The following is a 57,671-nucleotide window of genomic DNA, read 5'->3' on the forward strand; positions in this document are numbered from 1 at the left end:
GCGAGCCAGCCCGACGCCACGCCCAGCGTCGTCAGGGTCGCCAGCTCATGGAACCACTGGGGCAGCTCGAGCACGGCCCCACCTTAGCGCTGCGCAGCGGCCTCGTCCACGCGCCACCACCACCACGCAAGCAACCCCGCAGCGAGCGCCGCGGTCCCACCCAACCCCAGCACGATCCACCACAGCCCATCGGCCTCGGTCGCCGCGCTCAGCCGCCACGCGCCAAACCACAGCGCGTCGAACTGCGCCGAGGTCCACGCCGCGCGCGTCTGTCCGTCTCGCCAGAACGCCAGCGCGGGCTGTTGCTGGCGCCAGAACGCGATCACGGGGGTGGCCTCGAGCCGCCAGTCGGCGATCCACATGTAGCGGTCGCGGCCATACTCGTGGTTGAGCTGCCAGAACACCGAGAACACCGAGTGACTGGCCAGCCAAGCTTGCAAGGGCACGCTGGTTCCCAGCAGGGCCGCCGCCGCCGCGCGCTTGGGCCGGGTGTGCTCTTGCCAGCGCTCGAGCCAGCCCGCGAGCGGGACCAGCAAGAACGGGACGCACGGCAGCAAGTAGCGCGGCCCGATCGCCCAGCCGCCGTGCCAGTCGCTGCGACACGCGACGAACACCAGCCGCGTGAGCACCAAGGCGAGCACGAAGTAGGCCACGACCGCGTCGCGTCGGCGCATCGCCGGCCACGCCAGCGCGGCCAGGATCAGCGGCGGCGAGTACCAAAACAGGCTGCGGCCGGGGGCGATCAACATCGTGAGCAGGCCCCGGAATGGCCACACCCAATGACCGTAATGATCGAAGCGGCCGGTCTCGAAGGGCGAGCCAAACCGCCACCACTGGGTTGCGCCGAGCAGGACCACGCCGACCGTGCCCAGTCCCAGCGCGATCGCCCAGGTCCGCCAGCTCGCGCGCACGAGGCTGCGAACCTTGGCGGGTCCCAGGGCGTAGCCAAGCAGGCACGGGATCGCCAAGCAGTTGAGCACGTGCACGTGGACGCTGAGCCCCGCCACGCTCGCGGCGATCCACAGCTGCGAGCGCGCGCCCGAGCGATGGAACCGGCTGATCCCAAGCGCGGCACCAAGCAACATCACGGCGCTGAGCGGCTCACTGAGCAGGGTCCCCGCGTAGGGCCACGCCGTGGTCCCAAGCGCGTAGATCAAGGCCGTCAGCAGCGAGGTTTTCGCCCCGTGGCCAAGCGACTGCAGCCACAGCCCAAGCAAGATCGCGGCGAGCGGGGTGACGAAGCAATTGGTCAGGCTCACGACCGCGCGCAGCCAGTCGGCCTCGTGGCCGCGCTTGTGAAAGGTGTAGAGGTCCGAGCGCTGGGCGTACCGCCACAGCTTGGGGATGTCGTCGAGCGTGGCTCGGGCGAGCGCGTAGAGTGGCGCCGCGACGAGCGAGGTCCCGTGGCCAAAGAATCCGTAGCGCTGGCCATCGCGCCCGCTGCCCCAGCCGAAGGTCCCGTTGGGCCGGTCCGCCCGCTCCCCGCTGCGCTTGGGGATCCCCGGGATCGTCAGATCGTGATCCTCGACCAGACTCTGGGTCGTCTGGAACACGATCTCGTCGTCGGGATAGGTGATCCGGCCCGGCGCCGTGCACATGAACAGACAGCTGCACAGCAGCAACAACGCCACCCACGCGCGCGCGGGTGAGACGTTGTCAGCGCGGGCGAAGCTCTTCGCCCGCTCGCGGACGGCGTTCGTGGACGGGTTCACTGTGGGCGGCCAAGGCTGGTGTCTGCTCGGGCGAGACGCCTCGCCCGCTTGCGGACAGCATTCGTAGACTGGTTCACGGTGGCTGTCAGCTCAGGGCGCTGCAGTGAAAACGGGCGCGAACGATCACGTTCGCGCCCGGACTCTGTGGGGTCTGCGCTCAGCCGGAGGTGCCGCCGCCGCCGTCCATGTCGACGATGCAGGCCGAGGCGTCATACGTGCAGGTGATCATGTCGCAGCCCAAGGTGCCGCCGGAGTAGCCCAGGTCGACACAAGAGAAGCCGCCAAGGTTGCCGCCGTCGCACTGCTCGCCATCGTCGATCAGCCCGTTGCCGCACACCGCATTGCCGGTATCGCCATCACCATCGCCGGAGGTGGTTGGGTCCGCGTCGCCGTCACCCGTGCCGGAGTCGCCATCGCCATCGCCGTCACCGCTGCTGGGGAGATCCTGCGGGGTGCCATCGGTGGCGTTGTTGGAGTCCGCAGACTCGCTGCCGCTGTCAGTCTCCGCGTCGCCAGCCGTCTGCGTGGTGAAACCCGCCGACATGAACGCATTGGGACCCTCCGCCTCGGGGGCGCACGCGAGACCAAGGATCAAACAAGGAGTAAGGGCGATAGCAAACCGGCGCATCACGCCTGAAGCTTCGCGCTTGTCCAGGATTGCGTCAAGGAAAAAGTCCGAACGCGTGCACGCCAGACCAGCGTATTTGATCGAGATCGACGTTCCACGCGGAACGACGTTGCTCGTAGGTGACTTGGAGGCTGCGGGTTTTGACCGGCTCCATTGCCGGATGAATTCACAGCCAATGGCCCGAACCCGCGACATTCGAGGTTGTTCGGGCAGGTCGTGCTACACGCGGACTGTGCTGAGGCGTGCGCATCTGCTGTGGTTCGCGGGTCTGGGGGTCTCACTATTAATACAGGCATGTGGGTCCGCACAGCCACCGGTGGCGCCCGTCGTGAGTCAGCGATCCTCCCCTGCGCCTTCGCTCAGCAGCGACGACGAGGCGCTGCTCGCCAGCTTGCTCGCCGAGGACCCCAGCGACTTTCACGTTGAACGGGCCCGGATCTGGCGAATGGGGCCCGCACGCTGGGCCGTGGGCGGGTTCGAGCTCCCGCACCATCCACCGGGCGATCCGCGCGGAGTCACGTCGGCCCAGCCGCTCGAGGCGGTGATCGTCGATCCCGCAGGGCCGCGCGTGCTGCTGCCGCTCGAGGATCTGGCGGCTCGAGCGTCGCCCTCCGCGGTGGCCTCGGCTTGGTCGGCGCTGCGGCTGATCGCGGTGCTCTCGCCTGGGGATCTCGTCGCGGGTCTAAAGCGAGAGCTGCGGCCAACGCCGTGGCTGACCGTCTCGGCCGGCGTCGGCCTGAGTCCGATCTCCAGCGAAGATGATCATTTACGCGCGCGCTGGGCTGACCCGGCTTGCGGGTTCAGCCTCGAGCTCGCCCTCGACACCCAGGATTTTGGACCGCTCTACGAGCCCGGACCCGCCGGGCCGCCAAGCGACGCGCCCGAGCCCGCCGGCACCGTTGGCCACCGCCTCGCGCCCGGGACCGAGGTGTTCGTGGCGGCTGACGCCCGTGAGCCGATCCTGCATCTGGATCCAGCGACCCCCGGGCAGACCGAGCACATGAGCGCAGGCCAGCGCGTGATCCTCGAGGGCGCGCCAAGCCGAGGTCGCCAGGCGATCAGCTTGCGCTGCCGCGGGGTCCAGGTTCGCGGGTTTGTCTCGACCAAGGCGATCATCGAGACCACCACGCGCTACGCCGTGGTCGCGGACACGCCGCCGCCGAGCTCGAGCTGCGCCGGGTTCGAAGCCGAGTCGATCGCCGTGCCCCGAGCGACGCCCCTCTACGAACCAACCGGAACCGCCGACGCGGTGTTGGTTGGCGTCGTGGCGAACGACGTCGAGCTGCTCGCGCGCCCCGGCACCGATGGTTGGTGGGCCGGGTGCGTGGGCAGCCCGTGGGGCGACCTCTTGTTTCAGTTCCGGCTGCGGTAGGCGCCGATGTGCCGATCCAAGAAGTGCTTCCACATGTTGGTCGAGTGCTCGATCGGTGAGATCTGAAAATTGTCTTCGGCGGTGCGGATTTGCAGCTTGTTGCCGACCTGCAGCAGCACCGCGCGGACATGCTCGAACGAGATCTCGATCGACTCGTCGCGGCTGTGATCCGTGAACCGGACGCGGTCTCGAAACACCTCGACGCGCCCGAGCCCGAGCGCCTCGGGCTCGACCTGGCCATAGTGGATCTGATGCAGCTCGGCCTCGCACTCAATCGCGACGCCGTCGGCCGCGTAGCGGTTGTTGTCCAACACTGGCAGCTCGCCGAAGTGCTCGAGGACCCGCTGATAGGCCTCGTCAATGTGCATGTCGAGAGCCGGCCCGCCCTCGCCGCGCAGCCAACAGGCCAGATCCACCCGCCAGCGGGCGTTGCAGCCATTGCAGCTCACGCTGTCGTCGTCGTTGGGGACCAGCTCCAGGCTGCTGCGGCCAAAGCACTGGGGGCACGCCCACATGAATTCGGGCAGGCCATACGCCAGGCGTGAGCCGAACGAGCGCGGTGGGATCTGGACTTGGTAGGGATCCACGCTGACGTACTTCGCGACATCTTCGGTGATCTGCTCGGCCGAGACCTCGTCGCCGTAGTGCTTCAGCGCGACGTGTTCGATCACCAGCGGGATCGACCGCGGGTACTTGGCCCAGCGTGGCCACTGCATGTGCCCGGTCGAGACCCGCACGAACCCAACCGGCACGCCCAGGCGCTTGGCCATGCGACCGATCCCCGGCTTGATCGGGTTGGTCCGGCCGGTCCAGGTTCGGTCGCCCTCGGGGAACACCAAGACCGCGTCGCCCCTGCGGATCCGCCGTTCGACCTCGATCAGCGCGGCCGGATCCTTCATGCCCTTCTTGAACGGGATCATGCTGAAGTAAGGCATCATCCAGCCAAAGTAGGGCACCCGCAGCAGCTGATCCGTGCCCAGAATGTGGGTCTGCCGCAGGTTCGAGAACGGGACCATCATCACGTCCCACGGACACGGGTGGTTGCTGACCATCAGCATCGGGCCGCGGCGCGGGAATTTGACGTGGCGAACGATCTTCAGGCGCACGCCGGGGGCGACCGTGCCCACGGCGATGGTCCAGAGCATCTTCCAGACACCCCAGCGGATGACGTCGTCGCGGGTTCGGGACGGAGCGGCGTTGGACATCGCGGCCGGCAGTGTACGGCAGTCTGGCGTCACCCTGTAGGCGGAAAGCTCACCAAACCCAGGCCCACGCCGGTCATGTCCGAGTAGGTGTAGGGCTCGTTCAACCCAGTCGCCGTCAGCAAGGTTTGATACGTGTCTGGGTCGACCTTGAACGCGGTGCTCGTGCCCTGATCCACGACCCAGATCTTGCCTTCAATGTCGATGCTGATCCCAACCGGCATCGCCGCGCCGGCCAGCGGCACCGCGGGGTGCGCGACGGTCTTGCTGAGCGTGTCGATCTCGACCAGCAGCGAGCTCCCGTTGTTGGCGACCCAGCCGCGCCCTTCCGTGTCGATCATCATCCCGCGAAAGCTGGCACCGGGGACGTCGATGAAGTCCCACTGCGCCGTGCTTGGGTCGAAGTGGTAGACGGTGCGGGCCCCGGCGATCCATGGGTGGCCGTCGGCGTCGAGCGCCATCCCGTAGGTCCACTGCTCGCCGTTTGGCGGCGCTGGGATCTCGTGGACGTCCATGGTCAGGTCGCCGCCGTCGATCCGCACCAGCGGACCAACCTTCCAACCAACCACCCAAAAGTCGCCGGCTTTGTTGGTTGCGCCGCCGTAGGGTCCCCACTGGTCGCCGGGCCACGCCACGCTGACCTCGTCGAGCAGCTCGCCGGTCTCACCGTTCAGCCGGCGGAAGGTCCCGTTGTCGACGTCGCGCCAGCCAACCCACACACGCGGCTTCGTGCAGTCGTCGGGGCCAACGCCCTCCCACGCGACCGGTCGCGGGCCGTACTGGTTGTTGGTCGTGCCGCCGCTTGGCAGCGGCACATGCCACAGCACGCACTCGTCCTCGCCCCACTTGCGCACGTCGCTTGGGCCGTGCGAGGTGTCGATCTTGCCGTCGGTGTCGAGGTCGACGCAGCGGTCCTCGGTGGCGGCGATCTTGGCGATGCCGCCCGCGCGGTCGACCACGACCGCGTCGCCTAGCAGGTTGACGGAGGTTCGTGAAGGATCCGCGGCGCCGGGACCCGCGAGGTAGCGCGCCTCTTCGATCCCGGTCTCGGTGTTGATCTTGGAGACCGTGCCCTCTGGCGAGTTGGAGATCCAAATGTGGCGAAGTGAGTCCTCGTCCAGACTGTTGCCCGATCCGTCGGCGCAGCCGCCGGCCAGCGCGTCGATCTGCTCGAGGTCGAGCCGGATCGAGCCGTCGTCGGAGGTCTCCAAGATCCCGATGAAGGTGCTGATCCCGGAGCCCACGCCGTCGTCGGTGCGGGTCACGCCTGTGGCAGTCTGACTGCACGCGACGCCACCTAGCGCGATCATGATGGTGGCGAGTGCGGGTACACTACGGACATCCATCTATCGAGCATTGGAGCCGAATGTGCTCACGTCCAGCGCATAGATTTGCCTGCGCGTTTTGCTTTTGTCGTTTAGCGCAGATGGCGAGACATCGCGCGTGCGATCGGGACGCTCACGCTGAATTCGCTGCGCTGTTCGAACAGCTTGGCGAGGCGCTCGAGCCGACGCTCGAGCGGCGTCTTCAGCTCGCGTTGCTTGGCGACGAGCGCAGGATCCAGCCCGTCGGCGTCTGGATCGGCGAGATCGATCGCGTGCAATTCGAGATGCAAATGGCGGACTTGCGCCGCCTCTTTGCGCAGCAACGCGACCTGCGGCCGCGTCATCATGGGCGCCGTGTCACCCAGCAAGAAGGTGCCGATCAGCGGCACCCGCAGCGCGCGGCTGACCGAGATTGGGACCTCCCACAGGCCATGCTCGGGCAGATAGTGCACGGTCGTTGGGCCCATGAAGCTGCGCGCGCCGTCGACCTGCGAGGCCGAGCGGCGGCCAAACAGGCGGCGCAGCCCCAGCACGCCGAGCTTGCCCATGTAGTAGGTGGGTGAGGGCAGCAGCGAGCTGTCGTAGGCGTAGCCGAGCGCGCTGGCCTGCATCAACATGTTGCGATCGTGGGTGTAGCCCGGCGCGCGAAAGCCCTTGGGCGTGGCGCCGAGCTTTCGCAGCAGCGTGTCGCAGCGGCGCAGATCCGCCGCGATGTCGGCGGCCGGCCAACGATGCAGATCGTAGGCATGTGAGAACGAGTGATTGGCGAGCTCGTGGCCTTCATCGATCGCACGCACGAGCGCCGCCGCTCCGCGCCCGCCGGCCGCGAGGTCGCGCTCGAGGTCACGGCCGATCACGAAGATCGTCGCGCGCACATCGAGCTGCTTGAACACGTCCAAGAAGCGCGGCAACCACCGCTCCAGCGCGAGCGCTGCGGTGTCCGCCGACGGCTCGGCGAGCCCGTGGATTGCGTGGTAACAGGCGAGATCGTCGAGATCCAAGCTGACTATTGTCGACACGTGGAAGCAGCCTATCAGCTCCGCTTGCGGCGGGGGTCGAGGCCGAGATCCGCGAGATCTTTGCCGAGGTGAATCGAGACCATCAGCCGGCCTAGGTTGCCGAGCACCCGCGGTACCCGACGTGCCAGGTTGATCGAGGGGGCGCGCTTTTCTTCGATCTCGACCGGGATCTCGAGCACCCGCACGCCCTCGCGCTCGGCGCGGATCACCAGCTCCGAGGCGAACACGTCGTAGTCGACGATGCAGCGGGCCGCGATCGGGGCGACCGCGGACCGACGCATGGCCTTGAGCCCGTGGGTGTCGGTGCCAGAGAAGCCCAGGCTGACGCGCAGCAGCCCGTTGTAGATCTTGGTCGCGGTCCGGCGGGCGAGCGGGCGCTTGTCGTGGGCGCCGGTCATCGCCTTGCTGCCGATCACCAGGTCCGCCTGGTCAGCGCGCAGCAGCCCGAGCGCGCGCAGGTGGAAGTCCACGTCGCACAGATCGATCTCTTCGCAGATCACGAACTTGCCGCGCGCGCGAAAGATCGCCTCGCGCAGGGCTCCGCCGTAGTTGGGCTCGGGGTACGAGAACCACCGCAGCCGGGCCGGGTAGCGCGCGGCGAGCTGCTCGGCGATCGACACGGTCGCGTCGGAGCTGCCGTTCTCTGCCAGCACGACCTCGAACTCCAGGCCGGCGGCCTCGAGCTCGGCGAACAGCTGGGTGACGCTGGCCTCGAGGATCGACTCCTCGTTGTAGATCGGGATCACGACGCTGAGCTCGGGTCCGGCTCGATCTTTGGCGCCGTCTTGGGCCGCGTCTTGGCTTGGATCTGTCATGTGCGTGTGCCTTCGCGGCGGGCGACCGCTTCTGTGGCCGCGGCCGCGCCCGTGTGGCCGTTGGCCCACTGCGCGGCGGCGAGGCCCGAGAGCATGCTGTCTTCCATGGAGTTGTAGATCCACGCGCCGTAGCGCCCACACGAGCGAACGCCCACGCGCTCGAGCCAGGCGCTGATGGTCTGGGTCGCGGGGCCGTGATCCTCGTCGAACACCACGTAGGCGTACTCGACGTCGCGGGTCCGCGCGAAGCGGATGTCTTCGACGCTGGCGAGCGCCCCGATCTCGACCAGCTGCTGGGCGATCTGGGCCATGTTGGGCGCGCGCTCGCGGTCGCTCAGCTCGACGTAGAGCGACGCGGCGTCGGGCGGTGCCATGCTCGCAACCGCGTTGGAGTAGGCGCCGACGCGAAAGAAGTCGAAGCGCAGCTCGGGGACATAGACCCAGTGCCAATCCGCCGGGATCGGGCGCGTGGTCGCGACGTCGAGGTAGCGCCAACGGACCCAGCGCAGCGCGGCCGCGGCCTCGCGGACCTCGGGCGGGGCTTCGGGGATCCGGGCGATCAGCTCGGGCAGCGGGATGCTGGAGATCAGCGCTTGGTAGTCGATCCAGTCGGGCGCGCTCGACAGCTTGACCCGGCGCGTGCTCGGCTCGATCTCTTCGACCGTGGTGTGGGTCCGCAGCTGACCTTCGCCGGCGCGCTCGCGGGCCTCGATGCGCCCGCGCAGGGCCTGCGGCAGCGCGTCGATCCCCCCCGCGCGCGGGTACATGAAGTTGACGTTGTAGCCGAGCCCGGTCTGGGCCAGCCCGATCGCGCCCCCGATGATCTGCGCTGCGTTGGGCTCGGGCACGAACCGGCGGACCCACTCGGGCGCGAGCCGATCCGGGTGCATGCCCCACAGCTTGGTGTTGTAGGGGACGAAGAAGTGGCGGGCGATCCCGCGGCCGAACTTGGCGATCGCGTAGGCCTCGAAGCTGCGGGGATCGGTCGCCCAGTCCTCGCCGCGCGCGGCGGCTTCACGGGCCTCGACCAGGGCGACCAGGCACTCTTGCACGACGTCGAGCGGGAGCCCGTGCAAATTGGCCTGAAACGGATACTCGAGCTCGGCGCCGTGCGAGTGGATCTTGGTCTTGCGCTCGACAGAGACCCACGCTGACGCCTGCCCCGGTTGGCTGGGGAACAGCTCGGCGAGCAGCGCCTTGCTGCGATCGTCGCGGAGGTGCAGCCAGTGTCCGGTGACGTCGAAGGTGTGGCCCTGCTCGCGATGGCTGCGGGCGTGACCGCCGACTTGGCCGTGCTGCTCGACCAGCAAGAACGGGGCCGCGCGGAGGTGGTAGGCCGCGCACAGACCCGTCAGCCCGGCACCCAAGATCACCACGGGGGCGGCGTTCGGCTCCGAGCGGGCGGCCGAGCTGATGGAATTGCTTCGGTTGGAGCCGGCAAAAAAGTTGCCCGTCGGGGACACGTCCGGCGGTTGTAGCAGCAAAGCCGGCGGTGTGCCGAAGTGGCCGCAGCGTGGCTGAGTTGGGCGCCATGGGGCTTTTTGAGATCTTGGGTGGCCCCGGTCTCGACCGCGATAGCTGCCGTCGCTGGTGGCCGCGTCGACGCTGGACAGCCGGATCCGTGGCCTGCACACTCGGCGCATGGAGCTCCACAGCCTCGGCGGCTATCGCTTGCTCGAGCCCGTCCCCACGCTGAGCTCGACCACCCGCTGCTTTCTGGCGTGCCTCGACAGCGCCCCCGAAGGCTCGCCGCCGACCGCCCTGGCCAAGGTCCTGATGCCCGGCGAGGGCGAGGTGTACTCGGTGCTCAAGGCGCAATTTGCCCACGAGGCCAACCTGTTGCGCAGCTTCAGCCACCCGGGGATCCCCAGCCTTCGAGCCGCCGGGACCCGGACTGGCGTCGACTTCTTCGTGATGGACTACATCGCGGGGGTCGATCTGGGCGTGCTGCTTGGCCACGAGAGCGGCGAGCCGCGACCGCTGAGCAAGGAGCTCGCGGTGTACATCCTGGGCCAGCTCGCCGATGCGCTGCGCTACGTCCACACCTTCGAGGTCTCGACCGAGCCCGAGGCGGACGGCGAGGCGGATGGCGAGGCAACTGGCGAGGCCAAGCCCACGTCGGCGAGCGACGACGACGACGACGACGATGACGGCGATGACGGCGGCGGCGACGGCTTCGAGGACCTCGACGTCCTGCACCGTGATCTGTGCCCCGCCAACGTCTACCTCTCGCTCGACGGCGACGTGATCCTGGGTGACTTTGGCTCGGCGACCAGCAAGTGGTTGGCGCCCGAGTTCACCTCTGCCGACGCCGGGCACGTGGCCTACAAGGCGCCCGAGCGGGTGACCGGCAGCGGCAAGGCCACCGTCAAGAGCGACCTGTTCTCGCTTGGGGTGATCCTGTGGGAGATCCTTCGGGGCGAGCGCTGCTTCACCGCCGGCAACGAGCTCGAGACCATGGACGAGATCGTCCGCTTCGACATCTCGCACTCGAGCCGCCGGGTCTCGGGCCTGTCGTCCAAGCTGTCCGAGGTGCTGCGGCGGAACTTGGATCGGGATCCCGAGCGCCGGTATCCGCATGCGTACAAAGTGCTGCAGCGGCTGAGCCAGTCGCCCGAGGCCGGCGCCGCCGAGAAGTCGCGGCAGGAGCTCTCGCGGATGGTCGCCGAAGCGATGGCGGCCCGGGTGCCGTCGAAGCCTCGGTAGATCGGGTGTAGACTGCGCGTCGTGGTCGCGTCACACACGCCCGAGCAGGCGATCTGGGAGAAGCTGTACGAGCGCTTCGATCCCGAGCAGCCGGCGTTCAAGCCGGGCTGGCGAGTCGAGCGCAAGTACAGCCCGGCGCGGGACATTGCCAGCGAGCTCGCGCGCCCGATGGGGGGCCACAAGCGCTTCATGCTGCTTGGCGGGATCGGCAGCGGCAAATCGACGGAGCTGCTGGGGGTGGCGGAGACTCGCAGCGCCGATGGACCGGTGATCTTCGTTGACCTGGTGGGCCACTTTGAAAACACGGTTGGCGACGCGACCGCGCTGCAGCGTGTTCAGCCTTGGGAGGTGCTCTTGCTCGTGGGGCTCGCGGTGGTCCACGCGGGCACGGCTCGGTTTGGCCAAATGTGGCCCAAGGAGCTGCTCCGGCGCTTCGACGAGGTCGGCCGCGAGTTCACCGACGACGACAACGATCAGCCCAGCTTCGACGCGGCCAAGCTGGCATCTACCGTGGCCGTACTCGCGGGTGGTGCCGTTGGGACCCTCGTTGGTGGCCCGGTCGGCGCGGGCGTCGGCGCGGGCTTGGTCGCGGCCGGGACCGCCGGTGCTGGGGTCCAATGGCGCTTCAAGCTTGGCATCCCGGGTCGGCGCGCACGCAGCGATCAGGACGCTCGGGTGCAGCGCCTGCTCGATGTCGTCAATAAATTGCTAGGCGAGCTGCAGGCCCACGGCAGCAAGCTCGCCGTGTTTGTGGACGGCCTCGATCGCATCGCCGATCGTGATCGCATCCGCGCGCTGTTCGTCGAATCGGCGCTGCTCGGCAGCCTCGAGTGCGACGTCGTCCTGACCGGGCCGATCGCGCTGCACTGGGGCTCACTGCGCAAGCACGTCCGCAAGTTCACGACCAAGATCCTCACCAACGCGCCAGTCGTGCGCCGTGACGATCCTTGGAGCTGGGAGCCAGGCGGCCCAGGGGTCACGCTGTGCGTCGAGGTCTATCGGCGCCGCACGGCCGACCTGCCGAGCGAGCTGATCCCGGTGCCCCTCCTGCACAAGCTCGCGTACTACTCCGGCGGCCGCCTCCGCGAGTTCGTCCGGCTGGTGCGCGAGCTGTCTGGGCCCGCTTGGGATCGCAGCCTGACCCAGGCCGACGAGCAGGTGGTCAATCACGCGATCGATCGCATGCGCGAGGAGACGGAGGCCGGGCTGACCAAGGCCCACCTGAACGTCCTGCGCGAGCTGCTCCGCGACCCCAGCGAGCTGCCCAACCACGACCTCGTCGAGGAGATGCTCGATGTGTGTCTGATCCTCCCGTACCCGAACGAGAGCGAATGGTATCTCCCTCACCCACTGCTGCTCAAAGCCAAGCTGCCGAAGCCTGGCTGACCGAGCTGCGTCGCTGGCTGCACCTCGGGCGCGCGGGGGTGATCATCTTGGTCCGCGACGCACAGCGAGCGCGGCTGCGCGAGCTCGCGATGCTGCTCGACGAGCTCGAGCCGGGGTTCGTGTTCACCGATGACCCGACGCTGATGCTGGATCAGGCGCCCGGCAGCCTCGTGTTGTTCGTGATGCGGCGCGAGCACCTCGACTCCCTCAACCTCAACCGGCCGGTGTTCGCTCAGCGATCTTTGCGGGTGGTGTTGTGGGCGGAGGGCGAGCTGGCGAACCAGTTCAAGTTTCACGCGCCGGACCTGCACGACTGGGCTTCCCACTTCGTGCGCTGTCCAGAGGGGGTGCCGGAGTTCGCGGTGCGTGGGCTCGAGCAAGGGTTGCGGTGGTGGCCAGGGGTCGCGTGGACGGGGGCGGGGTTGGCGTTGGCGTTGAAGTTGACGCCGAGCGCGGGGGCGTGGCTGGAGCTGGATCCAACCCAGGACTACTCGAGCTTGGTCGAGGCGCTGCAGGCTGAGCCTCGGCGTGGCGTGATCTGGCGAGGGGTCGCGACGGCGACCTCGCTGTGGCGGTTGCGGTGGGCGATCGCGGAGGCGCGGCATACCGGGAAGCACGTGTTGGACAACCCGCGGATCGGCGCGCCAGGTTGGTTTCCGGTCTGCTCGGATCAACTCGAACTCGACGAAGCGGCTGCGCTGGCTGGGGGCCTGTGGGACGCGGCGCTGGCCGAGTTCGAGCCCGGCGCGTTCGCACGGGTCGAGTCGGACCCAGAGACGATCGAGCGGGTGGGGCTGCTGCGAGGGACCGGGCCCGAGCTGCGGACACTGCATGACGCGACGGTGGTCGACGCATGGCGACGCGACCTGGTGCGACGCATGCGGAATGATCCCGATCCGGCTGAGCGGCCTTGGTCTCGGCACGAGCAGGCGATCTTTGCGGCGCTCGAGCGCACGCGCAAATCCTGGGCTCAGCGGGGCCGCGCCGCATGGGCGGGCTTCGAGTGCGAGCACTGGCTGCGGATCGGCGCCGACGCCGATCAGAAAGCGGCGCTGCTCGAGTGGGCGTCGACGATGGGTCAACATGACATCGTCGAGCGCTGGAAGGCCCGATGGGACGTCGACTTCGAGCGGCGCCCTCAAATCCGGGCGAAGATCGAGTGGGGCGAGAACTCGGACGCAACTCCTACACTCCTGCGTGGTCCAATCGATGCGCCCACGATCGACAAAGGCGTCCACGCGTTGTTCGTGGTTGGGACCAACAGTGGTTGGGAGGTCCCCATGGCCCGCCGCTTCGTGGCGGTGCAGGTGGTCGTCATGGGCGACCACGCGTCGCCCGGCTTGCGCGAGCTCATGGACCAGGTGATGCGCTCGGCGGCCGACCAGCTGGGCATCCATGATCCTCAGTTCCTCGTCATCGCGCGGCTCCTCGGTCTTGGCGCGGGCGCGTACGTGACCCCCAGCCTCGCGCTCAGCTACCTCGACGACCCTGCCCGCCTCGCGATGGGCGGACGCTATCCGTTGCTCGCAGGCGCGGACCTCGAGGTGTCGATCGTGCTGACCATGCTTGGCCGCTTCGAGGGCGCGCTCGAGATGTTCGACCGCGCGCGCGCAACTGAATTCGGGGATCCCGACCTCGAAGCCTTCGAGCGCTTCCACCAGCTCACCCGCGCCGCGCTCGGCGGGGCGTCGCTGGGTGAAGACGCCGACTGGCGGCCCGGCTCGAAGGAGGGGTTGGTCGACGCGATCGATCGCGTCGGTCGTCGCCTGCTCCGTTCACGCCTCATGCAGCTCGGCAACCTCATCGAGGATGCGGACTGACCCACACGCTGGACAGCCATCGACCGACTCCCCTAGAGTCGAGTCATGAACCGCGCGTACGTCGTCATCCCGCTCACGATCCTCGCGCTCGCCGGCTGCCCTAGTGGCGAAGGGGTCGAGGGCGCCACGACCTTCCAGGTGCCCACCACCCAAGAAGGCGACGGCGACGGGGACAACGAGACGGGAACGACCGGCGATGGCGACGGCGACGGCGAAGGCGACTGCGGCAACAGCATCGTCGAGGCTGGCGAGGAGTGTGATCTTGGCGACGGCAATTCCGAGTCGGCCAACTGCACCCCAGAGTGCAAGATCGCCGCCTGCGGTGACGGCTACCTCTACACCGGCTTCGAGGAGTGCGACGACGGCAACACCGACAACACCGACGCCTGCGTCGCCGGGTGCGTCCCGGCCAGCTGCGGCGACGGCTTCGTGCACGAGTCGGTCGAGATCTGCGACGACGCCAACGACGACAACACGGACGACTGCAACGACGAGTGCCTGCTGACCAGCTGCGGCGACGGGGTGATCCAGGCCGGCGAGCAGTGCGACGACGCCAACGACGACGACACCGACGACTGCCCCGGCACCTGCCAGCTGGCCTATTGCGGCGACGGCTTCATCCAGGACCTGGTCGAGCAGTGCGATGACGGCAACCAGCTCGACAACGACGGCTGCGTTGGGATCTGCACCGAGGCGGTGTGCGGCGATGGGTTCATCTGGGAGGGCGTCGAGGAGTGCGACGACTCCAACGAGATCGACGGCGACGCCTGCACGGCTGCCTGCACCCAGGCCTTCTGTGGCGACGGCGTGCACTGGCAGGGCATGGAGGAGTGCGACGACGCCAACATGGTCGACGACGACGGCTGCGCGAACGACTGCACCCTCGACGTCCAATACACCTGCAACACCCTGCTGATCTCGGCGCCCAACACCCCCGACGGGATGTACCTGCTCGACCCCGACGGCCCCGGCGGCGAGGAGCCGTTCTTGACCTTCTGCGACATGACCACCGACGGCGGCGGTTGGACGCTGATGCTCAATCGCGTGGTCGACTCCGACAACACCGGGCAGCCCGATCTCGACGCGACGCTCGGCAACCCCGACGCCGCGCGGGCGACCAACTGGCAGTTCAACATTGATCTGTTCTGGGCCGACGCCACCGACTTCGTGTTCGCCGACAAGGAGAACGCCGACTGCCAGGACTGCAACATCGGCGACTACGACGCGGCGATCCGCGTGCCCAAGCCGGCGGGCGACGCCTGGTCGCGCTCGTGCAACGCCGTCTCCGACATGGTCAACGTGACCAAGCTCGTCGGTCCGTCTCCAGGCGACGGCGTCGCGTTCCAGTGCGCAGACTCGCTGGGTTGGGGCACCTGCGCGGGCAACGTGTGCCACTACGGAACCCACACCAACAACACCTCGAGCAACGGCTCGTGGTCGCAAAACGGCGGCAACGAGATGCACTTTCCTGCGACCTACTCGAGCTACGCCAGCTACGGCAACGTCGACGCCCCGCCAAGCGCGTGGTGTCGCTCGTGCGGCGGCGGGCAGGCGGCTACCGTGAATTCCTCGGTGACCTGCTGCAACACCAGCCAGTTCAACGCCCGCTCGCGCTGGACTATCTGGGTTCGGTAGTCCGGTCTACAGCAGCTCGAGCCGCTTGGCGCGAGCCAGGATCTCGCCGGCCGCCCCGTTGATCGTGGCGAACAACGCCGCGCGCATCCACATGCCGTTGCGAACCTGGCGCCAGACCACGAAGCCCGGGTGTTGCTCCCACTCGGTCGGCAGCTCGTTGATGCGCGGGAGCGGATGCATGATCACGCAGTCTTCGCGCACCAGCAGCCGAAATTCGGAGCGCAGCACGTACGCGTCGTCGGCCCCGAGCTCGCTCTTGTTGGCGTGCTGCTTGGGCTGCCCCGCCTGACCGCCGGCGTCCCACTCTTTTTGCAGGCGGGTCATGTAGATCGCGTCGATGTCGCGACCGCGCTCGCGCAGCCACGGCTCGAGCTCCTCGTGGACCTCAACGGTGATCTCGTGGCGGCGCAGGTAATCGGTCAGCTCGTCGCCGGGCGCGAAGTCGCCGGGCGAGACGAAGTGGATCGCGGCCGGATTGAATTTGGTCAGCACCAGCGCCAACGAGCGTGCGGCGCGGTTGCGGGCGATGTCGCCGACGATCGCAATGTGCTTGCCGTCGACGCCGCCGCGCTCGTAGAAGCTGTAGTTGAGCGTGTACAGATCCAGCAGCGCCTGGGTCACGTGCTGCGACTTGCCGCTGCCTGCCGAGATCACCGGGACCGGGCGGTTGGAGTTGAACAGGGCCCACGCGGCCTGGGTCGCAAACTCGTCGTCGGGGTGGCGGACCACGATCGCGTCGAAGAAGCTCGACAGCGTGCGCACGCTGTCGGCGATCGACTCGCCCTTGGCGAACGACGAGGTCTGAATGTCCGAGACCAAGGTGCTGGTCGCGCCCAGCTTGTCGGCGCCCGCGATGAACGACTGCGCGGTGCGGGTGCTTGGTTGCGCGAACAAATTCATGACCCGCTGGCCACGCAAGATCCCGAGCAGGAACTCGCGGCCGTCGCGGTGCCGATCGAGCCGACGGATCGCCGTTGCCGTGTCGCACATGGCCTCGAGCTCTTCGCGGCTGAACTGTTGGCTGAGCAGCACGAAGAAGGGGCGGCCGTCTTTGAACAGCAGCGCGCGCCTTCGCGCTCCGTCTTGGATTGCAGATCGGAATTCCTCGTAGCTGATCGACATGGCTCGCCTTTCGCCCAACCGCTTGGCGGGCGGACTGTAGGGCATTTTCGACCGCTGTGATCGCGTCGGAGATCGCGCGATGCACCCAGGCGCACGTGCGTTTGCGTGACGCTTGCGAGCGGCGATACGCAGCTCGGGCAGCGCGTGGAAACGGTCGCCAAGGCGAAGCCGTCCGCGAATGTGTCCGCGAGCGGGCGAGAGGCCCTCAGCCCTGGTCGGCGCCCCTGACACTGGTCTAGACTCGCGGGGTGGAATCGCAACCTGGCGCGAGAGGCGGAACTCCTGGACGAAGCCCCGTTCAGGTTGCTCGGCGGGGGGCCGATCTGCTGGTGGTCGGGGACGACGAGATCTGTGCCGAGGTCGCCGGGTTGTTGGCGGCGCTGCGTCCACCCGTTCAGGTTCACGTCGCCGCCCGCGCCGAGACTCTCGAGCAGCTGACGGCGGAGCTGGCGAACACCACCGAGAACCCGGTCGCGATCCTGGTAGCGATCGACCAGCTCGATACGACCAACCTCGCGTGGATGCGGCGAATCGTCGCGAACACCAAGCTCCCAATGTTGGTAGTCGTGCCCGCTCACTCGGCGCAGCGCTCGGCGCTGCGAGAGAGCGCACGTGAAGTTGGTGCGCTCGATTGCCTGTTGCGCAGCGAGTTGTCGAGCCCGCTGCTCGAAGCCGCGTTGACCCACGCGCGCGATCACAACCTCCAGAACGGGCGCTACACCGAGCTACGCGAGCGCTTCTCGCTGGCGATCCGCGGCTCGCGTGACGGCATGTGGGAGTGGGATCTCCTGCGTGGGCGCGTCTACTACTCGCACCGCTGGCGCGAGCTGTTGGGCCTGCGCAACACGGACCTGCCCCCAACCCTCGAGGCTTGGCTGTCTCGCGTACACCCGCAGGACGTCGAGCGACTGCGCGCCGATCTCGAAGCGAACGTGAGCGGGGAGTCGCTGATCCACGAGAACGAGCATCGGGTCCGCGACGGCGCCAACGAGTGGCGCTGGGTGATGTCGCGCGCGGTCGTGCACCGCAACGCCGAGGGTCGCGCCCGGCGGATGGCCGGGTCGATGACCGACGTCTCGGCCTATCGTCAGCGCGAACGGGCGATCCGCGAGCGCAGCCGCAAAGACACGGTGACCAAGCTGCCGGATCGCCGCGTGTTCCTCGAGCGCGGGGCTCGGGCGGTCGAGCTCAGCCGCGCCCACGACGACTACATGTTCGTGGTCTTGATGGTCGCCGTGGATCGCATCACGCAGATCCGCGACAGCTACGGGATCGAGGCCGCCGACCAGGTCGTGGCGGTCATGGCCCAACGCCTGTACGGCTGCCTGCGCCCAGAGGATCACTTGTTTCGGTACTCGACCAGCAAGTTTGCGATCCTGATCGAAGACGTTGAAGACCCGGGGTTTGGCACCTCGTTGGCCAACCGGATCCACGACGTCGTGGGCGAGCCGTTCGAGGTCGACGGCGCGGTCAACTTCACGACGGTCAGCATTGGCATGACCTCGAGCGCGCACGGCTACAAGCGCGTCGAGGACGTGGTCACCGACGTCAGCGCCGCGACCGACTCGGCCCGCGACCACGGCAAGGGCCGCCACGAGATCTACGACACCAGCATGCGCATCGAGTCGCGCACCTTGTTGGCGCTCGAGATGGCCATGCGTCGGGCCCTCGATGCCGACCAGTTTCAGCTTCACTATCAGCCGCTCGTGCGCATGGTCGCCGCGGATCAACAGAGCGAGCTGCTCGGGTTCGAGGCGTTGCTGCGCTGGGAGCACCCCGAGCGTGGCCGGATCTCGCCCGTCGACTTCATCCCGATCGCCGAGGACACCGGGCTGATCATCCCGCTGGGTCGCTGGGTCATGCGTGAGGCGATCCGTGCGCTGCAGAGCTGGCGCGCTGAATTTGGGCTGCTCGATCTGTGCGTGAGCGTCAACCTCTCGGCCAAGCAGATCGGCGACCCGCTGCTGCTCGAGACCATTGACGCGGCGCTGGCCGAGACCGGGTTGCCAGCCAGGTGCCTCAAGCTCGAGCTGACCGAGTCGGTGATGATGGACGGCGCCGACAAGGTCGCTGCGTTGCTGCAGGATATTCGCTCGCGCGGGGTCCAGCTGTGGATCGACGACTTTGGCACGGGCTACTCCTCGCTTGGGTACCTGCACCGGTTCCCGGTTGACGGGCTCAAGATCGATCGCTCGTTCGTCAGTGAGCTCGACGGCACACCGGCGTCCACCACGTTGGTTCGCACGATCCTCAACCTCGCATCAAACCTGGGGCTCGACGTGATCGCCGAAGGCATCGAGACCGACGTCCAGGCCGCGCAGCTGTTGGCGCTGGAGTGTCAGCATTGCCAGGGCTGGCTGTTTGGCAAGCCGATGGCGCCCGAGGGGGTTCGCGCCCTGTTGGCGGGACCATGAGCGGCGTGGCCACGCTCGACTAGTCGCCGTCGCCGTCGCCGTCCCCATCGCCGTCGCCGTCGCCATCGCCGTCCCCATCGCCGTCGCCGTCGCCATCGCCGTCGCCATCACCGTCGCCGTCGCCATCGCCGTCGCCGTCGCCGTCGCCGTCGCCGTCGCCATCGCCGTCGCCGTCCCCATCACCATCGCCGTCCCCATCCCCATCGCCGTCGCCGTCGCCGTCGCCGTCGCCGTCGCCGTCGCCATCCCCATCGCCGTCGCCGTCGCCGTCGCCGTCGCCGGTCTCTTCGGTCCACGGCGCTTCGCACAGCCCATCGACGCTGCACGAGAGGCCCTCGCAGCACGACGCGTCGTCAATGCAAAACAGCTGGAGATCCAGCTCGGTCACGCACGCGTCCACGCAAACGGCTGGGCCGCGGGGCGGCGATCCGTCCCATGCGGCGACGCAGAACGAGGCTTCGCAGTCTTCGCTGCTCTCGCACGCGTCGGCGTCGCCAAAGCCGTTGTCTGTCTGATCCGTCCCAGACTCGGTTGGCGACCCGTCGCTGGTCGCGGTGGACTCGTCTTGCGCGCTGCTGTCACCGCACGCGCCAAGCACCAAGCACGCGACCAAGCAGCCCGCTGCCCACGGTGAACCAGTCCCCGAAGGCGCCCGCAACCGGGCGAGAAGCCCTCGCCCGAGCTGAAAGCAGCCGCGCACGCTCATGGTGTTCGCGTTCACGGTTCTTTCACGCAGCGGATCCGAAACGGCTTGCGGTCGCGTGGGATCGTGGTCGCGGGCGCGCCCTGGGGATCTTCCGGGTCGACGATCCACGCCTGGCCCATGTCGTCTTCGTAGGGGGTGCGGGTCCAGTGGTAGCCAGCCGTGGCCTCGAGCCCCTCGACGCCCTTGAAGCGGAGCACCTCGTCCTTGCCGGGGAGCCGCCAGTTGACGTGGCCGCCCAGCTGCAGCTCCCGACAGTGGGCGTCGCCGGCGGGCTGCATGAGCTCGGGGCAGGGGTGGGGCTCGGCGCAGGTCTGCACGTACAGCCACGGATCCCGCAGCGTGATCGTGCCTTCGGGGGCTGCCGGAGGCTCGGCCGTTGGCGTGGCGAAGTTTGCTTCTTTGTCGTCCGCGCCGGGATCCGCGTCGGGATCTGGCTTCGCGTCCGATTTTTGATCGGGCGCGGCCTGTGGGTCCTTGGCCGCTTGCTTGTCGCACCCGGGCACGAAGGCGAGCGACATGACGGACACGCTGAACACCCTGACGAGCAGTGGACGCATCGCCTGGAGCGTATCAGCCGACGCGGTAGTTGTGGGCCAGGCGAATGTATTTCCCGGCGAGCTTGCGGTGGAACTCTTCATCGGCGGCTGTGAGCGTCTTGACCACCCGCCCGGGCACGCCCAGGACCAGGCTGCGCGGGGGAATTGTCGTTCCGGGTGTCACCAAGGCGCCCGAGCCGATGATGCTGCCCTCGCCGACCTCCACGTTGTCGAGGATCGTTGCTTGGATCCCGATCAAGCAGCCGCCGCGGATCAAGCAGCCGTGCAGGACCGCCCGGTGACCCACGACGACCTCTTCGCCGATGATCGTGGGGTCGAGATCGCCAAGATGTATGATCGCCCCATCCTGAATGTTGGAGCGCTCGTGTACCTCGATCCGGCTGAGGTCCCCGCGCAGGACGCAGCCGTACCAGATGCTGACGTCGTCGTAGAGCCGTACATCGCCCACGATCGCAGCCCCGGACGCCACGTGTACGAACGCGCCGACGCTGGGGATCTGATCGAGGTAGCGCTCGAAGATCGCCCCGGGGAAGCGCTCTCGCAGCTCGTCTAGCTCGTCCTCGAGGGCGTTCGCGTTCGCTGGTGGACCCGCGACGAGTGGCACCGAGTCGACGATCGTCCGGGAGGCCATCCGCGAGAGCATACCTGGCCGCGTGGCGATTGGCTCGATCTCCCGCTGGGGCCACGCCAAGCGGTGCGAACAAGCAAGCGTCGCACTTGCCAGCCGACCACCGCTTCGCGTAGAAGAATCGCGTGGCTGTGACGAAACGACCGGAAGAGGGCTCCGCAACGCACAGGTCCAAGCAGGCCCCGCCGAAAGCCAAGCGCCAGGTCGCTCCCTCTTCGGCGAAGCAGGCCACCGTGCCAGGCACGACGAAGAAAAAGAGCGCGAAGAAGGCCGCCGCGAAGCCAGGCACGACGAAGAAAAAGAGCGCGAAGAAGGCCGCCGCGCCGGGCACCTCGAAGAAGAAGAGCGCGAAGAAGGCCGCCTTGCCAGGCACGACGAAGAAGAAGAGCGCGAAGAAGGCCGCCGCGCAGCCACGCAGCTCGAAGAAGGCCGGCAAAAAAGCCGGCAAAAAGCGGGCGGTCGCGCAGCCACGCACATCGAAGAAGGGGGGCGTCTCGCAGAAGCCGGCGCCGCCGAGCAGCGCTGGTTCGGAGCTGGCCGTTGACGTTGCTGGCGTGCCGGAGAGCTCCGCGCAGGAGGTCACCGAGTTGGTCGCGTCGCCAGCGGAGGGAGAAGTCGACGCGCAGGTGGGGGCGCCGGAGCCCGCGCCGGAGCTCGAGCCGGCTTCGAAGCAGGCGACGTCGAAGAAGGCCGCCGCGAAGAAGGCGACGTCGAAGAAGGCCGCCGCGAAGAAGGCGACGTCGAAGAAGGCGACGTCGAAGAAGGCGACGTCGAAGAAGGCCGCCGCGAAGAAAGCGACGTCGAAGAAGGCTGCCGCGAAGAAGGCGACGACTGCGAAGAAGGGTGCCGCGAAGAAGACGACGACTGCGAAGAAGACGACGACTGCGAAGAAGACGACGACTGCGAAGAAGGCTGCCGCGAAGAAGGCGACGTCGAAGAAGACGACTGCGAAGAAGACGACGACTGCGAAGAAGACGACGTCGAAGAAGGCCGCCGCGAAGAAGGCGACGTCGAAGAAGGCCGCCGCGAAGAAGGCGACGACTGCGAAGAAGGCCGCCGCGAAGAAGACGACGACTGCGAAGAAGGCGGCCGCGAAGAAGGCGACGACTGCGAAGAAGCCTGCCGCGAAAGAACCGACGTCGAAGAAGGCGGCCGCAAAAAAGGCCACGTCGAGCAAAGACAGCGGCGGGGCGAAGCGGAAGGCCGCGCGAGAGCGAGACCAGGCGCGTGCAGCCAAGGCAAAGGACCGGGCGCGGGCGGCCAAGGCCAAAGAAAAGGCGCGAGTCGCCGCGGCCAAAGAGAAGATCCGCGCCGCCAAGCAGCGAGCGCAAGAGAAGGCGCGCAAGGCCAAGGAGGCCGCGGCCGCCAAGGTCAGCAAGGCCAAGGAGATCGAGCGCGAGAAGGGCCGAAAGCTGCGCGAGCAGGCCAAGTCGGCCGCAGCTCGGCAGCGCGCCCGTGCACAGGCCAAGAAGAAGGCCGCGCGCGCCCGCAAGCAAGAGCGAGAGCAGCAAAAGCGCGAGCGGGCGGTGGCCAAGCTCAAGGCGGCGCGCGAGCGCGAGAAGCAGCGCGAGCAAGACAAGAAGGAGCGCGAGCTCGAGCGCAAGAAGAAGGAGCGCGAGCGCGCTGACGAGCGCAAGGCCGAGCGCGACCGCCTCGCCGAGGAGAAGCGGCTCGAGCGAGCCCGGATCCAGGCCGAGCGCCTCGCCGAGCGCCAAAAGAAGGTCGCCGCCCGCATTCAGGAGCGCAAGAACAAGGCGGCCGAGCGCGCAGCCAAGCGCGCGGCCAAGAAAGCCAAGGCAGAGTCGGCCGAGCCCGAGCCCGAGCTCGAGACTGAGGTCGAGGCTGAGGTCGAGGCTGAGCTCGAGGTCGAGACTGAACCCGCACCCGAGGCCGAGGTCGAGGTCGAGACCCAGTCCGAGCAGGGCGAGGCCGACGAAGAGCTCGAGGCCGAGGACATCGAAGTCTCGAGCGAGGCCGATTCCGCCGACGTCACCCTCGACGGCGCCAACGGAGAGCTGCTCGCCGAGATCGGCGACAAGCTCGACAACTACGAGGCCGATCGCCTCCGCGCCAAGCAACTGCGTCGGGCCTTGCGGGATCTAGACGATCCTGCCGCCGCGCCGTCGATCATCGCCTTGTTCCGCGCCGACGGCGATCCCTTCAGCCTGCGCTCGCACCTGCTGCTCGCCCTCGAGCGCATGCCCGAGAGCGCCTACTTTGGGGCGTTCCTCGACGCGATCCCCCGCCTGTACGACGACGCCCCCCAGTGGGCCTTCTCGGCCATGTTGCGCTTGTTCAACACGCGCGGAAGCGCCGACGACAGCGCCGTGCGCTTCGAGGCAGCCGCGCTCGCAGCCGGTGGCGAGATCCCCGAGATCATCGTCGACTTGCTGATCGAGGGCGCCGTTGATCTACCTGAGTCGATCATGGCGGTGGTCGCCCAGGCGATCACCAACCTCGGCGGCGACCCCAACGAGCTGGCCTAGCAAGACCCCCACGGCTGTGGGGGTCTAAAACGACCCGGCGATCTTGAGGTAGGCGATCGAGGATCCAACCGCCGCCTGCCCAAACTTGGTGTCGTTGCGCCCCAGGAACGCAAACCCACCCAGCTCCAGGGTCGCGTACCCCCACGGCGGGACGACGATGATGTTGGGCGCCAGCACCAAGCTGGGGGCGTCCTTCCGGTTCTTGGGAAAGTCGGTCAGCGCGAAGAAGCGGAAGATCAGGTGGCGGCCAAAGAACACCAGATCCGTCCCGCCCAGCAGGTAATTGCCGATGTTGTCAGCCCCAAAGTCGTCAATGAACCCACGCAGGTACTGGGCCTGAATGTAGATGTGCTTACCGATCGTGTAGTCGGCGCCCACGGTCGCCTTGATGAAGGGCTGCTTCTTGACGATCGCGCCTGTGAACTCGCCGACCGGGTTCATCACGCCGTCGCCAGGGGTGATGTCCAAGTTGAGCGGTAGCTCGACGCGAAAGTTGTACTCGTCGGCGGGGATCGTCAGGGCGGCCTCGCCCCACAGGCCCATGTCGTCGAGAAACGGCACCTGTGCGGCGAAGTCCAGCCCGATCACGTGCATGCGCGGGTAGACCAGGGTCACGTCGGACTGAAACCAGTAGCCGTCGACGGCGTCCTCCATCAGCGGGGCGAGCTGGGTCGACTTGGTCTCGTAGGGGATCGGGATGTCAAAGAAGCCGTAGTAGTACGACGCGCTAATGTCGACCGGCCCAATCCGCGAGCCGAGCTTGGCCGCCGCTTGACCGTTCATGATGTTGACCGGCGGCCGCTCGACGGTGGTCGTGACCCGCGGGTTGAACTGCGCGTTGCCGCTGATGAAGCCCTGCAAGAACGCGAGCTTGTCCTTGTCAGACTGGTTGGCGAAGTTGACGGGGGTCTGCGGATCCGCGAGCGCGGCCGAGGCCGAGGGCGGCAGCAGGGCCGGGTAGAACAGCGGCACGTACACGCCCTGAAACCACAGCTTGTCCTGCCAGGGCGAGAAGTCGACGACCAACATCTGGTTGGCGATCGGCTCCGTGAACAGCGGCCGGTCTTCGAGGTCGTCCGGGTTGATGTTGTTGGTTGGGCTGAATTTGTCAGCCGTACCCCAGACCACGACCTGCCGGCCGATCTTGATGTCGAGCCCCGGCAGCGCGTCGAGGATCGCCACGTAGGCGGCGTCGCTCTCGACGTGGAAGGGCGTCAGCATCTGCATGCTCGACAGATCGTTGAGCGTCGAGACCTGCGAGACACCCAAGAACACCGGCTCGATGTCGCCGACGATCTGGATGTGATCGTTGGGCTTGTACGAGAAGTAGAACTCCAGGCGGTTCTCGTTGCGGCTGATCGTGCCGCGCGGGATCGCCTGGCCAACCTTGAACGCCGAGGGCTTCGCGGCCGACTCCCCCAGGGTTGGCTGGTTCGGGTTCCAGCGCTTGCCGTCATAGAGGTTGTCGATGTCGACGTAGACGCTGCTGACCACGCGCAGGCGCAGGTCCAGCTTACCGTCGAACAAGCCCGAGCCGCTCGCGGGGCCCGTGCTGGGCACGTCCTCGGCGTCGGGCAGCTCGGCGATCGTCTCGGCGTCGCCAAAGATGTCGCTGAGCGCGAGGTCGTCGCTGGGGGCGATGTCGGACTCGCTGACGCTGGGCTTGGGCTCGTCGGGCTTTGGGCCTTCGATCGGCGGTTCGGTCTCGTCGTCGTCGTCGGCCTCGTCGTCCTCACCGCCGCCGAAGAACGCGTCCATCATCGCGTCGTCGTCGTCTTCGAGCTCGGGGTCCTCGGGGTCCTCGGGGTCCTCGGGGTCCTCGGGGTCCTCGAGCTCGGGGGCGGGCTTGGGGTCGGGCTTCGGGTCAGCCGGCGCCGCGGCAGAAGCACCCGACGCGCCCGGATTGGACGCGTCAGAGTCACCCGGCCCGACCGGGGGCTGGCCAGAGAACAGAGTGACAGCCAGGAACAGATCGGTCGGGATCACGTGGATGTGCTCAGCCCTGGATCAGGGCTCGATCAGCGCAGCAGCGTGCGCCGTGAGAACAAGTCGTCTTCGACGCCTTGGTCGACCTTGATGTCGGACAGCTGAATCACTGTCTCGGCGCCGGTCTTGAGGTTCTTCATCTTGATCTGGGTTGGCATCGGCTTACCCGAGATCTTGGACCAGCCTTCGCGCAGCTGCTCGCGCACAGCCGTGCCCGAGCCGTCGAAGTACTTGATCTTGGTGACGCCGCCCTTGGTCTTGTCGATCGTCAGCTCGAGCTTGGACCACGAGCTGGTGAAGTCGGGCTTGGGGGTGAGGGTCAGGGAGGTCTCGTTGCCGGACTGGCCGCCGATCTCGGCGTCGAAGTGCTTCTCGAGCCCGGTCATGACCATGTCCTCGGGGGTGAACTCGCTGCCGAGGAAGCCTTGGCTCTGGGCGTGCGCGGCGACCTTGCGGACCTTCTGGAACTCGGGGCTGTACATCCACAGCTCGTCGCCGACCATCAGGATCTTCATGCCGGCGACGTCGCCCGGGGCGGTGAAGCTGATGTACTGCTTGTCGAGCCCCTTCATGGTCATGTCGAACTGCAGCGTCTTTTTCTTGCTGCCGTTCTTCCAGATCTCCATGGTCGAGACGTAGCTGACATCCGCGAACGCCTTGGCGTCTTTGTCTAGCTTCTTCAGGACGGCGGCTCCGTCGGCTGCCTGGGCCACGCTGGGGGGCGCGACGATCGCCAGGGCGACAGGAGTGCAAACGAGGAGAGCTGAGAGGAGAGCTGAGAGTTTCATGGGGGCTCCGGTCGGTGTCAGTCGAGGGTGGTTGGTGTCATGGACCACCCCTGCTCGAGCACGCGGCCTTGGACGCCTCGCGACAGCACCTATTCTCTATTTTTAGCGGTTGGTTTCAGCCTCGAAACGGCAATTTAGGCCCACTCGCGGGCTAGTTGGTGATCCGGATCACAGTCGCGTGAGCGTTCTACACACCGGTCCCTAGTCTGCATCCACAATGGCCTCGGGCATCCCGCAATGCGTGCAGTGTGCATTGAAGTGCGCGCTAGTGTCCGGTTTTGGATACACTCTTGGATGCGCCCTCAGATCCACGCTCGTCGCGCATTGCACCACGAATCAGCATAGGTGTGAACCAGACCGCGCCCAGGGCTGCGCCGACCAAGCTGATCGCCAGTCCAATGCCGAATTGCTGTAGCGGGGGCATCTCGGACAGCAGCAGGACCGAGAACGCGAGCGCCAGCTGGACGGCGCTGATCACGACGACCGCGCCGAGCTCACGAACGGCCCGATCACCGGCACCGCGCTGTTTGTACGAGCGCGCGCGGAAGCCGAGGTGGATCGCAAAGTCGACGCCAGCACCAAGCGCGATGCAGGCGACCATGCTGGTGCCAACGCTGATCGGGTGACCGAGCGCGGCGATGATCCCCGCGGAAAACGCGAGCGTCCAGATCGCTGGGACCAGGGCAAACAGCGAGCGGGTCAGGAGCAAGACCACGCCCAGCGCCGCGATCGAGACGAGCGTCGACATCAGCAGCGACTTGGTCACGCTCTGCGCGAACGCCTGGCCAATGACGGGCTGCCCGGTCAGGCGGATGTCGGCCGGGATCTCACGGACTTCGGCATCGGCCCCGAGCTCCAAGCTGGCCGGCACGACCCACTCTTCGTCTTGGAGCTCGGCCAGCGCGGGGCGCAGCTCGTCGCAGCGGGCCTCGAGGTCGAGCGCGGCGCACCAACCCTCGACCTTGTACTTGCCCTTGGCTTCGTCGATCCAAGCGCCGAGGTGCTTGGCCGCTGGCGCGATGCCCTCGGCGTCCTCGGCGACCGCGGTTGGCAGGTTCGCGCGCATGTAGGCCTCGAGCTCGGCGTCGCGCAGGACCAGCAACTTGGCGGGATCGAGCGACTGCAGCCCGGGGATGTCCATCATGAACACGCCCTCTTCTTCGTCATCGAGGCCATCGCGCAGCTCGATGACCTTGGCGATCAAGGCGGCGGGAGGCTTGGTCGCGGCCGCGCGCAGCTGCTCGACGTCGACCTTGGTGTCGGTCAAGCGCCCGAGTCGTTCGGCCGTCTGCGCGTCGCGATGCTCGGCGACGGCGTCGACCTTGGTGCTGGCGACACGCAGCAGCTTGTCGCTGGGGGCGTAGCGCTGGACGACCTCGCGGATCTGCGCGGTGGCCTCGACCTGGCGGTCCCCGTTCATCGGCGCGAGCTTGATGTGGATCAGCGCGCCGTCGGCCTCGTCGGTCATCAGCTGGACCATCGCCGGGTGGCCGATCAGGTAGGTGAGCACGCGTCCGGCTCGGGGCGTGGTCTCGGGGACCCCGCGGCGGCCACCCAGGGCGGCGTTGAGCACTTCGACGGGCTCGTAGACCGAGCGCACGTCGACGACGCCTTCGATCGCGCGGACCTCTTCGCTGATGTTGCGGATCGTTCGCAGGATCTCGGCCTCGCCGATGTCCGCTTCGATCGTGACCTGCAGGTAGGTCGAGCCGCCGAAGTTGTCGTCGAAGAAGGTGTTGGCGACGCGGACCTCGCTGCCTTCGTCGAACACGTTGACGGTGTCGACGTCGGCGGACATGCCCCGGGCCAAGAACACGCTCACCGCCGCGATCGCGACCAGCAACCACCACGGCGGGCGTCCGGGGATCGGCAGCGGCCGCTCGGGCTTGTGCTGCAGCAGGTTGTCGGGCAGCACCGCGAGCAGGGCCGGCAGCACCAGCAAGGCCAGCACCAACAGCAGCAGCACGCCGACCCCGGCGATCATGCCAAACCGCTGCATCGGCACCTGCGGCATCACGTACAGGGCGAAGAACGCGACCGCCGTGGTCGCCCCCGACATCAACACCGGCTTCCACAGCTCATCGAGGGTCGCCGACGCGCGCGCTTGGCTGGTGCCCTCGCGGCGCTGGTAGCCAGCGAGGACGTGCATGCCAAACGCCCCGCCAAGCGCGACCATCATCACCGGCGTCGACGAGCTGACGATCGTCAGGGCTTCATCGAAGCGGCCGTGCGCGCCCATGATCAGCGCGACCCCGAGCCCGGTGACCAACAGGTTCAAGAACGCGGCGGTGACCGAGCCCAGCAGCAACGCCGAGGCGACCGCGAGCACCCCGATCACGATCGGAGAGAGCCGCTCGATGTCGGCCCGGCTCGAGCTCGAGGCCGCCATCTCGATGTAGGGCGCGCCCGCAAAGTAGGCCTCGCCCTCCCACTGATCCTCAACGAGGCCCCGCAGCTCATCGAGGGTCTGGCGTCGGGCCGCGAACGCCTCGGCGCCCGCGCCTTCGGTGTCGCGGGGGATCAGGAACACCAGCAGCGCCGCGGCCTTGCCGTCGGTCGAGATCAGGTTGCCGACGGCGTCGCGGCTGCCAAGCACCTGCGCGCGGATCTTGTCTGGGTCCGTCATCCCGGTCGGAACCAGGGCGTCGACGACCAGCCCGTCTTCGTTGACGACCGGGTTGGGCAGGTCCACGAACGACAGCGCCGTCTTGACCTCGCCGAGCTGCTTGATCTGCGTGGAGAGCTCGCGGATCTTGGCCACGCGCTGCGGCGCGAGCAGGTCGGCGCCGTCATCGGACAAGCCGACCAGCGCGACCTCGGTCATGCCGAAGCGCTTGGCGACCTCCTGAAAATTAATGACCTCGGCGTGATCCGGCGGCAAGAAGGCGAGGACGTCGTCGTCGTTCTGGATGTTGGCGACACCAGGTATCAGCCAGGCACACAACGCCACGAACACCGCCAGGATCGCCCACCGCGCCCGCACGATCGGGTGCAGTCGCTCGGAGCTCGCCTTGGAACCTTGCTTGTTGTCGCTGTCGCCCACCAAGCCTGACTTATCGAACGATCTCGCCCCCAACTACAAGCGACTAAACCCACACAGGGGAGAGCCACTCGCGTCGGTCGTCGACCCGTCCGTGCACGACCGCTTGGAAGTGGTCGCCCATCTGCTTGGTGATCGGCCCGATCCCGCCGTCGCCGAGCACCCGGCGATCGACCGAGCGCACCGGGGTGACCTGCGCGCCGGTTCCGCACAGGAACATCTCGTCGGCGACGTAGAGCTCGGTTCGACCGATCGGCCGCTCGACGAACGAGAGGCCCAGATCCTCTGTGGCGAGCGTGATCAAGGTGCGGCGCGTGATGCCGTCGAGGTTGTCCTCGGTCGAGGGCGGCGAGATCAGCACGCCGTTGCGCACGATGAACACGTGCTCCGCGCTGCCCTCGGACACCATGCCCTGGCCGGTCAAGAAGATCGCCTCGTCAAACCCGTTGTCGTACGCCTCACGCCGGGCGAGCGCGCTGTTCAAGTACCCGCCGGTGGGCTTTGTGCGGGCGGGGATCGAGTTGTCGGGTGTGCGTCGCCACGACGAGATGCACACGTCGATCGAGTCCTTGTCGATGTAGCGCTGCAGCGGCATGCACCAGATGACGAGGCTCGCGTCTTCCTCACGAAGCAGCGGCGCGAGCTTGGCGGTCTTGCTGATCACCATGGGGCGCACGTAGGCGTCCTCGTGGAGGTCGTTGCGCCGCAGAAGGTCCAAAACTGCGCTCGAGAGCTCGCTGGTGCTGATCGGCAGGGGCAGGAACAGGATCTTGGCCGAGTCCGCCAGCCGCCGAACGTGGTCCGCGAGGCGAAACACGAACAGCTGTTTGCCATCGTCGCTGGCGTAAGCCCGAATCCCGCCAAAACAACCCAGACCATAGTTGAGCGCGCGCGAGCGGATGCTGACCGTCGCGTGCGCCTCGTCCACGATGTTGCCGTCGATGTAGCTCAGCATGGTGACGGGCGGGAGGATACGGCAAAACCCGAGTACTTCGTCCCGTGCGGGCGCGGAGCTAGTCTGTGCGGATCTGGGCGGGATCCATGCTCATGCGAAGCCGGGTTCGCGGGAGTGCGAGCCCCGGGCGAGGTGAATGTGTGAAAAGTGTCATAACGAACCATGGGCGCGGGTTGTACGCGCTTCCGCGTCATGGACTTCGAGCACGACACGCCAGAATTCCGAACCAGTCGAGGTCCTCGCTCCGAGGTTTGGGACCGACTTGGCGACAGTCTCGATGACAGACGTAAGCTGGCATGGGTTGGGCAGTCGCGACGGTGGACGATCACCACAACTAGACAGAAAACCGAAGAAATCCGGCAGTTTGTGACCCTCTGGATCCATGATTTTGGGCTTGCAGACGCGCCCGCTAGCAGGCGATGCTATGCGCTCCTAGACCCTGGAAGTCACATATGAAGCGCACCTCGTTCGTCTCGATCACCACCCTGTCTCTCGTTCTCGCCGTCGGCTGTGCCGACGATACCGCCACCGACGTCGGCCAAGACACCGGCGAAACCGCTACCTCGGGTGACGGTGATGGGGACGGCGACGGCGACGGCATGGAAGGCATGACCACCGACATGGGCGACGGCGATGGCGATCCCGCGACCACTGGCGACGGTGATGGTGATCCCAGCGGCGACGGCGATGGCGATCCTTCCGGCGACGGCGATGGTGATCCCTCCGGCGACGGCGATGGCGATCCCAGTGGCGATGGCGACGGTGATCCAAGTGGCGACGGAGACGGCGACACCGCCGAGACCACCGACACCGACACGATGGGCACCACCGCAACCACCGGCAACAACAACTGCGAGGCGCCAGCGGACTACGTGGACTGTGACGGCGTCCCGGGCATGTTGACCAACAACCCGTTCGAGGCGATCGGCATCAACTGCCCCGGTGGCGACGCGACCAACTCGATCCAGGCCGCCAACGCCGTGATGAACTCGAGCAACAACAACGCTTGGCGCGTTGCGGCTCAGTTCGGCACGGCCGACGGCCCCAACTACAACGGCAAGTTGTGGGCGGCCAACACCATGGACTGGGTCAGCCCCAACGACGACTCGATCTCGCCGAACACCTCGACGGCGATCCTGATCCTCTCGACGGGCCTGGTCGCGCAGGCGAACGGCCAGGGCGTGGTCACGGAAGCCAACGGCTCGCAGGACGGCAACGGCGAGAACGGCAACCAGGATGGGGGCGGGCTGCCTGCGCCGCTGTCCGCCAACCGGGGCTCGAACAACGGCCTGGGCGGCACGCCGTTCATGGACTGCGACCTGGTCAACGACTGCTCCGACAGCCTGCATCAGCACTGGAACGTCAACGGGTGGAACAACCCCAACGACAAGCTCTGGATGCAGATGGACCTGACGGTGCCCGCCGAGACCGAAGGCTACATCTTCGACTTCGCGTACTTCTCGTCCGAGTTCCCGACCTACTACAACACCCAGTACAACGACCTGTTCATCGCCTGGTCGACCTCAGAGAGCTACACGGGCAACATCACCTTCGTCAACGACGCCCCGCTGACGATCACCTCGCTCGAGAACGCCAACGCGTTCCAGTACAAGGCCAACGCGCCGCAGCTCGCGGGCACCGGCTTCGAAGGTCACGCCGGCACGGGCTGGTTCGTCGCGCGTGGCTCCGCCACCCCCGGCGAGGTCTTCCAGCTGACCTTCTTCATCGCCGACATGGCCGACAGCATCCTCGCCACTGGCGTGTTGCTGGATAACTTCCGCTGGGAGTGCGAAGGCTGCATCCCGAGCGAGGTCAACTCCTGCGGCATCCAGCCGCAGTAGTGCCGGTCTGCAACGAAACAACGAAAACGGGCGGTCACTGACCGCCCGTTTTTTCGTGGTTCCTCATGGGGTTTTCATGGTTGGGGGGCGCTCAGTCGGCTCGCGTCAGCCCCTCGTGGCGCGCGAACAGGGCGAGGTCGCGTACGTCGACCGCGCCCCCGCCTGGGCTGACGAGCTCGACGCGGAGCTGGGCACGATCCCGATCCGGGCCGGGACGCCACACGATCGGTGGCGCGATCCAGCTGCCCGTGCGCATGGCGGGCGGCTCGATCGTGCCGATCCGCCGCTCGTTGGCATAGACATGCAGGGTCGCCCTGGCGTCCGTCGAGGTGCCGGCGAGGGTGACGAGCAGATCGAGCGGGCGCGGGCGGCCGAGCTCGCCCAGCGGCAGATCGATCGGGGCGAAGCTCAACGACATGCCAGCCGGCAGCCGCATCGCGAGCCCCGTGAGCGCGGGGGTGGGCGTGGTGCCGGGTCGGTAGCGCGAGAGGCTGCGGCCGGCGACCCAGGCGGTCGGCACGATCTCGTGGCCCAAGCTGTGCTCTGGCGCGATCGTGGTGAGCTCGATCTGGCTCGGGTCCAGCTCGAACACGCTGCTGCGCTCGCGGGGCAGCAGGTAGAGCGCGGCGACCCGGCCATGGGGGCAGTCGGTCGGGGCGCGCTGGGCCTCGGGTAGCTTGGCGCCGAGGATCTCCACGGTCAGCGTGTCGCTGGCGGTCTCGCTGGGCAGCGCGAGCGGGATCGGTGCGGGCCCGAGCGTGGCGCGGGCGTGGCCAGGCAGACCCGGAGGTGGCTCGAGCGCCACGGGGACGCCGTCGATCGTGAGCGACCAGCTTGGCACCCGCGCGGACGAGCGTGGGTTGACGTCAGCTGCGACCACGACCACGTGGGCAGGCCAGGCCGAGCGCGGGATCACCAGCTTCAAGGGGCGGTCGGGCGAGACGCAGGTGCGGCCGTCATCGTGGAGGCCGCCGCGGATCGACTGGGCAGCGATCTCGCGGCCGAACCCCGCCGCCCCGCGCTCGAACGAGACACGCTCGATCCGGGCGAGCGCGGCAGGATCGACGGCCAGCCGCAGCAAGCCCATGCGCAGCTCGTGGCGCGCGACTCGAGTGGGGAGCTGATCCGGTATCGGCGTCAGCGCGTGGACGAACAGCTCGAGCAGCGAGGCCCGCTCGACCACGAACGGCGCCCACAGCTGCTCGTCAAGCAGGGCCACGCGGGTGCCGTCTTCGCGGGTGTGCTGGTGGGCGGCCTCGTTGACCAGCAAGAACACGGGCGGCGGGGCTTGGCCGCGGCGCGCCGGGCCAGCGACGAGCAGCTCCCAGGCGCTGATCCACGCGTCCTCGCGGGTGCGGTAGGGCAGCACCGTGACGCCGTGGGCCATGGCCAGCGCGCCACCAACTTGGTTGTGGGTGTGGCCGTTGTGCCAGCCCTCGCCGCCCGCGATCACGACGGCGTCCGCGGGCAGTCGCGCGGCGAGCCACGCTCGCGCCTCGCCGGCCGCAGCGTGCTCGCGCAGGCGCAGCTGCGGGTAGCGAACCAGCGGCCCGGCGACCGACCCCAGCAACCCGAGCGCCGCGACGGCACCGACTACCCAGGCGATCCGGGTGCGGGCCCGCTTGGGCGATCCGCTTGGGCCCGCGAGCTGCTGGACCCCAAACGCGATCGCGGCCGTGGCCGCCAACGCGGCGGCAGGGAGCAGCTCCGGGACCAAGTAGCGGCCGTAGTAGAAGAACGTGAGGGTGGGCAGCTGGCGCGGCGCGTAGAGCATCGCGGTGACCGGCACGATGGCCGCGAGCGCGACCAAGTAGATCTGATCCGGCCGCGGTCGCCAGCGGCGGGCAACGAGGATCACGCCAGCGCCCGCGAGCACCAACAGCGGCGCGCCAAGCAGGATCGGCGCCGCGTCGAGCCGGCTGTAGGGGCGTCCCTCGGGCGCCGCGCCCCGCAGTGACCACCACAGGCCGAACGCCGCGAAGCAGGCCAGCGCGAGCCACCTGGGCAGCGACGCGAGCAGGCGGGCGGCCTCGAGCTCGCGTAGCTCGAAGTCGACGACGATCCACGCGAGCGCAGCGAACACGGCCAAGGTCACCAGCGACGCGGGTCCCAGGCCAACGTTGGGGAGCTGGCGAAGCAGCTCGTCATGGACATAGGGGTAGCTGCTCGCGGCGTGCAGGATCACGCTGGCCAGCAGCGCGCCAAGCACCAAGTGCGCCGCCCACCTGCTCGAGTCGCGCGCGCGCGGCCGCAGCCACACCAGCGCGAGCACGACCGGCAACACGATCAACGCGTTGCCCCGCACGAACGCGCACAACCCCAGGCAGCCGGCGACCCACCACGCGCCGCCGCGCTCGACCCCATCGCGCATGCGCAGCGCGGCCAGCACGGCCGCCCACTCGAACAGCGCCATCGGGTTCTCGCTCAGCGGCGTGCGTGCCGTCCAGATCGCCAAGGGTGAGGCTGCGATCAGAGCAAGAGCCAGCGCCGCCCAAGGTCCGCGCGGCCACAGCCGTCGCGCGCAGCAGGCCAGCGCCAGCAGCCACAGGCCACCGATCCAAGTGAGCGTGAAGTACAGCCGCCCCGGTCCGAGCGCGGCCTCGCTCACCGCGAGCAGCATCGGGTGGAGGTGAAAAAATTGGGGGATGACCTCGCCGCGCTCGCGGTCGCCAAGGTACGCGCCCGGTCGGTACGCGCCGTCGTAGCGATCCCGTCGCCAGGGATCGTTGCTCGTTGGATACAGCCCCAGCAGATCGAGCGCGCCGGCCGGAGTCGCGTAGCCATCGAGCTCGTCACCCGCGGCAGCCAGCACCGGATCGGTCCAGCCGAGTGCGCCCGTGCGCGCGCTCAGCTCGGCCCGCAGCACGTAGGTGCCTTGATCGCGCCCAGCCAAGGCGGCGGGGATCGTGGGTTGGCGCAGGCCGATCCCACCCGCGACGATCACCAGCAAGATCAGCGTGTGCCCGAGCGAGGTCGGCCGCTCGGCTGCAGGTGCGCGCTCGCGCTCGAGCGTCCACGGCCAGCAAGCCAGCGCCAAGCCTGCGCAGGCGAGGCTCAGTCCGTGCGGCCCAAACCACCCACACCAGGCCAGCGCGGTGGCGGTGACCCCCACCAGCCCAACATGGATCGCCAGCGCCAACACCAGATCGTCGAGCTCGAGCCGCGCACGCCGACGTCGCCGACGAGCGACCAGGCTCAGCAGCAAGCCGATCAGCGCGGCGATCAGCGCGAGGGACATCGCCGCGACGATACGACGCGACCCGTCGGCCCCCGAGCGATTTCGTGCCGCGCGAGATATCCACCCCGCGGGCCTGGACCCGCGGTCTGGCGTCTACGAACGCGTCCGCAAGCGGGCGAGAAGCGCTCGCCCGAGCTGAATACGAGGCCGCTCGCGCTGGTGTCGACAGCGGTGACAAGGCACAATGCGATCGTGCCCGAGTTCGCCGTCCGGCTCGAAGACGAAGCTCTATTTGTCGTGCCTGGCTCGGGCGCGCTGTGGGTCTACGACTTCGGCAACAAGACCAAGGTCCTGCGTGACGCGAACGAGGGCAACTCGGGCCCGGTGTTTCAGGTCGCGCAGGCGACCGTCGCCAGCATGAAGCTGTTCTTGGTGCTGCCGACCTTCGCGGCGGCCACACTGGTGGAGCAAGATCGGATCTTCTCCATGCTCGCGGAGCACGATCCCGGTCGCCCGGTCGCGTTGGTCGTCGAGCAATCCGAGGGTCGGGTGGTGATCGTCGCGGGTGTCGCGGATCTCGTCGGCCCGGCGGCAGCTGCGGCTGCGGTCGTGCGCACCTGCTGGGAGTGGGACGAGTCGCCAGGTTTCTCCATTGTGGTCGATCAGCGCGATCACTTCGTCACCGTCAAGCACGACGGTGAAGCCTGGCAGGCAACCGTCCAGAGCGAGTGAGTTGATCGTCCCGCGGTCCACCGTGGGCTGCGCCAGCACCCGCCGCTTGGCTTTCTTCAGCTCGAGCGAGGGCTCCTCGCCGTCTTGCAGATGCCGTCGCGGACGGGCTCACCCTGGGCAGTGGGTCGCTTGGCTCTACACCGGTGACCGCGCGTGGCCACCAACTAATTGTGTAATTGAGGTGAGCGACGGGTTACATATTAGTGACGAGAGGCACATTTCGCGGTGCATCGCGGCCGCTGAGTCCTTGACGACGCGCCGCAAGAATGGCGTCGAGATCATCGACCCAACCTGACCTGACCTTCGCCATGACCAAGATCATCTTGTTTCCCAAGACCATGTTCGCGATCTCTCTGCTCGCGCTGCCCCTCGCTCTAGTGGCGTGTGGCCAGGCATCGCCGCCCGGCGACGAAACCCCCACGGAAAGCTCATCATCCGAGGAGTCCTCGGACACTGGCTCGGTCGGCGAGGACGGCAGCCTGTACCCGCTCGTCGACGGCGCGACTTGGACCTACCTGGCCTCGACCAGCACCGGGCAGATCCTGGGCATGGAGATCGTCGAGGCCACCGAGATCACCTGGGAGGGCGGGCCCGCGTGGGTGTTGTCCGACAACCCCGACGACCTTGGCGAGTGGACCGAGAGCACGATCGTGCGAACCGGCACGGCGGCGGCGCGCGTGCACAAGGAGATCAAGGACGCAAGCGGGACCACCATGATCGTCGACTACGATCCCGGGTTTTTGCGCGCCGACGACAAGTGGGACACGGTCGGCTTCATCGAAGAGATCCTCTACGATCGCAACGAGACCGACGGGGCCGGGCTCAACCCCAAGTACGAGCCGCGCGGGCACAGCTACGAGGTGCTGGCCATCAACGAGTCCGTGACGGTGCCAGCGGGGACCTTCAACTGCATCAAGATCGAGCGGATCCGAACGGTCGGGACCACGGCGGGCGAGCGCGTGCTGTTTTGGAACGCCCCGGGGATCGGCAAGGTCCGCGAAGAGCGACCCGCCGAAGGCCGCGTCGAAGAGCTGGCGAGCGTCTCGATCCCGGGAGGAGCCAACTTTCCATGACGTCTTCGGTGGCTTCGGCTGACGTGCGCAATGACGCGCTGATCTTCGCGGATCGCGTGGAGGACAAGTACTTCTTGGCCCCTGCGCAGGCGCGAGCGTTCGTCGACGGCGTCACCAAGCAGATCGGCGAGCACAGGTTCCGAGGCGACAACGCCAACACCTTGCCGCGGCCGGTCCACTACGTCACGACCTTGTACTTCGACTCGCAGACGCGGGAGATCGCCCGCGCGTGTGAGCGCGGCGACGACAACGTCAAGCTGCGCGCGCGCGAGTACTACGACGAGCACCCCGACTTGACCGAGGTCGTGACCTCGCGCTCGGGCGTGATCCGCCGCGAGCCGCTGGTGTGGTTGGAGGTCAAGGCCCGCGTCGGTGCCAGCACCCGCAAGGTTCGGTTCTCGCTGCCATCGGACGAGGTCAGCCGGTTCTTGTCGGACGGTGTGATCAGCGAACAGACCCTCGCGCAGCAGCGCTCGAATTGGGGGCCCGACGCGGATCAGGTGCTCGAGCAGATCGCCCAGCTCTGCACCCAGACCGAGGGGCCGCTGCGGCCGGACTGCTTGGCGCACTATCGGCGCCGCGCGTGGCAGGATCCAAGCGGGAGCATGCGGATCACCCTGGACACGCGGCTGGGGTTCTATCGGGCGCCGGCCGACATGTTCAACAGGTCCGGTGAGCCCGGCGGGATCAGCGAGCACACCTCGCTGCGCGAGCTCGTCAGCGGGCCGCCGATCACCCGCCTGTCGCAGTACCTCGTCGAGCTCAAGCTGCGCGGGGCCCAGCCCGAGTGGCTGCGGGCCCTGGTCAGCGCGACCCAGCTCGAGCCTGCGCGGGTCGGCCAGCGCACCTTCAGCAAATTCCTCGCGGCCTCACACGCGGTCCACCAGACATGATCAGCACCAAAGCACGCAAGAGAGCTCTGGGGATCATCCTCTCGCTGCTGCTCGTCGGCATTTACGGGCTGGTGTCGTGGATCGAGGCCGAGCAGCCCGACGCGGCGGCGGACGTGCGGATCCCGCTGGGTCGCAAGCCCCGGATCGTCGACGTGCAGCCCTCGTCGGCGCCGCCCGGGGGCACGATCGTCGTCCACTTCGTGTCGGAGGTCGAGTCGCGCGAGGATGTGTTCGGGGTCGTCGATGGCGTGAAGGTCACCCCGCTCGACGTGCGCGGCGACGAAGTGGTGCTGCGCCTGCCTGACGTGGCCCATGGCACGGCGGATCTGCGGATCTCGCTCGACGGCCGCAAGAGCCCGCCGCGGCCGCTGCCGATCGAAGCGCCCAACTACCTCAAGACCCTTCGCAACGTCGTGGGTGGGCTCGCGCTCGTCTTGCTTGGGCTGCTGACCTTGACCCGGGCGTTTCGCCATCGCGCCGGGGCAACGCTGCGTCGGCGGGTGGGGGGGCTCACCCGTTCCATCCGGCGCAGCGCGAGCTTTGGCGCGGCGCTCGGAGGTGTCACGCAGACCTCGACGCTGGCGGCTGCGCTCGCGCTGCCCTCGGCCGAGCGGCGCTTGCTCAGCTTCTCGTCGGCCGTCGTGTTGGTCCTCGCGGCGCACGTTGGGGCGGTCGTGGTTGGGTCCGTGCTGCCGCTCGCGGCCTCGCGCGAGGCGCCCTTGGTGATCGCGGTTGGGGTGATCTTGCGGCTCACCGCGACCGAGCAGCGCGGCCGCTCGACCGCCAAGATCGTCACGGGTGTGGGCCTGCTCTTGTACGGCGCGCACATGCTGCGCTCGGGCTTTGCACCCCTCGCCGAGCAGCCCTCGGTGTTGCTCGAGCTGCGCCACCTCGACGTCGGCTCGTTCACGGGTCTGCTGCTGGCAGCGGCGTTCGGTGCGTTCGCGGCGTTCGTGACCCAAGGCCCCGGCGTGGTGTTCGTGTTGGTGCTCAGCGTCAGTCAGGCAACGAGCTTCTTGAGCATCGACCAGGCCCTGGCGATCTTGGTTGGGACCTCGCTCGCGTCGGCGCTCAGCACCACGCTGGTGAGCTGGCCGCTGGGTCGGACCTCGCGGCAGATCGCCCTCGCCCACGCGATCCTCGCAGCTGTCACGGTCGTGGTCATGTGGCTGATGCTGCCGTGGCTGCCGGAGCTCGTGGCCACGCTGCTCAACAGCAACCCCGACAAGCTCGATCGAGGCAAGAAGCTGCTGCACCCCAACGTCGGGATCCATCTGGCGGTCGGCTTCATCGTCATGCAGAGCGTCGCCACGCTGGCCGTGCTCCCGGTGGTCACGCGTCTGAGCAGGCTGCTGCGCCCCGCCTACGCGCGCTCGGCCACCAAGGAGATCGGCCCGTCCTTGCAGCCGATCAGCGTGGTCTTGATCGAGCAAAAGCGTGCGCTCGAGCAGATGCAGGCCGTGCTCGGGGGCGATCCAGACGCGCCAGCCGAGCTCGAGCGTCACCTCGAGCGCGCCCGCGATCTGGCCGACGCCCACCTCGCCAAGGCCAGCGCGGGCTCAACGGACACCGACACCTTGGTCTCGATCCTGTCGGTCGCGCAGTCGATGGAGCAGGTCCGCTACACGGTCGAGCGCGCGGCCCGACGCGGCGTCCGGCTCGAGGGCGAGGGCGGGCGGTTCATCGCCGAGCTCTACGGCCTGCTGCTCGCCGGCCTCGATGACGCGACCACCCTGATCGGTGGTGGCGGTGGGCCCGAGATCGATGACCTGCGCGCGCGGGAGATCCAGATCAACGCGACCGAGGCGGCCTTGCGCGAGTATCTGCGGGCGCAGATCGAGGCCGGAGACGACGCCAACTCGGCGAACCTGCTGCGCTTGGCGGAGTTGGCCAACGGCTACGAGACCGTTGGCAACCAGCTCTACCGATTGGGGCTCGGGCTGGTCCCCGAAGACTTCTGAGCTTGCTTGGGCTCTGGTTCGGGATCTGGGTTGGGGTCTGGCTTGGGGTCTGGCTGGGGTTTTGGGAGCTGGGCGAGGTAGGCGTGGCGAAGCTGCGCGAGCTCGTGGGTCAGCCGGTCTCGCTCGTTCCGCAGCCGCGCGAACCGGCGGCGCTGGACCATGCGTCGCAGGTTCTTGCGCAGGCCAAACCGATACAGACGCAGGTCGATGAGATAGCGATGGGTGAAGACCGTCAGCGGCATCAGCATGAGCCCGACGAAGGCGGCGGCGCCGGGTCCAACGGCCTCGAGGGCGGCCCAGGTCAGCAGCGCGAACCAGCCGCCAAACAGCACCGTGCCCCCAAGCAGCTTGGTCAGCGCGATCCGATAGGTGGTGGGTCGGCCGATCAGCAGCAGCAGGCGCACGATCAAGAACGGGAGGATCGAGGTTGCGACGCCAAGCGCGGCCAGCGGGGCGCCCAGCAGCAGCGCGATGGGGCCCAGGATCGAGTGATCTTCGCGACCGTGGCGTCGCTCGCGGCGGCCTTGCAGGGCGGTCTGCACCCCGCCAATACCAAGGCTGCGACGCTCGTCGAGGTAGCGCATCACCCGGGTGCGCAGCCGGGCGCAGCGGATCGGATCATGGTCCTCGAGCCAGCGATAGGCGTCGATCACCCGCCTGGCCAGCGCGGTGCGCTCGGCTGGTGACTGCCCCTCTCCGTCGAGCCCCTCGGCGTCGCGGATCCCCACGATGATCGCCGTGACCTGGGCGATCAGCCGCTCGTCTTCTTCGCGCTCGACGTGGACCGCCAGCGCGCGCATGGACTCGCCCACGCGCTCGGTCAGCGCCCGCACCAAGGTCTGGGGATCCGCCGTGGGATCCAGCAGCTCCGGCACCCGGATCGGCGGCCCGAAGGCCACGTGCACATCGCTGCGAAACGCCTCGCGGACCAGGTAGTTGAGGCCGACTGGCACGATGTGGACATCGAGGGGTCCCGCGCTGCGCTCGGCGTCGATCGCGATACGAGCGACCCCGGTCCTGATCGGCTCGACGCGCATCCGGGCGTGGGTCTTGCCCTCTGGAAAGATCGAGATCACGCCGCCCTGCGCGAGCACGGCCCGGCAGGCCGCGAACGCGTCGTCGTTGTCGACCCCATCAGCGTGGTCGCTGCGCCGGCGAATGGGCACCGCGCCGACCGAGCGCAGCAGCCGGCCAAACACGGGCACGCGAAACAGCCCGTCGCGGGCGCAGAAGGTCACCTGCCGCTGCTCGAACAGCCCGACGAGCAGCGGATCCACGATTGAATTGGGGTGCGTCGAGGCCAGGATCGTTGGCACCCCGTGCTCGAGCTGCTCGAGGTGCTCGAGGCCCGTGACCTCGATGTGCCGATAGAACAGCCCCAGCGACAGGCGGGCGGACATCCGCAGCGCGCGATACAGCGGCGTCGGTGCGGGTTGGACCACGGAGCTACGATAGCACTGGGCTCAGCCTGGCCCCGGGGCCAAGATCGAGATCAAGCCCTCGGGTCGGCGGATCTGCTGCGAGTTGAAATAGGCGGTCGCCTGGGCCAGCAGGGCTTGCCGCGGCTCACCCTCGAGCAGGGCCGCGCGACGGTAGCGAGCGGCGGCCAAGCTGGCCTTCGCGCCCGCGCGCGCAAAACAGATCTCGGCCTGGGCCAGCGCTGCCGCGGCGCGCTTGGGCTCGCCATCGAGCTGCTCGAGGGTCGCGTCGATCAGCGCGGCGTTGCCAGCTTGATGGGTCGAGTGACCTCGGAGCTTGCGAGCGAGCGAGCGCAGCTTGTGCCGACGTCGGGCGGTGGGCTCTTGCAGCTGCGCGTGAAGGTGCGCGAAGGCGATCAGCGCCAAGATCGTGTGCCGATAGGAAGGGAGCCGCCACAGGCCAAGCCGGCGCAGGGTGTCGCGCAGCTGCGCGACTGCGGCGATCGCCTCGGTTGCTCGCTCGGTCCGCAGCAGCAGGCGGATCCACGCGAAGTCGCGCAGGACATCGGCCCCGACGCGGCGATGACTGGCATGACCGGCATGACCGGCATGACCAGCATGACCAACGAACTCGGCGTGCTCGCGCTCGTGCGCGCGGGCGTCCTCGAACACTTTCTGTGCCTGCTCGGGCTCGCCCACGCACACCAGCCCCCAAGCCAGCAGCCCCGCGCTGTCGCGGATCGCCTTGACGTCGCCAAGGTCGACGCCGACCTTCATGGAGCGCTGGGTGTGGGCGATCGACGCTCGATAGTCCCCGGCTTCGATCTGGGCCCAGCTCAGCAGGTCAACGGCCAGGCGTCGCTCCCACTGCAGGTCGGAGCGGGCGCTGAGGTGGGGCAACACGTGCTCGACACCCTGGACCGCGAGCCCCCAGTTGCCGGCGTAGGCCTCGACCGAGGCGCTCGACAGCTCGAACATCAGGCCGTTGACGACGTGCGCGCCGCTGAGCTTGCGAGCGATCTTCAGCAGCTCGCGCCCGCGGGCCGGATCGCCGAGCGAGCTCGACACGATCGCGTCGATACCCAGCGCGCGGGCGAAGCAAAGCGGGTCGCCAAGCTCCACCGCGAGTCGCCGCCAGCGACACAAGAAGTACAGCGAGACCAAGCCCTCGTGCGCGATCAGGCTCTCGGACACGGTCGCGCAGGTCCTGGCGCGAGCGCGGGTCAGCGCGCGCTCGCAGCTGCGCCCGACCTCGCCTGCGTCGGGCTGGGGCTGGCAGACAAACCGACGCAGATCCCGGGCCAGGCCCTGGCGGTAGAACAGCGCGGCGCTGCGTAGCTGCGCGGGGTGGGTTGGGTACGACAACCCCACGTTGCGCAGCACGGTCGCTACCTCGTCCAGCCCTTCGCGCAGGCGCCCGGCCTTGAGCAGGTACTCCACGGCCTTGGCCCGCAGCGCCTGGGCGTCCAAGCTTGGCTCCGTTCGTGCTTGCGCCAACAACAGCTGGGCTGCCTCGACCAGGCGACCCGAGTTCGCGCAGGCCTCGGCCAAGTGACGCTCGAGCCCGGCGCGGCGCTCGGGCTTGGCGTCAGCGGGGAGCCAGTCGAGGCAGCGCTGGTACCACGTCACGGCGCGACCGAACGCGAGCGTGTCCATGGCCTGGCGGGCGGCTCGCTCGGCGTAGGTCAGCGCGAGCAGTGGTTGGCCACCGCGCTCATAGTGCTCCGCGATGAGCTCGGCGTCGGTCCCATGTTCTGGCGGCTCCGTCTGCCCGGTCTGCTTCGTCAGTTGGGCCAGCGCCGTCGCAAGCCGCAAGTGCAGGCCGGCCAGCGCGTCGCTGGCGAACTCACCGAGCACGGCCTCGCGAATGCGGTCGTGCGTGATCTCGATCAGCTCGTCGTCGAGCTCGGGCAGCCACAGCAGCTCGGCGTCGATCAGGGCCTCGAGCTCGTCGCGGGTGGCTCCGGCGGCGCGAATGACCGCCCGCGAGATCGGGCCGTTGGCGAGCCCGATCAGCGCGAGGGTCTGACGCAGGCGAGGCTCGAGGGCCTCGACGCGACCGGCGATCAGCACGTCGAGATCGAGCTCCGCGTCGAGCTCCGACGCGTGGCTGCGGATCAGCTCGCACATATGCAGCGGGTTGCCGCCGCTGTCGCGGACCAGCGCCTTGGCCCGCGCGATGATCCGGCTGTCGCGACCGTCATCGCCAAACGCTGGCAGCACCAGCTCGCGGGCCTCGGACCAGGTCAACCCGCCCAGCTCGAGCTCGCGGACCTCGACACGCTTGCCCCGACCCAGCGCGCGCAGCTCGGCGACGGCCTCGCCCGACGCGGGCGGCTGACGAAACGAGACGACCAGCAACAGCGGCGGTCCGCCCGGATCGTCGAGCACCAGCCGAAGCAGGCGCGCGCTGTCGATGTCCGCCCACTGGAAGTCATCGAGGATCACCACCGTGGGGCGCTCGTCGGCGATGCGGCGCAGCAGCTCGCGCAAGCTCGCCAGCGCCAGCCCGCGCAGCTCGCCGGGACCGATGCTCTGGGTCCGCTCCAGCCACGCCGGCCAGATGCCTTCTAGCACCGGAAACAGCCGGGTCAGCGGCTCGACGTGGCTTGGCCTCGAGCTGGCGCGGTCACGCTCGGGCAGCTGCCGAAGGTGGCGCGAGAGCGCGTCGACCACGGTGTCTAGCCCTTTGTAGTTGATTGACTCGCGCTCGAAGCAGCGACCGCGCAACACCAACGTGTCTGCTTGATCGAGCTGCGAGACCCAGCGCTGCAGCAGCGCCGACTTACCCTGGCCGCTTGGCCCGTGCAGCATCACCGCGACCGAGTGGGCCTGGCTGTGGGCTTGGCCGCGGACGACCGCGAGCGCGCGGTCGAGCTGCGCGAGCTCGGTGACGCGCCCGACGAAGCGGTCGCCGCGATTGAGCGCCCGGGGAGCCTTGTCGAGGCACGCGAGCGCATCGCTGGCGCTGGGTCGTCGCTTGGGATCGCGGGCCAGCATGTCGCGACACAGCGCCAGGAGATCTTCGTCCGCTCGCGGCACGCGAATGACCGGATCGGGGGCGCACTCGTCGATCTTCGCCAGCAAGACTTGCTGCGGACGGCCCATGAACGGTCGCACGCCACACAGACACTCGTAGAGCATCACGCCCACTGCATAAATGTCCGCGGCTGGACCGGTCTGACCGAGTCGAGCTTGCTCGGGGGCCATGTACGCCGGGGTCCCAACCACCACGTCGTTGACCACCACACCCGGATCGGGGGGTGAGCTGCCGGCCCCTTGTACGCTCACATTGGCGAACTCGAGCGGGCCACCTGGGACCGGGCCGGCGCTGGAGACCAAGCCGGTGGTGGAGAGCGAGCCGGTATGGGAGACCAAGCCGGTGGTGGGGGCCAGACTCGGGTTGGGGGGCAAGCTCGCGTCGCAGGGCGATCCCGCGTCGGAGACCAATCCAAAGTCGAGCACGACAACGCGCCCGTCGGTTGCGACGAGCACGTTCGAGGGCTTGAGGTCGCGGTGCACGTAGCCGCGCAGGTGCAGGTGCTCGAGCGCCTCGAGCATCTGTCGCAGCGTGCGACGCAGGCGGATCTGGTTGGGCAACTGACCGCGGCGCGTTCGCCCGCGCACGTACTCGACGAACGGAGCCCCGTCGATCAGCTCCATGGTGAAGAAGGGCAGCCCGGGGGCTTCCGGGCGCGCGGCCGGGGGTGCCCGCAACGACAGGGTCACGGCCGTGGGCGGGACGACCAGCTCTTCGAGCTTGACGAGGTTGGGGTGCTCGACGTCCGCGAGCACTCGAAATTCTTGCTTGAGCCGCAGCAGGGCCGTGCTGCTGGACCGATGCAGGAGCTTCAGGGCCACGCGCTCCCCCGTCTTCAGCGAGCGCGCGGCGAACACCTGACCCATGCCGCCCGCGCCAACGAGCTGCTCGAGCTCGTAGTTGCCCAGGATCACCGGCTCGCACGCGCTGGCCTCCGGGAGGCGGTTGAGCTTGGCGTGCGTGGCCCGGGCGACCCGATCCGCGATCGCCAGCGACGCCTGCCCTTCATGGGAGCCGAGCGACTTCCCAGTACGAATGCTCGCGGGCGAGTCGGACTCGTGCCAGGTGTTGTCGATCACCGCGCCGCGCTGGCGGCGGCGTGAGGCCGTCGACGCGTCCGTCAGCGCGCGATGATCATCGAAAGGCATCAACTCGAGTACAACGTATCAGAGATCAAAGTGACTGAACCTGACCCTCGGACCAATGTAGGGCGAATTTCGTGGATTTTGCTGACACGTATTCGTGGCATTACGCAAGGGCGTGGCAGTTTGCCCTCGCTAAAGTTCATACTTTGGATCTTTGGTACGATCTCATTGGGGCGGGTCGCCACGTCGCCGCTGTGTGTCCCAAACGGGCGTTCACGGGTCATGGATCTTTGCCAGGTCAGAAATGTGCATGATGGAATACCCGCAATCAGGCGAGAGAAACCAATCGATGTGCCCATGGCCAATTGATGTTCTGTTGGCCATGGCCGTCTGGCCAATGGTCACAGGATCAGGTCCCGCCCGCGGTCACGAAGCACCCCTCCATCACCCAAGCTCAGCGGATGGCCTTCGCTGCGTGTCGGGCTAGACCCGAATCAAGCGCTGCGCGCTCAAGTGGTTGCTCGGGTCGGCGGGTCGGCTGACCCTGGGTGTCCTCATTGGAGGCCTGGTCCCGCTGGCAGCGCTGCTCGATCTGTGTGCTTGCCCTGCACGTGCTGATCTGCCTGCTCGCCATCTTGGCTGGGTTTACGCTGATCCAGGAAGGTCCTGCGCCGATAGGCTGATCGGGGGCCACACGCACGCAACCGTGCTCCAACCACGAAGATGTTCTGGGTACCCGCTCACCCAGCGATCTTCGATCCCCGCCCGTGTCGCGCCAGCGGTCGGCTGCTATCTTCCCGCCCCAACGATGGCCCTGCTCGCCCCGCAGATCCCCCAGCTGACCGAGCTCGATCTGTTTGAGCGCGACGCGCTGATCGTCCTGTCGTTTGTTGCGATGCCGCTGACCGCGAAGCAGTGGGCCGAGTGGGCCAACGATTGCCAGCTCTCCCACGACAGGGTCCCGGCTGGTCGAATGGCTGCGCTCGGGGAGCGCCTCGTCGCGCTGCGCTTCGTCGACAAGCGCACCTTGTTCAGGGAGATCGTGTTCGAGCCGTCGCTGTCGGTGCCGAGCCTGCTGCTGCCCCAGGCCCACGAGGAACAGCGGCTGTCCCGGCTGTGGGCGAGGTTCAACAAGGTCGCGACCACGCCGCCGCGGGGTAGCAAGCGGCGGCCTCTGAACCTCCACGACTGGGACACACGCCTGCGTGCGCTGATCGGAGAGCTGCGCGTGATGTTGACGTTTTCCAACTCGCAGCGGGTGGTTGCGTCGCTGATCGAGCTCGAGCGCTGGTCCAGCTTTCGCAACCGATTCCCGCAGATGCTGCTCGACATGTTGGGCGCAGATCCACCTGAACACTGGATCTCGCAGCTGCCCGAGCCCGAGCTCGACGAGTACCTTGGCGCGCTGATCGAACACTGCACGACCATGCTCAGCCCGCTCCCACGCGGGCTCCCGATCTGGGTTGAAGAGTGCGCCAAGCCGGGCGCCAAGCAGGGCGTCGCGCGGCTGCTGGCCCTGCGTGGGCAGTCCGACGCGATCGCGAAGCTGCGCAAGCTGCCCAAGTGGGGCGCGGAGGGGGCCGAGCTGCTGACGCACTTCGTCGCGGGCGACTACGGGGCGACAGCCGACGCTGGCGACACGACCGCCGCGTCCATGAAGCGCAGGCACAAGCAGCTGCCTGGGATCGAGGGGGTGATCCATGCGCTGTCCCGGGTCGTGACGATGGACGCGAACCCAGCTCGCGCGGCGGCCTTCGACGCGAGCCTCACCGCTCCAAGCCGCGCCAGGGTCGGCTACGAGGCGTGTTATCACGCGCTCGCGCTCTTCCAGGAGGTGAGCCGCAGCCCAACGCCAACGCGGCATCTTCCGCGGCCACTCGAGATTCCGCTGGCAAGTGGGATCACATGGATCCACCTGTTGGTGCGCTGCCTGTGCATCCACTGGCTTGGCCATCCGCTGGCCAAACACGCCGCGTCCGCGCGCCCCTGGTTGGTATACTGGCACAGCTGGGCGGTGTTTGGCGGCTATGCAGCGATCGCGCGGGAGCTCGCGGCCGTGCTGGCGCTCGTCGATGGCGACGCCGCGCCACCGCTGAGCCTGGCCGCACACTACAAACAGCGCAAACCCTGGGAGACGATCCTCGAAGCCCTGGAGGCTTCCGTCAAGGTCGCTCAGGTCGGCGCATCCGCGGGCGCGGGCGACGGTGGGTTTCGCAAGCACATCATTTGGGAGGTCGCGCTCGGGCAGCACGCGGTCGACATCAAGGCCCGGCTGATCACCAGCGCGCGAACCACCAAGGGCCAGCTGCTCAGCGTGACCAAGCTGAAGTCCGGCGAGCTCGACTACCTGACCGACGCCGACCGCCGCGTGATAGCGACCGTGCCCAACGGCCCGAGCTGGCGTGGGCACGCCAGCAACTCGATCGGGCATGACTGGTCGACGCTCGAGGCGTTGATCGATCACCCCCGCGTGCGACGAACCAGCGGGCTCCCGCTGCGCCTGACCCGGGGCCAGCCGACGATCCGCACCCGCACCGAAGACGGCACGACGATCCTCGAGCTGCACCCGGCCGAGCTCGCATCCCGTGAGGTCGTGCTCCACGAACTCGTCGCCGATCACGTCGAGGTGTACGCACAAAAGCCCGGGCTCGACCGGGTCTACAGCCTGTTCTCGCAGGGTGGCCAGGTAAAGATCCCCGACGCCGGGCGCGAGCGCCTGCTCGACAGCCTGGCCGGACTGGCGACCAGCACCGAGCTGATCATCGAGGGCGAGGACAGCCTCGCCGGGCACAGCGTCGACGCCGACCCCCGCCTGGTCATGCAGCTGCAGTGGAACGGCTCGACCTTCGTCGCCCACGCCAAGGTCGCCCCGCTCGGCCCCGACGGCCCTCACTTCGCGCCTGGCGATGGGCCCGTGAAGATCGTCGGCCGCGTCGCCAGCCAGATGCTCGCGTGCACCCGTGATCCCGGCGAAGAAAACCGTGCGTATCAGGCCATGCTCGCGGCCTGCCCCTGCCTCGACAGCCAGCCCGAAGACGAAGGCCGCTGGTCGATCCACGAGCTCGACACCGCGCTCGAGGTGTTGCTCGAGCTGCACGCGCTCGGCGACGAGATCACCCTGACCTGGCCGCTCGAGCGCAAGCTCGGGGTCCCGCGCGAGCTCACCAACCAGGACATGCGCGTCGCCGTGCAGTCGAACAAAGACTGGCTGCAGGTCGATCTCGAGCTCAGCGTGGACGAGGCGCGGGTGCTCGGCTTCAAGCAGCTGCTCGACAGCCGCCGCGGCGACGGGCGCTTCATCGCGCTCGGCGACGATCAGTTCGTCGCGCTGACCAGCGATCTACGCAGGCGCATCGACGCGCTCGAGAACCTGGGCACGCTCGAGAAGTCGGGGCTCGAGATCCACCCCGTCACGCTGCCGCTGCTGGAACAGATCGTCGCCGAGCCCGGCGCCCTGCGAACCGACAAGCAGGCGCGCGCGCGGCTCGACAAGCTAGCGAAGATCGCCGGCAAGACCCCCCGGCTGCCGCGTGGGTTTCAGGCCACGCTGCGCGACTACCAGAGCGAGGGTTTCAAGTGGATGGCGCGGCTGGCCGAGGCCGGGCTTGGGGCCGTGCTCGCCGACGACATGGGCCTGGGCAAGACCATTCAGGCGCTGGCGTTGCTGTGCCAGCGCGCGAAACAAGGCCCGGCGCTGGTCGTCGCGCCGACCTCGGTCGTCGGCAACTGGCTCAACGAGGCCGAGCGCTTCGCCCCGCGGCTGCGCTGCCACCAGCTCGCCAGCAGCGACGACCGGGCCGCGCTGATGGCCTCGCTGCGTGGCGGCGACGTGCTCATGTGCAGCTACGGCCTGCTCGTCACCGAGTCCCAGCCGCTGACCGAGCTGCGGTTTGGCACGGTGGTGTTCGACGAGGCCCACGCGCTCAAGAACTCGAGCTCGCAGCGGGCCAAGGCCGCGGCCGCGTTGACAAGCGAGTTTCGCCTGTCGCTCACGGGCACCCCGATCGAGAACCACCTCGGGGAGCTGTGGAGCGTGTTTCGGGCGACCGTCCCGGGCCTGCTCGGCACTGAGAAGCGCTTCGAGCAGCGCTTCACCCGTCCGATCAGCCAGGGCCAGCGCGAGCGTGCTCGACAGCTGCGCGCCATGGTGCGTCCCTTCATGCTGCGCCGGACCAAGGCGCAGGTGCTCGACGAGCTGCCGCCCCGCACCGAGGTCACCATTCGTGTCACCCCGGGCGCCGCAGAGAAGGCGTACTACGAGGCGCTGCGGCGCGACGCGGTCGAGCAGACCAAGGGCATCAAGACCAAGGGCCGGCAGGCCGGTCAGTCGCGCCTGAAGATCCTCGCGCTGATCACCAAGCTGCGCCAGGCCGCCGTCGATCCCCGCCTGATCGACCCCGAGCACGGCCCGCCGGGGGCCAAGCTCGAGGCGTTGATTCGACGATTGATCGATCTGCGCGACGAGGGCCACCGCGCGCTGGTGTTCACACAATTCCTGGGGAGCATGGACACGATCCGCCAGCGGCTCGACAAAGAGAAGATCCAACACCTCAGCTTTGACGGCTCGACCCCGGCCGCCCAGCGCACCAAGGTGGTCGAGGCGTTTCAAGCCGGCGAGGCCGACGTGTTTGTCATGAGCCTCAAGGCGGGCGGCGTCGGCATCAACCTGACCGCGGCGGACTACGTGATTCACCTCGACCCGTGGTGGAACCCGGCCGTCGAAGATCAAGCAACCGGCCGCGCCCATCGGATCGGGCAGCAGCGCCCGGTGACCGTGTATCGGCTGGTCACCGCGGGCACGATCGAGGAGCAGATCCTCGAGCTGCACGCGAGCAAGCGTGACCTGGCCGACGATCTGCTGGCCGGGCTCGACAGCGCCAAGAAGCTCGACCTCGACGAGCTGCGCGCGCTGCTGCAAGCTGGGGCGTGAAGCTCACGAGCTGCACGAGAGCATCGAGCACCCGGCCCGATCCTTGGCCCAGTCTGGGCGCTTGGCCGCGTGCTGCTCGTGGGTGGGTTGCTCGGCGTAGGGGTGGCGCATGACCTCGAGCAGCTCGTGGATCAGCGAGGGGTCGCCGGCCTCGGCCTTGTCGATTGCGAGCTGGGCCAGGTAGTTGCGCAGCACGTACTTGGGGTTGGCCGCGTGCATGCGAGCGCGGCGGTGGGCGGGCTCGATCGCTTCGCCGCGGACCCGCTCGCCAAGCTGGCGCAGCCACGCGAGGGTGAGCGAGCGGGTCGCGGGCGTGATCGTGCTGGGATCCGCCTCGTAGTAGGCGGCCCACAGCGGCGCGAGCAGCTCGTCGTCGCTGGCGTTGGCCTGGACTGGCACGTCCGCGAGCGCGCGATAGAAGATCGTCATGTCCGTTGGCGTGCTCCCCAGCACCCGCATGCTCTGGTTGGCCAGGCTCACCCCGCTGCGCGGATCTTCGGGGTCTTCGTCACCCGCGAAGGGCTCGAGCCCCAGCTTGGCGGCGAAGCTCGCCAGCGTGTGCTGGCCAAGCGTGTCGGAGAACGCCCGCATCCCGTCCTCGAACGGCTCGACGCTGCCCACCAGCGGGTGCAGGGCGTTGGCGAACTTGACCAGGTTCCACATCGCAATCCGCGGCTGGTTGCCAAAGCGATAGCGCCGGCCGGCTGCGTCGGTCGTGTTCGGGGTCCAGTCGGGATCGTAGTTATCGATCCAGCCGTAGGGTCCGTAGTCGATCGTCAGACCGAGCACCGACATGTTGTCGGTGTTCATGACCCCGTGCACGAAGCCGACGCGCATCCACTCCGCGACCATCGTCGCGGTGCGCTGGCAAACCTGGGTAAACCACGCCGCGTAGGTGCTCGCGCTGATCGACTGGCCCGCGTCGTTGGCCTGACTGAGCAGCTCCGGGAAGTGGGTCGTGATCGCGTAGTCGGCCAGCTGCCGAAGCAGCTCGTGCTCACCCCGGGCCATGGGTAGCTCGAAGTTGCCAAAGCGCAGAAACGACGGCGCGACCCGACACACGATCGCGCCGGGCTCGGGCTTGGCGTTGCCGTCGTAGAACATGTCGCGCACGACCTCGTCGCCCGTGCCGACCAGCGAGAGCGCCCGCGTGGTCGGGACGCCAAGGTGGTGCATCGCCTCGCTGCACAGAAATTCCCGGACCGAAGATCGCAGCACCGCGCGGCCGTCACCCCGACGCGAGTAGGGGGTTGGGCCTGCGCCCTTGAGCTGCAGCTCCCAGCGCTGCTTGCTTGGCGTGAGCACCTCGCCCAGCGTGATCGCCCGTCCGTCGCCAAGCTGATCCGCCCAGTTGCCGAACTGGTGGCCGCCGTAGCAGGCCGCGTAGGGATCCATGCCGGGCAGCACTTGGTTGCCCGAGAGGATCTGCGCGAGCTCGGGGTGGGCTTGCGGATCTTCCGGCAAGCCGACCAGGCGCGCGACCTCGGGGGACCACGCGAGCAAGGTTGGCGCGGCGACGGGTGTTGGCTGGACGCGCGAGTAGCAAGCGCCGTGGACCGCCCGACGGAAGTTGTCGGGCTCGGGGTCGGCGGGGAGCTCGTGGGTGAACGAGTTGTCGAAGGGCAGGTCGAGGGACATCGGCGAGCGGAGCGTACACCTCGATCGGCTGCAGTCGGGCCCGTTGGGTTGGTTCGGGCGTCACGCAGGTGCGCCGTCCTTGGCGCGCCGGGCCTGTAGCCTCGTTGCTGAGCGCCGCGGAATCTGGAATTGCGACGATTCGGGCCAAATCTGCGCTGCGCTTGGGTGTGCTGGTAATCTGCGACCGGGTCGGATCGGCCGCACCATGCCAGCGTATACCTCAAAGCGCGTTAGCAACGTCACAATTGAGCTCGACACCAGCTCGCCCGCCGGACCCACGGAGCGCAGGGAGCACTGCTTGGTGAGTCAGTCCGTGGCGACCGGGCTCGATCGCCAGAGTCCACACGCCGCGCTTGGTGGCCACGGTCAGGTCCGGGTCATCGCAGACAGCGGGCGGTCCGCCAACTTCACGATTCGGGGGGTCGTCCCGGACGCGGTGGGCGACCCGCCGCGGATCTGGGTGTATCCAAGCCGGGGCGTCGACGCTGGCGGCGTGTCCAAGCTATTCGCTGGCGCCGCGCCGACGCCGTTTGGCAAGGCCCGGGTGCTGACCCCGCCGCCCAGCGCAGTGACGGTTCAGATCGGCGCTACCCCAGCGACCCAGACCGCCTGGGCCGAGAGCGAGGGCGCGGGCTTCATCGAGCGAGTCAAGATCGGCGGCAATCAGCTGATCGTGATCGCGCCGCACGGCGGCGTCATCGAAGCGGGCACGGTCGAGCAGATCGCCGTGCTCGAGGCTCATCTGGCCCAGCTGTGCCCGGAGCTGGGCCAGCCCACGGTCTGGAGCTGCGAAGGCAAGCTGTGCCGCGACAATTATGACCGACTCCACATCGCCAGCGGCGACATCGATGAGCGCTCGTTCCCTGGGCTCGCGCAGATCTGGGACACGGTCGCCCGCTATCGACCCAAGCTGCGGTTTCGCTACGCGCTCGCGCTGCACGGGACCCGGCGAACCGACAGGTCAATTGTGATCGGGGGCCGGGCATCCGTGGCCGACAAGAAGCTCGTGCGCGACGCGATCGCGGCGAAATTTACAGCCGCGGGCGAGACCTTGAATTTCTGCTTGCTCGACGCCACCAACACCGTGGTGCCAGCGCCGGGCGCGAACTTTGATTGTTGTTGGTCGACAGCGCGGGGCGGCACCAGCGTGCGGAATATCGTGAACCGTCTGTCAGCCAACAATGGCAATGTCTCGGGTCATGGCGCGTTTCAGATCGAGCAATCCAAGGATCTGCGTGCCCCCGCTGCGGGCAGCCCACCGTACAATGTTTGGATCGCCGAAGGCTTGGCTGCGGCGATGTGCCAGCTGCTGCTCACGCCTCGCTCGCCATCGGCCGCTCGAGGCTCCGCCGAAGCACCTCCATGAGGTCGATGATCTCAGCGTCCTGATCCGGCTCGTCGCTTGGTTGCTCGACGACGTCGCGGCCCTCGGCGAGCTTGCGCTGCGCGAGGGCGATCGTGCGTACGCGGACCTCGTCGTCGAGCTCCGACAGGTCGATGTCAGCCTCCTCGTGCGCCCGGATCAGGTCGCGCATGCGCTCGATCTGCGCAGCGTCGACCTGGGCAGGCGGGCTTGGCAACCCCACGGACTGGGGCGTCCGCAGCCGCGAGACGAAGCGCAGGGTCTGGGCCCGCAGCAGCTGGTCATTGGCGAGGATCGCAACCACGCGTTGGTGCTCGCGCATCACGAAGGTCGCGATCCCAGCTCGGCCGGTGGCCTCGAGCACCTGGGTGAGCAAGCGATAGGGCTTGGTCGAGCCCGAGCCGGGGAGCAAGAAGTAGGGGCGCTCGAACAGCATGGGCGAGAGCTGGTCTCGATCGACGAATTGCCGCAGCTCGATGTCGTGCGACGCCTCGGGGGCCAGCGCCTCGAGCTCGTCGTCGGTGAGCACGACGAACTCGCCGTCGCTGAGCTCGTAGGCCCGGGCGATCTCATCGGGCTCGAGCGGGCGCTGGTGCTGAGGGCAGACATACTCGCGCCGCAGCGGGGTGCCGTCGGGGGCGAGCTGGCGCAGCGACACGCCGACCGAGCTGCGGACCGCGGAGACCAGGCTGACCGGGATCGTGACCATGCCAAATGTGATGGTCCCCGACCAGAATGCGGTGGGTGGGTCGGCAACGGCTTCGGTTGGGGGCTTGGGCTCAGGCAACGTCTTGTTCCTGCAGTCGCGTAATGCTGGCCGCGAGCGCGTCGGCGAGCGAGGGGGGTGGCGCGGGTTCCGGCTTGGCCGTTGGGAGCGGCGTAGTCTTGCCCTCGGCCTTGGCTTCGGCCAATGCAATCACTTGCTCGGCGTAGCGATCGTGGAACTGCTCGAGATCGAGCTCCCCTTCGAGCATCTCGACGAGCTGTCGGGCCATTGCCAATTCCTGTATTGACGGGGCCGGCCATGACAGCTCGGGCAGCGCATCGGTGGCAACGACCTCCGCGGCCGAGCGGAGAGTGATCAGCGCGAGGTGGTCGCCCACAGCTCGGAGCGCGCCGCGGTAAGGCTTCTTGCGCATGGTCCAGCGGACGATCCCTTGCTTGGACTCCGCCGCGAGCGCGCGGGCAAGCGCAAAATAAGCCTGGGCATCGTCTGGGTCGTGCGGGCTGAGATAGTAAGGTCGCACATACCATGGGTGGTCGAGCTGCGTCGTCGCCACAAACCGAAGAACCTCGAGATCGCGGGACGCCGTCGGCTCGAGCTCGACGAGCTCCTCGTCGCGCAGCACGACCATGCCGTGGGGCAGCGCGATGCCCTTTTGTGCGGACTCGTGGGCGACCTCCTCGCCGGTCACTGGGTGAACCATGCGCTGGCGGACCGGCACCCGATCACTGGCGTGCAACAAGCGAAAGCTGACCTGGCGCGGCTCGACCGCCGTGACCAGCTTGACCGAAATACCCAGGCCGTTGATCACCAAGCGAGCGTTGAAGATTGAGCGTGGCATCTCAACTCTGCGCTCGATCGCGCCGCGGATCGTGCAAAAGGGACACAGTCACGGTCATGGCTGGCACAGATCCGCCCGCGCGTACGGCTGTTGCAGGTCTTGGGTGCTCACCAGTTGTCGTGAGTGCACGGCATATGCCATGCATGCACGCCGAGCGTGGCGAAGCTCGATGCATATCGACGCAAGCGCAACTTTGACGCGACCCCCGAGCCTGCGCCCGATTCACCGGATGAGCCGCTCGCGGCACCGGAGCGGATCTATGTAATTCAACGACACGACGCGCGGCGGCTGCACTACGACCTTCGCCTCGAGCACGGCGGCGTGCTGTGGAGTTGGGCGGTCCCCAAGGGGCCGAGCTTGGATCCCCACCAGCGCCGGCTGGCTGTGCAGACTGAGGATCACCCCTTGGACTATGCCAACTTCGAAGGCACGATCCCGGCCGGTCAATACGGCGGTGGAACCGTGCTGGTCTGGGATCGCGGCGTCTGGATCCCCGATGGTGACCCCGCGCAAGACTTCGAGCGCGGTCGCCTGCGCTTCACCCTGAGCGGCGCCAAGCTGCATGGGCGCTGGAACCTGATCCGCACGAGAGACGCCAAGACCTGGCTGCTCATCAAGTCGCGCGATGAGTTTGCTCGGCCCGAGGGCGCCGCCGAGATCGTCGACGAGCAGCCTCTGAGCGCGCTGTCGGGCCGGACCACGGAGCAGGTCGCCGCGGGCGTCGAGCGCGGCGACACGCGCGACTTGGACGGGACTCGGGATCAGATTCGGGATCAGATTCGGGATGAGATTCGCGCAATCGGTGAGCGCGCCCCGCCGCCCTTGGTGCTCACGCCACAGCTCGCCGTCCCCGCCGAGCAGGCGCCCAAGGGTCCCGAGTGGCTGCACGAGATCAAGCTGGACGGCTACCGGATCATGGCTCGCACCTTTGACGGTGAGGTCCGCCTGCGCACGCGCGGCGGCGAAGATTGGACCACGCGCCTGCCAAGTCTCGCTCACGAGCTGGCGAACCCGATCTTCGCCGACAGCCTGTTGGACGGAGAGCTCTGCGCCCTCGGTCCGCGCGGAGAGACCCAATTTGAATTGCTGCAACAGGCGCTCGTGAACGGGCGTGACCAGCGGCTCGTTTACTATTTGTTCGATCTTCCGTTTGCGGCCGGCCACGACCTGCGCGGCGTCCCGTTGATCGAGCGCAAGCGAATCTTGCGGGCGTTGCTCGAGGGCGCCCATGCCGGTCGTTGCCTACGCTTCTCCGATCACGTGCGCGGCGGAGGCCCCGAGGTATTCGCTCGCGCGTGCGAGCTTGGGGCCGAAGGCGTGGTGAGCAAGCGGATCAGCTCGCGCTACGAGGGCCGTCGCAGCCACGCCTGGCGAAAGGTCAAGTGCGCACATCGGCTGACAGTGACGGTGGGTGGGTTCACGGAACCGCAGGGATTGCGGCGCTACTTTGGCGCGTTGCTGGTCGGCAGCTACGACGCCGCCGGCCGCTTGCAGTATCGCGGCAAGGTTGGCGCCGGTTATGACGAAGCGTCGCTCGCCCAGATCCACGCGCGGCTCGACCCGCTCCGCCAAGATCAAGCGCCGTTCATCAACCCGCCGATCGGGAACGAGGCGCGAGGTGTCACCTGGGTCGCGCCGCGCCTCGCGATCGACGTGCAATACAGCGATCTGACCGAGGCGGGCAGGATCCGCCACGGTCGCTTCGAGCGACTTCACCAACCCGAGCCGGAGCCCGAGCCCATGCCCCAACCACAACCACAACCAAAGTCAGCCGTCCGCCTGACCCACCCCGACAAATTGCTGTATCCCGAGCTTGGCCTGAGCAAGCGCGACGTCGCCGACTACATCATGCGCGTCGCCGAGTGGATGCTGCCGCACGTGCGCGACCGACCGCTGACGCTCGTGCGCTGCCCCAAGGGGGTCGGCGCCAGCTGCTTTTATCAACAGCACGCCACTGGCTTGCCCGACACGATCACCCGCGTGCGCGTGCGCGACTCCGACGGCGCCGAGGTCATCCACGCGAGCGTGAGCGATGCGCTGGGCTTGGTCACCCTGGTCCAGATGAGCGTGCTCGAGCTTCACGTATGGGGGTCGAGGGTCGACCGGCTCGAGCACCCCGACCGCTTGGTGTTCGACCTCGATCCTGACGCTGAACTCGAGTTCGCGCGGGTCGTGGACGCCGCCGTGGAGGTCCGTGATCGCCTCGCCAAGCTTGGGCTGACCGCGTTCGTGAAGACCACCGGGGGCAAGGGCCTGCACGTGGTCGCACCAGTCGAGCGCGATCATGACGTTGATCGGGTCAAGGCGTTCTGTCGCGCGCTCGCGGGGCGCTTGGCCGCGGACGCGCCCGAGCGCTTCACCGCCTCGCCCCTCAAGGTCGAGCGGCGCGGCAAGATCTTCGTTGACTATCTTCGCAATGGTCGCGGGGCGACCAGCATCGCGGCCTACTCACCGCGGGCCAACGCGAAGGCGCTGATCTCGACGCCGCTCGCGTGGGAGGAGCTGACCGACACGCTCCGACCCGAGCAGTTCGCCCTCACTGGTGTGCCGACGCGGCTGGCGTCGCTCGACGACGATCCTTGGGGGCCGATGGCGTCACTGCGCCAGCGGCTGACTCGCGCGGCGTTCGAAGCGGTCGGGCTTGGCGAGTGA

37 protein-coding genes (1 of these 37 only partly in view) are annotated in these 57,671 nt (G+C 68.0%); 15 read left to right on the forward strand and 22 right to left on the reverse strand.

The window, feature by feature from the left end; all coding sequences use genetic code 11:
• The 3 genes from DB30_RS03405 to DB30_RS41200 form a co-directional block, all read right to left on the reverse strand.
• A protein-coding gene (locus DB30_RS03405) for a hypothetical protein (RefSeq protein WP_052546523.1) crosses the window boundary here: on the reverse strand, nucleotides 1–74 show its start. 142 nt of this gene lie to the left of the window's left edge; only the first 74 of its 216 coding nucleotides appear in the window; it begins with the start codon at nucleotides 72–74; its stop codon lies off the left edge, out of view.
• Between the two features lie 9 nt (nucleotides 75–83).
• A complete protein-coding gene (locus DB30_RS03410) occupies nucleotides 84–1,712 on the reverse strand; it encodes a hypothetical protein (protein WP_052546524.1) in 1,629 nt (542 codons plus the stop codon).
• A 157-nt stretch (nucleotides 1,713–1,869) separates the two neighbouring features.
• Nucleotides 1,870–2,256 (reverse strand): hypothetical protein, encoded by a 387-nt coding sequence (locus DB30_RS41200; RefSeq protein ID WP_205632895.1) that lies wholly within the window; start codon nucleotides 2,254–2,256, stop codon nucleotides 1,870–1,872.
• A 412-nt stretch (nucleotides 2,257–2,668) separates the two neighbouring features.
• On the opposite strand from DB30_RS41200, the gene DB30_RS03420 reads away from it, so the two are divergent.
• On the forward strand, nucleotides 2,669–3,712 hold the full coding sequence (locus DB30_RS03420; RefSeq protein ID WP_052546526.1) for a serine/threonine-protein kinase: 1,044 nt from the start codon (nucleotides 2,669–2,671) through the stop codon (nucleotides 3,710–3,712).
• Here DB30_RS03420 and DB30_RS03425 read toward each other — a convergent pair.
• The 5 genes from DB30_RS03425 to DB30_RS03445 form a co-directional block, all read right to left on the reverse strand.
• Nucleotides 3,694–4,917 (reverse strand): lysophospholipid acyltransferase family protein, encoded by a 1,224-nt coding sequence (locus DB30_RS03425; protein ID WP_052546527.1) that lies wholly within the window; start codon nucleotides 4,915–4,917, stop codon nucleotides 3,694–3,696. The two genes, DB30_RS03420 and DB30_RS03425, sit on opposite strands and share 19 nt — an antisense overlap.
• A 29-nt stretch (nucleotides 4,918–4,946) precedes the next feature.
• Complete coding sequence (locus tag DB30_RS03430) at nucleotides 4,947–6,179, reverse strand: NHL repeat-containing protein (protein ID WP_052546528.1); 1,233 nt, start codon at nucleotides 6,177–6,179, stop codon at nucleotides 4,947–4,949.
• 152 nt (nucleotides 6,180–6,331) lie between these two features.
• On the reverse strand, nucleotides 6,332–7,258 hold the full coding sequence (locus DB30_RS03435; RefSeq protein WP_146657954.1) for a polysaccharide deacetylase family protein: 927 nt from the start codon (nucleotides 7,256–7,258) through the stop codon (nucleotides 6,332–6,334).
• A 14-nt stretch (nucleotides 7,259–7,272) separates the two neighbouring features.
• Nucleotides 7,273–8,073: a glycosyltransferase gene (locus tag DB30_RS03440; RefSeq protein ID WP_052546530.1), complete on the reverse strand. Its 801-nt coding sequence runs from the start codon at nucleotides 8,071–8,073 to the stop codon at nucleotides 7,273–7,275.
• Nucleotides 8,070–9,536, reverse strand: a complete 1,467-nt coding sequence (locus DB30_RS03445) for a protoporphyrinogen/coproporphyrinogen oxidase (protein ID WP_052546531.1) — start codon at nucleotides 9,534–9,536, stop codon at nucleotides 8,070–8,072. The genes DB30_RS03440 and DB30_RS03445 overlap by 4 nt, the downstream gene beginning before the upstream one ends.
• 127 nt (nucleotides 9,537–9,663) lie before the next feature.
• Between DB30_RS03445 and DB30_RS03450 the strand changes: the two genes are divergently transcribed.
• From DB30_RS03450 to DB30_RS03465, 4 genes are read left to right on the forward strand one after another with little or no spacing between them, the layout of a single operon-like run.
• Complete coding sequence (locus DB30_RS03450) at nucleotides 9,664–10,779, forward strand: serine/threonine-protein kinase (RefSeq protein ID WP_052546532.1); 1,116 nt, start codon at nucleotides 9,664–9,666, stop codon at nucleotides 10,777–10,779.
• A gap of 21 nt (nucleotides 10,780–10,800) precedes the next feature.
• Entirely contained in the window at nucleotides 10,801–12,165 is a 1,365-nt protein-coding gene (locus DB30_RS03455; protein ID WP_052546533.1) for a hypothetical protein, read from the forward strand.
• Nucleotides 12,111–13,985 (forward strand): hypothetical protein, encoded by a 1,875-nt coding sequence (locus DB30_RS03460; RefSeq protein ID WP_146657957.1) that lies wholly within the window; start codon nucleotides 12,111–12,113, stop codon nucleotides 13,983–13,985. The genes DB30_RS03455 and DB30_RS03460 overlap by 55 nt, the downstream gene beginning before the upstream one ends.
• 45 nt (nucleotides 13,986–14,030) lie before the next feature.
• Nucleotides 14,031–15,620 carry a DUF4215 domain-containing cysteine-rich repeat protein gene (locus DB30_RS03465; protein ID WP_052546535.1) on the forward strand — a complete coding sequence of 530 codons (1,590 nt, stop codon included), beginning with the start codon at nucleotides 14,031–14,033 and terminating at the stop codon, nucleotides 15,618–15,620.
• A 6-nt stretch (nucleotides 15,621–15,626) separates the two neighbouring features.
• On the opposite strand, the gene DB30_RS03470 is transcribed toward DB30_RS03465, so the two are convergent.
• Entirely contained in the window at nucleotides 15,627–16,742 is a 1,116-nt protein-coding gene (locus DB30_RS03470) for an aspartate/ornithine carbamoyltransferase family protein (RefSeq protein ID WP_052546536.1), read from the reverse strand.
• A gap of 329 nt (nucleotides 16,743–17,071) precedes the next feature.
• On the opposite strand from DB30_RS03470, the gene DB30_RS03475 reads away from it, so the two are divergent.
• Nucleotides 17,072–19,156, forward strand: a complete 2,085-nt coding sequence (locus tag DB30_RS03475; protein WP_052546537.1) for a putative bifunctional diguanylate cyclase/phosphodiesterase — start codon at nucleotides 17,072–17,074, stop codon at nucleotides 19,154–19,156.
• 19 nt (nucleotides 19,157–19,175) lie between these two features.
• Here DB30_RS03475 and DB30_RS03480 read toward each other — a convergent pair whose 3' ends face one another.
• Genes DB30_RS03480 through DB30_RS03490 form a run of 3 tightly spaced genes read right to left on the reverse strand, consistent with a single transcriptional unit; the run spans nucleotide 19,176 to nucleotide 21,050 of the window.
• Entirely contained in the window at nucleotides 19,176–19,877 is a 702-nt protein-coding gene (locus DB30_RS03480) for a hypothetical protein (RefSeq protein ID WP_165703611.1), read from the reverse strand.
• A complete protein-coding gene (locus DB30_RS03485) occupies nucleotides 19,874–20,419 on the reverse strand; it encodes an Lcl C-terminal domain-containing protein (protein WP_052546539.1) in 546 nt (181 codons plus the stop codon). The genes DB30_RS03480 and DB30_RS03485 overlap by 4 nt, the downstream gene beginning before the upstream one ends.
• 13 nt (nucleotides 20,420–20,432) lie before the next feature.
• Nucleotides 20,433–21,050, reverse strand: coding sequence for a gamma carbonic anhydrase family protein (locus DB30_RS03490; protein WP_146657959.1), 618 nt, complete (start codon nucleotides 21,048–21,050; stop codon nucleotides 20,433–20,435).
• 230 nt (nucleotides 21,051–21,280) lie between these two features.
• On the opposite strand from DB30_RS03490, the gene DB30_RS41205 reads away from it, so the two are divergent.
• On the forward strand, nucleotides 21,281–23,533 hold the full coding sequence (locus DB30_RS41205) for a histone H1-like repetitive region-containing protein (protein WP_205632896.1): 2,253 nt from the start codon (nucleotides 21,281–21,283) through the stop codon (nucleotides 23,531–23,533).
• 24 nt (nucleotides 23,534–23,557) lie between these two features.
• On the opposite strand, the gene DB30_RS03500 is transcribed toward DB30_RS41205, so the two are convergent.
• The 4 genes from DB30_RS03500 to DB30_RS03515 all read right to left on the reverse strand — a co-directional run bounded on the left by DB30_RS03500 (nucleotide 23,558) and on the right by DB30_RS03515 (nucleotide 30,302).
• Nucleotides 23,558–25,519 (reverse strand): hypothetical protein, encoded by a 1,962-nt coding sequence (locus DB30_RS03500; protein WP_052546540.1) that lies wholly within the window; start codon nucleotides 25,517–25,519, stop codon nucleotides 23,558–23,560.
• A gap of 32 nt (nucleotides 25,520–25,551) precedes the next feature.
• Nucleotides 25,552–26,232, reverse strand: a complete 681-nt coding sequence (locus tag DB30_RS03505; RefSeq protein WP_052546541.1) for an outer membrane lipoprotein-sorting protein — start codon at nucleotides 26,230–26,232, stop codon at nucleotides 25,552–25,554.
• 340 nt (nucleotides 26,233–26,572) lie between these two features.
• Complete coding sequence (locus DB30_RS03510; RefSeq protein ID WP_052546542.1) at nucleotides 26,573–29,350, reverse strand: efflux RND transporter permease subunit; 2,778 nt, start codon at nucleotides 29,348–29,350, stop codon at nucleotides 26,573–26,575.
• A gap of 43 nt (nucleotides 29,351–29,393) precedes the next feature.
• Complete coding sequence (locus tag DB30_RS03515) at nucleotides 29,394–30,302, reverse strand: branched-chain amino acid transaminase (RefSeq protein ID WP_052546543.1); 909 nt, start codon at nucleotides 30,300–30,302, stop codon at nucleotides 29,394–29,396.
• 452 nt (nucleotides 30,303–30,754) lie between these two features.
• Here DB30_RS03515 and DB30_RS03520 point away from each other — a divergent pair, with 452 nt between their 5' ends.
• Nucleotides 30,755–32,143, forward strand: a complete 1,389-nt coding sequence (locus tag DB30_RS03520) for a choice-of-anchor L domain-containing protein (protein WP_052546544.1) — start codon at nucleotides 30,755–30,757, stop codon at nucleotides 32,141–32,143.
• 91 nt (nucleotides 32,144–32,234) lie between these two features.
• Here DB30_RS03520 and DB30_RS03525 read toward each other — a convergent pair whose 3' ends face one another.
• Nucleotides 32,235–35,381, reverse strand: coding sequence for a hypothetical protein (locus DB30_RS03525; protein WP_052546545.1), 3,147 nt, complete (start codon nucleotides 35,379–35,381; stop codon nucleotides 32,235–32,237).
• Between the two features lie 192 nt (nucleotides 35,382–35,573).
• Here DB30_RS03525 and DB30_RS03530 point away from each other — a divergent pair, with 192 nt between their 5' ends.
• From DB30_RS03530 to DB30_RS03545, 4 genes are all read left to right on the forward strand, one after another.
• Entirely contained in the window at nucleotides 35,574–36,053 is a 480-nt protein-coding gene (locus DB30_RS03530) for a hypothetical protein (RefSeq protein ID WP_052546546.1), read from the forward strand.
• A gap of 308 nt (nucleotides 36,054–36,361) precedes the next feature.
• On the forward strand, nucleotides 36,362–37,126 hold the full coding sequence (locus DB30_RS03535) for a TapB family protein (RefSeq protein WP_052546547.1): 765 nt from the start codon (nucleotides 36,362–36,364) through the stop codon (nucleotides 37,124–37,126).
• Entirely contained in the window at nucleotides 37,123–38,019 is an 897-nt protein-coding gene (locus DB30_RS03540) for a VTC domain-containing protein (RefSeq protein WP_052546548.1), read from the forward strand. Before DB30_RS03535 ends, DB30_RS03540 begins: the two co-directional genes overlap by 4 nt.
• Entirely contained in the window at nucleotides 38,016–39,980 is a 1,965-nt protein-coding gene (locus DB30_RS03545) for a Na/Pi cotransporter family protein (RefSeq protein WP_052546549.1), read from the forward strand. Before DB30_RS03540 ends, DB30_RS03545 begins: the two co-directional genes overlap by 4 nt.
• On the opposite strand, the gene DB30_RS03550 is transcribed toward DB30_RS03545, so the two are convergent.
• Both DB30_RS03550 and DB30_RS03555 read right to left on the reverse strand, forming a co-directional pair.
• Nucleotides 39,941–41,422, reverse strand: coding sequence for a lysophospholipid acyltransferase family protein (locus DB30_RS03550; protein WP_146657962.1), 1,482 nt, complete (start codon nucleotides 41,420–41,422; stop codon nucleotides 39,941–39,943). The two genes, DB30_RS03545 and DB30_RS03550, sit on opposite strands and share 40 nt — an antisense overlap.
• A 21-nt stretch (nucleotides 41,423–41,443) precedes the next feature.
• Complete coding sequence (locus DB30_RS03555) at nucleotides 41,444–45,586, reverse strand: serine/threonine-protein kinase (protein WP_052546551.1); 4,143 nt, start codon at nucleotides 45,584–45,586, stop codon at nucleotides 41,444–41,446.
• Between the two features lie 745 nt (nucleotides 45,587–46,331).
• On the opposite strand from DB30_RS03555, the gene DB30_RS03560 reads away from it, so the two are divergent.
• Nucleotides 46,332–50,453 (forward strand): DEAD/DEAH box helicase, encoded by a 4,122-nt coding sequence (locus tag DB30_RS03560; protein ID WP_052546552.1) that lies wholly within the window; start codon nucleotides 46,332–46,334, stop codon nucleotides 50,451–50,453.
• Between the two features lie 3 nt (nucleotides 50,454–50,456).
• Here DB30_RS03560 and DB30_RS03565 read toward each other — a convergent pair whose 3' ends face one another.
• Nucleotides 50,457–52,091 carry a protein adenylyltransferase SelO gene (locus DB30_RS03565; RefSeq protein ID WP_052546553.1) on the reverse strand — a complete coding sequence of 545 codons (1,635 nt, stop codon included), beginning with the start codon at nucleotides 52,089–52,091 and terminating at the stop codon, nucleotides 50,457–50,459.
• Between the two features lie 301 nt (nucleotides 52,092–52,392).
• Between DB30_RS03565 and DB30_RS03570 the strand changes: the two genes are divergently transcribed.
• Entirely contained in the window at nucleotides 52,393–53,457 is a 1,065-nt protein-coding gene (locus DB30_RS03570; protein WP_165703612.1) for a poly-gamma-glutamate hydrolase family protein, read from the forward strand.
• On the opposite strand, the gene ku (DB30_RS03575) is transcribed toward DB30_RS03570, so the two are convergent.
• Both ku (DB30_RS03575) and ku (DB30_RS03580) read right to left on the reverse strand, forming a co-directional pair.
• A complete protein-coding gene (gene ku, locus DB30_RS03575) occupies nucleotides 53,405–54,241 on the reverse strand; it encodes a non-homologous end joining protein Ku (RefSeq protein WP_052546555.1) in 837 nt (278 codons plus the stop codon). The two genes, DB30_RS03570 and ku (DB30_RS03575), sit on opposite strands and share 53 nt — an antisense overlap.
• Nucleotides 54,234–55,019: a non-homologous end joining protein Ku gene (ku, locus tag DB30_RS03580; protein ID WP_052546556.1), complete on the reverse strand. Its 786-nt coding sequence runs from the start codon at nucleotides 55,017–55,019 to the stop codon at nucleotides 54,234–54,236. Before ku (DB30_RS03580) ends, ku (DB30_RS03575) begins: the two co-directional genes overlap by 8 nt.
• 156 nt (nucleotides 55,020–55,175) lie before the next feature.
• Between ku (DB30_RS03580) and ligD the strand changes: the two genes are divergently transcribed.
• Complete coding sequence (ligD, locus tag DB30_RS03585) at nucleotides 55,176–57,671, forward strand: DNA ligase D (RefSeq protein ID WP_052546557.1); 2,496 nt, start codon at nucleotides 55,176–55,178, stop codon at nucleotides 57,669–57,671.

It is taken from the genome of Enhygromyxa salina (genome assembly GCF_000737335.2).
Lineage (GTDB): Bacteria > Myxococcota_A > Polyangia > Nannocystales > Nannocystaceae > Plesiocystis > Plesiocystis salina_C.

What these genes read in the sequence shown, in the direction of transcription:
- DB30_RS03460 (WP_146657957.1), top strand. Translation starts at nt 12,111, where the DNA reads ATGGTATCTCCCTCACCCACTGCTGCTCAAAGCCAAGCTGCCGAAGCC.
- DB30_RS03440 (WP_052546530.1), bottom strand. Translation starts at nt 8,073, where the DNA reads ATGACAGATCCAAGCCAAGACGCGGCCCAAGACGGCGCCAAAGATCGA.
- DB30_RS03465 (WP_052546535.1), top strand. Translation starts at nt 14,031, where the DNA reads ATGAACCGCGCGTACGTCGTCATCCCGCTCACGATCCTCGCGCTCGCC.
- DB30_RS03540 (WP_052546548.1), top strand. Translation starts at nt 37,123, where the DNA reads ATGACGTCTTCGGTGGCTTCGGCTGACGTGCGCAATGACGCGCTGATC.
- DB30_RS03485 (WP_052546539.1), bottom strand. Translation starts at nt 20,419, where the DNA reads ATGCGTCCACTGCTCGTCAGGGTGTTCAGCGTGTCCGTCATGTCGCTC.
- DB30_RS03545 (WP_052546549.1), top strand. Translation starts at nt 38,016, where the DNA reads ATGATCAGCACCAAAGCACGCAAGAGAGCTCTGGGGATCATCCTCTCG.
- DB30_RS03470 (WP_052546536.1), bottom strand. Translation starts at nt 16,742, where the DNA reads ATGTCGATCAGCTACGAGGAATTCCGATCTGCAATCCAAGACGGAGCG.
- DB30_RS03525 (WP_052546545.1), bottom strand. Translation starts at nt 35,381, where the DNA reads ATGTCCCTCGCGCTGATCGCCGCGCTGATCGGCTTGCTGCTGAGCCTG.
- DB30_RS03565 (WP_052546553.1), bottom strand. Translation starts at nt 52,091, where the DNA reads ATGTCCCTCGACCTGCCCTTCGACAACTCGTTCACCCACGAGCTCCCC.
- ku (WP_052546556.1), bottom strand. Translation starts at nt 55,019, where the DNA reads ATGCCACGCTCAATCTTCAACGCTCGCTTGGTGATCAACGGCCTGGGT.
- DB30_RS03425 (WP_052546527.1), bottom strand. Translation starts at nt 4,917, where the DNA reads ATGTCCAACGCCGCTCCGTCCCGAACCCGCGACGACGTCATCCGCTGG.
- DB30_RS03560 (WP_052546552.1), top strand. Translation starts at nt 46,332, where the DNA reads ATGGCCCTGCTCGCCCCGCAGATCCCCCAGCTGACCGAGCTCGATCTG.
- DB30_RS41200 (WP_205632895.1), bottom strand. Translation starts at nt 2,256, where the DNA reads ATGTCGGCGGGTTTCACCACGCAGACGGCTGGCGACGCGGAGACTGAC.
- DB30_RS03520 (WP_052546544.1), top strand. Translation starts at nt 30,755, where the DNA reads ATGAAGCGCACCTCGTTCGTCTCGATCACCACCCTGTCTCTCGTTCTC.
- DB30_RS03555 (WP_052546551.1), bottom strand. Translation starts at nt 45,586, where the DNA reads ATGCCTTTCGATGATCATCGCGCGCTGACGGACGCGTCGACGGCCTCA.
- DB30_RS03535 (WP_052546547.1), top strand. Translation starts at nt 36,362, where the DNA reads ATGACCAAGATCATCTTGTTTCCCAAGACCATGTTCGCGATCTCTCTG.
- DB30_RS03490 (WP_146657959.1), bottom strand. Translation starts at nt 21,050, where the DNA reads ATGGCCTCCCGGACGATCGTCGACTCGGTGCCACTCGTCGCGGGTCCA.
- DB30_RS03515 (WP_052546543.1), bottom strand. Translation starts at nt 30,302, where the DNA reads ATGCTGAGCTACATCGACGGCAACATCGTGGACGAGGCGCACGCGACG.